Raw genomic sequence first — 57671 nt, forward strand, 5'->3', positions numbered from 1 at the left:
ATACGCCGCCCCGGACTTGAGCACCGCCAGGATCGCCACGATCGCCTCGGCCGAGCGCGAAAACAGCAGCGCGACAAAATCACCCGGACCCGCCCCGCGGCCGGCCAGCACGTGCGCCAACCGGTTGGCCGCCTCGTCGAGCTCCCGGTACGTCCACGACCGGCCCTCGAACCGCACCGCCACCGCGTCCGGGGTGCGGGCCGCCTGCGCGGCGAACAGCCCCGCGACGGTCACCGGTTCCATCGGCTCGGCCAGCACCGCTTGGTTGCCCCACGTCGCGAGTCGGGCGTGCTCGGTGGTGTCCAGCAGATCCACCGAGGACAACCGCCGCTGCGGCTCGGCGGTGACGGCGGTCAGCAGCCGCTGCAGCCGTCCGATCATCGCCTCGACGGTGTCCGCATCGAACACGTCGGTGCGGTATTCGGCCGTTACGGCGATGCCGGCGCGCTGACCGGACTCGGTGAACCGTTCGGCCAGGGAGAACGTCAGGTCCATGCGGGCGGTGTCGGTATGCAGCGGCATCGGGGTGACCTGCAGGTCGCCCAGCGCCAGCCCGGCGGCGGGGGTGCTGACCTCCCCCGGGAAATTCTCCCAGCCCAGCAGCACCTGAATCAGCGGGTGATGGGTCAGGCTTCGGGTGGGGTTGAGCCGCTCCACCAGCAGTTCGAAGGGCACGTCCTGGTGCTCGAATGCGGCCAGGCTGCGCCGGCGCACCTGGGCCAGCAACTCGGTGAAGGTCGGGTCCCCGGCGACATCGACGCGCAGCACCAGGGTGTTGACGAAGAAGCCGATCAGTTCGTCGAGCGCGGGTTCGGGACGCCCGGCGATCGGAAAGCCAACGGCCACATCGTCACTGGCGCTGATCTTGGAGAGCAGCGCGGCGAAGGCGGCCTGGATCACCATGAAGCTGGTCGCGTTGTGCTCGCGGGCTACCCGGCGCAGTTGTTGCTGCAGCTCCGCCGGCCAGTTGACCGCCAGCCGGGCGCCGCGGTGGTCGGCGACCTGCGGGTAGGGCCGGTCGGTGGGCAGCTGCAGGCGTTCGGGCAGCCCGGCGAGGGCGTCCGCCCAGAAGTCGAGTTGCGCGGCGATGCGGCTGCCGCTGTCTTCCACGTCGCCGAGATAGGCGCGCTGCCACAGGGTGTAGTCGACGTACTGCACCGCCAGCGGCGCCCAGTCGGGGGCGTGCCCAGCGCACCGGCTGGCGTACGCCACCCCGAGGTCACGCGCGAAGGGTGTGATCGACCAGCCGTCGGCGGCGATGTGGTGCACCGCGACCACCAGCATGTGCTCATCGTCGTCGACGGTGAAAAGCTCTGTGTGTAGCGGGCTTTCGCTCGACAGGTCAAACGCGTACTGGGCGGCCGCCGCCATGCGCTCACGCAGCCGGTCCTCCGGCCATCCGCGGGCATCCACGACGCCGCAGGCGAAGCCGATCTGCTCGGCGGGAACCACCACCTGCTGCGGGATTCCGTCGGCCGACGCGAACACCGTGCGCAGGCTTTCGTGGCGGCCCACGACATCGGCCAGCGCCGCGGCCAGCGCGCCGGTGTCCAGGTGCCCGCACAGCCGCAACGCCACGGTGACGTTGTAAATCGGTGAGGGCCCTTGGAATTGGTCGATGAACCACAACCGGGTCTGGGCGAAGGACAGCGGAATCACCGCCGGGCGCTCCCCCGCCACCAACGGCTCGGGCCGATCGGCGTCGCCGCCGGCAAGAAGCGCCAGCTCCGCGGCCGTCGGCGCCTCGAACACCGCCCGGACACCGAGATCGGAGTTCAGGCTGGTGTTGACCGCGGCGATCAGGCGCATCGCCGACAGGGAATCCCCACCGAGGTCGAAGAACGAGTCGTCGACGCCGACCCGCTCCAGGCCGAGCACCTGGGCGTAGATGCCCACCAGGATCTCCTCGGCCGCGGTGGCCGGGGCGCGGTAACGATCCACGTCCTGGTATTCCGGTTCCGGCAGAGCCTTGCGGTCCAGCTTGCCCGACGAGGTCATCGGGAATTCCTCAAGCGCCACAATGTGTGTCGGCACCATGTATTCCGGCAGCCATGCGCTCAGCCGCTCGCGCACCTCGCCGATCTTGGTGTTGGTGCGGGGATCGTTGGCGTGGCTGGTGCGGCGCCGAGACCCGGTGGGCGGCAGGTAGAGGTCGGTCAACGGGGTGGTGTCGGCAGCGTCGACGAAAACGGCGCTCAGAGTGCCGGATTGGGCACCCCAGGTCACCGCGACGCGATACCCGAGTGACTCGCCGATGCGGTGCACCTCTTCGGCGACGGCGGCATCGGCGACGGACTCGGCTTGGGCGAGCGCGTCGGCCACGGGTTGTCCCTCGGCGAGCGCGGTTTCGACGCAGACGTCGGCGGCGACCCCGGCCTGCGGGATGTCGGTGACGCGGACGACGGCGGGCCGTTGGGACGCCAACACGTCGCGCAGCCCTTCGGAGCCCGCGCACTCGGCCCACGACCAGGTGGGTGCGTCGCCCACGGAACGCACGGATGCGGGCGCCTTGCGGATGACGACGTCGTAGCGGTACCGGTTCAGCTCGTTGTCGGCGAATCCGCGTTTGACCTGGATGTCGACGCCGCCGGCCGCGGCACAGTTGACCGCCCAGGTGGTGAAAAACTCTGGGGCCAAGAGCAATTCGGTTTCACCCAGCATGGCGTGGCGCACCCGCTTGCGGAGGTCCGCGGCCTCGGTGAGCTCGGTGCCGCCGCGGGCCAGCGCGATCGCGGTCTGGAACGCGCCCTGCAGGCTGTGGTTACGGACGTCGCCGACGAACAGCGCCCCGCCGGGGGCCAGCAGCTCCATGGCGTTGTCGATGACCTCGGCCAGGTATCCCGCGTTCGGGAAGTACTGGACGACCGAGTTCAGGATGATGGTGTCGAAGTGGCCGCGCGGCAGGCCTTCGGTGACGTGGGCCGGCTGGGTCCGCAGCGCAACCCGGTCGCGCCAGGGCAACTGCAGCTGCTCCAGCGAGCGGGCCAGGTTCTCGATCGCCACCGGCGAGAAGTCGGTGGCCACATACTCTTGCGCCTGCGGGGCGAGCTGCGCCAGCAGCAAGCCCGAGCCCGCGCCGATCTCGAGGACGCGCCGCGGCTGCAGGGCGACGATCCGGTCCACCGTGGCGGCCCGCCATTCGACCATCTCCGCAAGCGGGATCGGGTCGCCGCTGTAGCTGCTGTTCCAGCCGCGGAAGTCCATGCCGAATCCGGCTTCGAGGTCCGCGCCGTACAGATCGTCGTAAAGGTGTTGCCACTCTTCGACGTTGTCCTCGTCGTGGTCGGCGCCGATGGTGTGATCGAGCGTGACGTAGGCGACCAGATGGGAACCGGTGGCGCTGTCCAGCACCGTCACGGCGGCCTGAGTGACCTGCGGGCAGGCCAGCAGCGTGTTCTCGATCTCGCCCAGTTCGATGCGCTGGCCGCGCAGCTTGATCTGGCTGTCGGCGCGGCCGACGAAGTCCAAGTCGCCGTCGCGGGTCCAGCGGGCCAGGTCGCCGGTGCGGTACATGCGGGACCCGGCAGCGCCGAACGGGTTGGCCACGAACCGTTCCGCCGTCAGGTCCACCCGGCCCATGTAGCCGTGCCCCAGCGCCGGCCCACTCACATACAGCTCGCCCACCACGCCGACCGGAACCGGCTTCAGCCAGGCGTCGAGGACGAACACGCACGCACCCGCGAGTGGGGTGCCGATGCGGACCGGGCCGTCGGCCGGCAGGGGTGCGGTGAGGCTGACCCAGATGGTGGTTTCGCTCGGGCCGTAGACATTGAACATCCGCCGGCCTGGCGCCCAGGTGGTCACCAATTCTTTCGGGCAGGCCTCACCGCCGACCATCACCGTGTCGAAGCCGGGCAGCCGGGCGTGATCCAGCGACGACAGCACCGTCGGGGTCAGGAATGCGGCGCTCACGCGCTGGTTCTGCAGCAGGGCGGTCAGCGGTTCGCCGGCGTACACCTGCGGCGGTGCCACCACCAGCGCGGCCCCCGCCGCCGCGGCCATCGCCATCTCGCCCACCGACGCATCGAACGTCGGCGACGCCACCATCAGCACCCGGGTATCGGTGTTCAACCCGCATGAATCACATTGCGCCGCAGCCCATCCCAGCAGACCGGCGTGGCTCACCAGCACGGCTTTAGGGGTGCCGGTGGAACCCGAGGTGAAGATCACGTAGGCGCTGTCGTCGGCGGTCAGCGGCGCCAGACGGTCGGCGTCGGTGATCGCCTCGGAGCTGCGCCCCGACAGGTCCAGCCCGTCGATCCGCAGGACCGGGCGCGTCCCCGCGCCGGCGACCTCGTCACTACCTCGGGTCAACACGCACACCGCGTCGACGGCGTTCAGCGCCGAGGCGACCCGGTCGACCGGGTGGTCCAGATCCACCGGCGCATGGATGCCGCCGGCCTTGACCACGGCCCACCACGCGACCACCAATTCGGCGCATCGGCCCATCGCCACGCCCACGGCGCGCTCCGGGCCGACGCCCGCTTCGATCAGCGCCAGGGCCAGCCGCGTCGACCACTCGTCGAGTTCGCGGTACGACAATTCCCGCTCGCCGTCGACCACCGCCGGCGCGTCCGGGGCGATCGCCAGCGCCTGGGTCAACAGCTGCGGCGCCACCCCGACCGGCCCCGTGACCTCGGCGCCCGACAACCGCGACAGCACCAGCTCGCGCTCACCGCGATCCAGCAGCTCGATCGCCGACAGCCGCCGGGTGGGATCGCTGGTCATCGCCACCAGCACGCGCTGGAATCGGTCGAGGAGCGACGCGATACCGGCGCCGTCGAACACGTCGGCGTCGTACTCGATGTGCAGACCGAGCTCGCTGCCCGGCAGGGCCTCCACGGTCAGCGGGTAGTGGTTGTACTCCCGGTTGGTGAGCTCGGCGATGGCCAGCCCGTCGGCGCCCAACGTCATGCCGCTCTCGACGGGGTAGTTCTCGTAGACGAACAGCGTGTCGAAGAGTTGATCGTGGCCGGTGACGCGGTGAATCTCGCTGAGCGCCAGGTGCTGGTGCTCGAGCGCGTCGTTGTGGCTGCTCTGCAACTGGGCCAGCAGCTCGGCGGCGGTGGTGGTCACGCCGATGTTGGCACGCACCGGCACCGTGTTGATCAGCAGCCCGACCATCGATTCGGCGTCGTCGACCTCCAGCTGCCCGACGCGGGACCGCGGGGTGCCGAAGACGACGTCGTGCTGACCGGTGAGCGACGTCAGTACCACCGCCCAGGCCGCCTGCAGCACCGTGCTGACGGTGGTGTGGCAGGAGCGGGCCAGCTCGGTGAGCGCCCTGGTGGTTTGCTCAGGCACACAAGACTTTTCGAAGCCGCGGCTGCCCTGTCCCAGTCGGCCCTCCGGCGCGACCAGGGTGGGCGTGTGAAAGCCGTTCAGCACCTCACCCCAGGCCTCGCGGGCGGCGTCGAGGTCCCGGTCGGCCAGCCAGGTGAGGAACGCCCGGTAGGAGCCGGCGGCGGGCAGCCGTTCCCCGTAGTAGCTGGTGAAGATTTCGCGCAGCAGGATCGGCAGCGACCAGCCGTCCAGCAGGATGTGGTGATTGGTGAGCAGGAACCGGTGCCGACGGTCCGCGGTGCGGATTAGCGCGGCGCGGAACGCGGGCTGGCCGGCGAGGTCGCGCACCGCGGCGCGCTCGGAAACGCACAGCTGCTCGATCAGCTCGTCGGCCTCGGCCGCGTCGGTGCCGTCGAGCTCGAGGTAGCGCCACTCGACGACGGGATCGGCCGGGATTATCTGCACCGGCTCGTCGTACTGTTCGCAGAACAGCGCCGCCAGGTGGGGGTGCCGGTTGACCACGGTGTGCACCGCGTCGCGCAGGCGATCGGGGTCCAGCGGTCCGGTGAGGGTGAAATCCAGTTGCACCGCGTACATGTCGTCGCTGCCCTGCGCGGTGCTGGAGTGGAAGAGCAGGCCCTGCTGCAGCGGCGTCAACGGCAGGATGTCGGCGATGTGGTGCTGACGCTGCAACTCGTCGATCTGCTGCTGGGTCAGGCGGGCCGGCGCGATGTCCGACGGCGTCAGTCCGCCCCCACCGGAACGCACGTGCGCGCACACGCCGGCCAACGCCTCGAACCACAGCCGGCTCAGTCGGGTGATCTGGTTGGCGTCGAGAACCGATGGCGCCCAAGTCCATTCGGCATGCAGGTGCGGGCCGCCGCCGGTATCGATGGTGCCGGCGTTGAGCTCGACGGTGTGCGTCAGCGGCATGGGCACCGCCGCGGCCGCACCGATCAGCGACAGACCCTGCTGGCTGATCCGCCAGCCCTCGCCCGTCGAATCAGACGCTGCGCCTTGACGTCCCAGGTAGTTGAAGGCGATCGACGGGTCGGGCCCGGCCAGGTCAACCTCGGTGTTCAGGTAACGCAGCAGCCCGTAGGTCAGCGGCTCCGGCAGGGTCCGCAGCTGCTCCTTGGCGGCTTTGATCACCGGTCCCAGCGCCGCGTCGCCGTCCGCCACCTGCGCCCAGCTCAACCCGGCCACGCCCAGCGACACCGGGTACTTGGTGGTGAACCAGCCGACGGTGCGGGACAGGTCGATGTCGGCCGCGAGTTCCTCGTGACGCCCGTGGCCCTCGACGTCGATGCCGATCGATTCGGCGGCGTCACCCAGGAATTCGGCCCAGGCCAGGCCGAACGCGATCAACAAGATGTCCTGGATGCCGGCATGGAACGCCGTCGGCACCTCACCGATCAGCGCCCCGGTCGTCTCGGCATCCAGCTCCACCGACATGCGCCCGGCCGAGGCATAGGTGTCCAGCTCGGGGTTGGCCGCGGGCAGCGCGGCGGGAGTCGCCGTCACCCTCTTCCAGGCGCCCGCCTGACGGACGACGTCGGGGCGGCGGGCGTGTTCGGTCAGCAGTGTCGCCCACTTGGCGAAGGACGTGCCCGCCGGCGGCAACTCCACCGGCTGCCCCGCGCTGTGCAGCGCCCAGGCAACGTTGAGGTCTTCCAACAAGATCCACCACGACACCGCGTCGACGGCCAGGTGGTGAATGATCACCGTCAACTGCCCGGTGGGCTCGACCCACAGCGCGCTCAGCATGGACCCGGCGGCCGGGTTCAACCGCGACCGCGCGTCCAGCAGCGCCTCGTCGGACAACTCGTCCACCGATCGCAGGCAGTCCCCGGCCCGCACCGAGCCGGGCTCGGGTGCCTGCAACGACCAGCCGCCGGCTTCGTCCCTGTCGACGCGCAGTCGCAGCATCGCGTGCCGATCGACCAAGGCCTGCAACACCTTTGCGACGTCGGCCGCCGTCACCCCGGCGGGGGCCTGGACCATCACGGTCTGGTTGAACTGATCGATCGGGCCGCCAAAGCTTTCGATGCCCTGCAGCCACCGCATGATCGGGGTGGCCGGCACCGGGCCGACACCCTCGTCGACCACGTCGGATGCCCCGTCGGTCACGCCGGCGACCCGGGCCAGCCGGGCCACGGTCTGTTCGACGAAGACGTCCCGCGGCCGGCAGGTCAGGCCCGCGGCCCGCGCCCGCGCGACCACCTGCAGCGACAGGATGCTGTCGCCGCCGAGCTCGAAGAACGACTCGTCGACGCCGACCCGCTCCACCCCGAGCACCTCGGCGTAGATGCCGGCCAGGATCTCCTCGACCGCGTTGCCCGGGGCGCGATATTCGCCCGCGTGGTAGTCGGGTGCCGGCAGGGCGCGGGTCTCGAGCTTGCCGTTGACCGTCAGGGGCAGCTGCTCCAGCACCATCACCGCGGTCGGCACCATGTAGGCCGGCAGCCGTTCGGCCAGGGCGGCGCGCGCCTCGGCGGGGTCGACGGTCCCGGTGACGTAACCCACCAGCCGCAAGGCGGCGGGGCGGTCCTCGCGGGCGATCACCACGGCGACCTCTACCCCATCCAGCCCCGCCAGCGCCGCCTCGATTTCGCCGAGTTCGATGCGATATCCGCGGATCTTGACCTGATCGTCAGCGCGCCCGAGGTAGCGCAGCTGACCGTCGTCGCCCCAGCACACCAGGTCTCCGGTGCGGTACATCCGCTCGCCCGGGTCACCGAAGGGACAGGCGACAAACCGCGACCCGGTCAGTCCGGACCGGCCCACGTACCCGGCGGCCACCCCGCGGCCGGCGACGTACAGCTCACCGACCACGCCGGTGGGCACCGGGCGCAGCCACCCGTCGAGGACGAACAACGCGGCGCCGTCGACCGGCGACCCGATCGGTGGCTTCCCAGAACCTTTCGTCAGCGGTGCGCTGATCGCCACACACATCGTCGTCTCGCTGGGGCCGTACGCGTTGACCATCACGCGCCCCGGCGCCCAGCGGTCCACCACCTCGGCGGGGCAGGCCTCACCGACGACCGCGAGCGACACCGAGTCCAGACCCTCCGGCGACAGCATTGCGGCCGCCGTCGGGGTCTGCGTCAGCACGCTGACTTCCTCGCCCACCAGGACGTCGTGGAGCTCCTCGGGTGAACGGGCTACGTCCTCAGACACCACCACCACGCGTCCGCCGCGCAGTAGTGCGCCGAACATCTCCCACACCGAAACGTCGAATGCGTAGGAGTGGCACTGAGACCACACCCCCGCGGCCGGCAGCCCCGCGTCCAGCGAGCCCAACAGCTGGGTGACGTTGCGGTGAGTGATTGCAACGCCTTTGGGCACACCGGTGGTGCCCGAGGTGTAGATCAGGTAGGCGATGCCGGCCGGGTCCGGCCCGGGCAGCGCCGTGGCCGGTTGGGTGTCGATATGCGGATCGGCGATGTCGATGACCGCCACTTCGTGGCCGTCGAAGCGGTCGGCGAGATCGGCGGTGGTGACGGCGGCAACCGGGCCGGCGTCGGCGAGCATGAAGCCGATCCGCGCGTCCGGTGACGTCGGTTCGATGGGCAGGTAGGCGGCCCCGGTTTTGAGCACCGCCATGATCGACACGATGGCCTCGGCCGAACGCGGCAGCAACAATGCCACATACTCGCCCGGGCCGGCACCCTGACCGACGAGCAAGTGCGCCAATCGATTAGCGGCGTCGTCCAGCTCGCGATAGGTCATGGAGCGGCCCTCGCAGACCACCGCTACCGCCTCGGGTGAACGGTCTACGTGCGTGCCGAACAGCTCCGGCACCGATAGCGGTGCGCTTGCCGGACGCGTCCAAACCGCTTGATTACCAACCTCTTCCAGGCGGGCGTGCTCATCGGTGCGGAGCACATCCAACGACGACAACCGCAGGCTCGGATCGGCGGCGATGGCCGCCAGAATCCGCTGCAGCCGCTCCGCCAGATCCGAAACGTCGAAATTGGAGAAGGGCTGTCCGGTGCCCACCGTGCTGAGGAACTGCTGATCGCCGAATCCGAGGAAGAACAGCCCGAAGTGGCCGACCGGGCCGAAGCTGGTGTATTTCGCGGTCGCCGGCACGTCGCCGAGGCTCAGCGTGAGGCGGGCCGGGACGAAGTTGACCACCACCCGGTTGGGCGTCTGCCTCGGACCGTTGAAGTGACCCTCGCCGTCCAGCGTGCGGGTCGGGAATTGCTGATGCCGCAGAGCTTCTCGCGATCGCACGTCGACGTGCCGGCAGAAGTCGGCGAACGTCGTGTCCGGCGCAGCGTTCAACACCAGTGGCACGACCCCGGCGAGCATTCCGGGGTGCGTCTTCGACGCCGGATCGACGCGCCGGCTGACCGGAAAGTCGAGCACGACTTCGTCGGAGCCATCGGCGGACCAGCCGCGCACCAGCAGCGCGCACGCCGCGGTGAGCACCGATGACCGACGGATGCCAAGCGCTTTGGACAGCTCTTTGACCTTGCCGACAACCGCCTGATCCAGTTGCACCGGCGGAGAGGGCGAATACGGGTCGCGCCCATCGTCGGCCGCGGTCGACGCGTATCCCGCACCGTCGCCCTCGGGGCGGTGCTCGGTCCAGTATTCCCTGTCTTCAACGTATTTCGGCGAAGCCTCGTAATCCAACTCGCCGCTGACGAGGTCGTGCAGCGAGCCGAAGAAGGCAGGCGGAATCGGTTTTCCGGAGGCGAGCGCGGAATAGACCGCTGCGATTCGCCGGCCGACCAGCGCAATGCCCATCCCGTCGATGGCGATGTGGTGGCAGGTCGTGAACCAGTAGTACTCGTCGGGCGCGGTCCGGAACAACGCGAACTTGATCATTGGGCCGGTGAGCGACATCGGCGTTCGCTGAATCGATGAAGCCGTCTCGCGTACTTCCCGCTCAGGATCGCGCGAGTCGGTCAGGTCGTAGAAGACCAGATCGACATCGTCGTAGTCGACGGCCTTCTGGAAGACCTGGCCGTCCTCCTCGAAGAACGAGGCCCGCAGGCTTTCGGCTTCGGCCACCACGTGTCGCATCGCCTGATGCAGCAGGCCGACGTCTATGGCGCCCTCGATATGTACGAGCACACCCAACTGCCAGGCGACGTCGAAAAAACCCGTTTGCTGCGCCAGCCAGATGTCCAGCTGGCCTCGCGTCACCGGAAGTGCCCGGTCACCACGCTCCACTAACAGACCCCCACCAAAAGTTTGACCCCAAAACCCTTCATACCGACATCGGTCTACTGATCACAAACTGGCGCCCTCAGCGTGTCGCGCAGGCTTTTCGCCCGTATATCGGGCCAAGTTTCTTCGACGTATTGCAGGCAGCTGGCGCGGTCGGCTTCCCCAAAAACTACCCTCCAACCGGCGGGAATGTCGGTAAATGTCGGCCAAAGACTGTGTTGTTCTTCGTTATTGACCAAGACGAAAAAACGGCCATTGTCGTCATCAAACGGATTGAGCGGCATCGGATGGACCCCCTAAACATCGAGACGCAAATTACAAAGTTACGCCGCACGCGCAGCACGAACTTGGTTGCGGCGCTTGAGGATTGAGCCGTCAGGCTCGGCCAGTATGTCGACCGGCCCGCGCGGCGGGTTTTTGCACCGCCGGGCTCAGTCGTGAGGGGAAGCACCGCAACGCGGCGGTCGCGGTACCCATCCCGACCCTTCGGCGACAGTCGCCGTTCACCGGCTGTGCAGCCCTGGCGAACGGATTGCGCGACTTTCGCCGTCGCGATCCACGGTCGCGGGGTACCCACCCGCTCTTGCACAAAACATGCGAATCCCGTTCTCACATAACCAATCAGCTTTCACACTACTATTCCGCCGGATTTTTGCTACTTAGCGAAAGTAATGTGTCGCGGGGGCGTCCGGGTTCATCTCGCGTCCCGAACGCCCCGTCGACCCGCTCCCCGCCGCCGGACTCCGGCTGTCGTCGTTTGCCGTTGCTGCCGGGCGGGATGATGTTGACGCAATCACAAAGTGTTTGCTCGTGATGCCGCCGTGTCCCCGATGTCGGCGGTCGCAACGACGACGCAACCGGTTGAATCAACCCAAGCACGTGAATCAACCCCCTCTAGCTGCGTATCTCGAATTCACCACTGGCGCAGCAGGACTCCGGATCGGCCAGGCCTCCACCATGCAAAAACGTACGGACGATTGCTAGCTCGGAGTCCAGTGTCATGCGATCGGCGATCGCCACTGCGTACTATCCCGTAGCTGCGACCAGTTGGCGTGACCCGCGCCGCCTGACCCCAGGATCCGTCCGCGCATTCGCCTGCCGGCGAGCGGAATCCGCCGTCGGCCCCGCCTCGGCGCGGTTTGCTAAGGGCGATCTGCGGGCATCTAGACACGCCCGCACGCAGGCAGTTTGTGATTGTTCTCACCCACCTAAGGCATGTGCGGGGTTCGCCGGCGACGGGGCGACAAGCCAGCCGGCTAACGCTGGCCGCAGAAAGCGCACACCGCGGACGGGCGGTATTCCGGCCTGCGGATCCGGTCTCTCACCTGGCCTGCAACGCGTCGCGCAGCGCTATTGAAAACTGTTGAACGAGATCACGATTGGGCACACACAGCTGATTCATAGCCAGCTTTGCCGAAACGGATTTCGCAGCGCTGATCCACCTTTCGGCGGCGTTTAGTCCCCCGCGTTCGCGGGTAGAGCCGGGAACCATGTGGGGGTCAGTGCTGGGTTTGGGGATCCTGGCTGCGCTCAATCCGGTCCGTCTCGGTCTCGCCCTGCTGATGATTTCGCGTCCGCGGCCCGGGCCGAGCCTGCTCGCCTACTGGCTCGGCGGGTTGACGGTGTGCATACCCGAGTTGCTCATCCCGCTGATCCTGCTGAATTTCACGCCGATGTTCGGACACGTCGCGCACGGTTCGGCCGCCCAGTCGACGACCTCGAACCTCGGGAAGATCCAAATCGGCCTTGGCGTGGTCGGCCTGTCGATCGCCGCAGTTATGACCGTGCGCTTCGTTACCCGTCGATCCCAACCCGCACCCGAGGACGACCGATCCCCCGCGTTGTCGACGGTCTCCGGGGCACCGATCGCGATGCCGCGGTTGCTGACCCGGGTGCAGGACGAGCCGACCGAGGACCCATCCCCATTCCGGCGACTACTCGTCCGCATGCACAACGCCTGGGACAGCGGCTCCTCGTGGGTGGCATGGGTGATCGGCATCATCTCGGTGCCCATCGACGGCGTCCTCTTCATCGTCGCCATCATCGCGGCATCGGGTGCCTCCGTCACCGCGCAGGCCGGCGCCTCCGTGGCGTTCATCCTCCTGATGTACGCCGTCATCGAGGTCATCCTGGTCGGCTACGTCGCCACGCCGGCGAAAACTCAAGCCTTCTTGCTCGTGTTGCACAACTGGGTGCGGACCTACCACCGGCACATCCTGGTGGCCCTGTTCACGGTGGTCGGGATTTCCCAGCTGGCCCAGGGCCTGCACGTCCTCTGATCGGCCGGCGAAGTCTGATCGGCCGGCGAACCGGCTCAGCTCGAACGCGGCGGAAGATCCGCGTGCACCAAGTTGCGGGCGATCTCCTCAACCCTGGTGTTCGTTTCCTGCGAGAGCCTGGTCAGCAGGCCGAACGCCTCATCCGCGTCGATATTGAATCGCTCCATGACCATGCCCTTGGCCTGGCCGATCATGTCTCGGGTCGCGATCGCGCGCATCAGTTGCTTGTTCTCCGTGGCCAACGCGCGCTGGCGCTGGAGGTGACGGCCGGTTTCCACGGCGCTGACGGCCGCGAGGGTGTGCAGCAGGTCTGCCGGATCCCAGGCGACACCGTGATCGATGTCGCGCGCCACCTCGTCGAGAAGTTGCCGGCTCTGCGCGACTTCCTCCACGCGGTGCACCACGCCGACCAGCTCGCCGTGATCGAGCAACGGGGAGTTCGTCGGACTCCACACCTTCGGCAGGAATTCATCGGGCGCGGCGGGATCGGGAATGTCGTAGCGCTGCATCCGCATCGTGTGGGTGTGGCCGCTTTGCATCGCGGTCTCCAGCGACGATGCGAGCTTCGCGGTCCCGTCGGCATGCGGGTCCTTGGGATTGTCCGGGAAGGCGTCGAAGAGGTACTGCCCGGGAAGTTCGCCGTGCTGCCGCAGCGTGACGCGCTCGTAGTCCGTGCTGGCCGCGCGGATCCGCAGATCGCGATCGAGGAGCAGGCAACACACGCCCGAAGCCCCCTGGACCATTTCTCGGGCGATCACATCGAACCGACCTTGGTTGCGCACTGCCTATGCTCTTACCCCCTCGTCGCTGCGCCTAACCCGTCAAATCCGTTGAAGCTCAGGGCGGGCTGTGCCAGGGTCGTTTCACGCCGACCTAGTCACGCGAGACATGTTCGTCCCTCGTCGAACTCAACTCGTGCAGCTCGGATTGACCCGCTGCGGGCGCCCAGCCAACGTAGGTCAGGTACAGGCCGATCACGCCGAGAACGGCGTAGATCGTGCGGTGTGCCCCGACGTTCGTCACCGAGCCGACGATCGACGAGAAGAGCCCGGGAAAGGCCAGCAGGGCGAACCCGCGCAGGGCCATCAACCAGCCCAGTACCGAGACGATGACCGCCGCCGCGCTTCGCCAGTGTGGGTGCAGGGCGATGATGACGAGACCGATCATCAGTAGCGGGGCGGCCGTCGCCCACGGCCATATCCCGATGTCGGAGAGCAGGGGCAATTCCGACCGCCTGCGCAGCAGTCCGGTGACGCACACGATGGCGTTGTACGGGCCCAACACCCGGGAGAACATGCGCGTCGCGGTGTCGACCCTCGGCGAAAAATTCATTTGTTCGCCTCCATCTTGTGCTGATCGTCCGACGACGCATCGGCCGAGCCTTTGTGTCCGAGATGCTCGAATTTGAGTGATTGATGCAGTAATTCGACCATTTAGCAGAAACTCCCCGATAGGGACCGAAGTCCCCCATTAGACGACGGTCCGAGAAAGCGACGAAGGGTCCGGCGCGGGAGGACTTTGGCCCCTACCTCCCGTCGGAGTGCAGGACCGACAGTGAGATCACCCGAGTTCGTGGCAACCTGGGAACAGGAGAAAGAAATGAATCGAGAAGCATGCAAATTCTTCAGCGGAGCGTTCGCCGGAATTGCATACGCACACGCCGGCTATGCCGTAGCCACATCCAGAGGGATCCTCGACGAACCGATCTTCCTCGGTAGGAAGTGGGGGGTCGGATTCATGTGGACCGAGGCGATTGTCTACACGGCAATAAGCGCCGCACTCGGGTATGCCGGCTGGCGCTCTCAGCCCGTGCAGCTCCGAGAGGTGAGCGCCCCGGAAACGAACGGCCAGAGCACGCAAGCCGCGACCGCGGCGCAGGTGCCTCTGTCAATGCCGCGTTGACCGGCTCACCGGGCGGTGCACTGGAGGTGAGTCGCGGGAAGTGGTCGGCGATCAGCGCGGTTCTGGTGTCCGCCACCGCGCTATTTGCCGCGGCGCCCGCATCGGCGGATGCACCCGACGATACTTTCGTCAACGCGCTTGCGAATTACGGCATCGATGTCAGCGACCGGGACAGTGCGATCGCGCACGCCCACGCGGTGTGCGCCGGATTCGACAGGGGTCAGGACTCGAGCTTTCTGGCGCTGAAGCTGACGCACGACCCGTCGTTCGACCTTTCGTTGAAGCAGGCCGGATTCTTCATCGGCGCTTCGGTGGCGATCTATTGCCCGCAACACAGAGACTCGATCGATCCCTCCCTGGTCTGGCTGCTGCCATTTCCCCCGATGATGTGAGCAGCGGTGCAGCGCGACAGGCGGCGGAGCACGCCCGCCGGGAAGCGCCATAGTCTGGTGTCCGGGACGCCTGCGATTCCTCGGGAGGTAATGACATGCCCGCACCGTCAGCCGAAGTCTTCGACCGACTGCGCCAGTTGGCCGCGATCAAGGATCCCGCGGCCCGCCAGACCAAGACGATCGACGAGGTCTTCACCGGCAAGCCGCTGACGACGATCCCGATCGCCACGGCCGAAGACGTCGAAGCCGCGTTCGCCGAAGCGCGCGCCGCCCAGGCCGACTGGGCGAACCGCCCGGTCACCGAGCGCGTCGAGATCATCAGCCGCTATCGCGACCTGGTCGTCGGAAACCGCGAGTTCCTGATGGATCTCCTGCAGGCGGAGGCGGGCAAGGCGCGCTGGGCCGCGCAGGAAGAGATCGTCGACCTGGTGGCGAACGCGAATTACTACGCGCGTGTGTCGGAGGATCTGCTGAAGCCCCGCACGGTGCAGTCGCTGCTCCCGGGGATCGGCAAGACCACGGTCGGTTACCAGCCCAAGGGCGTGGTCGGGGTGATTTCGCCGTGGAACTATCCCATGACGCTGACGGCCTCCGACTCGGTGCCGGCCCTGCTGGCCGGCAACGCGGTGGTGCTCAAGCCGGACAGCCAGACGCCGTATTGCGCGCTGGCGTGTGCCGAGCTTCTGTACAAGGCCGGGCTGCCGCGCGCGCTCTACGCGGTCGTGCCCGGGCCGGGCTCGGTGGTCGGCACCGCGATCATCGACAACTGCGACTACCTGATGTTCACCGGTTCGACGGCCACCGGCCGCCAGCTCGCGGAACACGCCGGCCGCCGGCTGATCGGGTTCTCGGCCGAGCTCGGGGGCAAGAACGCGATGATCGTCACCCGGGGGGCGAACCTCGACAAGGCCGCCAAGGCGGCGACCCGCGCGTGCTTCTCCAACGCGGGCCAGCTGTGCATCTCCATCGAGCGGATTTACGTCGAGAAGGACATCGCCGACGACTTCGCCGGCAAGTTCGGTGCCGCGGTGCGGAACATGAAGCTCGGCACCGCGTATGACTTCTCGGTCGACATGGGTAGCTTGATCTCCGCGGGCCAGCTGGACACCGTGACGGATCACGTGGATGACGCGAAAGCCAAGGGCGCCACGGTGATTGCCGGCGGCAAGGCCCGGCCGGACGTCGGGCCGCTGTTCTACGAGCCGACCGTGCTGACCGACGTCACGCCGGAGATGGAGTGCGCGGCCAACGAGACGTTCGGGCCGGTCGTCTCGATCTACCCCGTCGCCGACGTGGACGAGGCCGTCGAGAAGGCCAATGCCACCGAATACGGACTCAACGCCAGCGTGTGGGCCGGCTCGTCGGCGGAGGGCCAGCAGATCGCGGCCCGGCTGCGGTCGGGGACGGTGAACGTCAACGAGGGCTATGCGTTCGCCTGGGGCAGCCTCAGCGCGCCGATGGGCGGCATGGGCCAGTCCGGCGTCGGCCGCCGGCACGGCCCCGAGGGTCTGTTGAAGTACACCGAATCGCAGACGATCGCGACCGCGCGGGTGTTCAATCTCGATCCGCCGCTTGGCATTCCGGGGACTCTCTGGCAGAAGTCGCTGTTGCCCATCGTGCGCACGGTAATGCGGCTTCCCGGCCGGAACTGACGCAGCCGGTCTAGACCGCATTTAATTCTGTCGGCGACCCGGCTACTCGCGCTACGCTCTTCGATGTCAGCGGCACATCGCACGTCAGGGGCCCGCTATGAAGGCAGACGCGAAGCGATACGAGGAAGACGCTCGTCGGCTACGCCGGTACGCCACGTTCGAAAGCTTCTCGGATGCTGAACTTCAGCGTCTCGCCCGAGCAGCCCATCGCACGACGACGTCGGCCCCGTTGCCGCTCATTCATGAGCAGACCCCGTCGGACTCGGTGTACGTCCTGCTCAGCGGGGAGGTGGGCGTGTACGTCGGGCAGGACCGCGTCGCCGCGCTGGGGCCGGGCGAGGTGATCGGCGAGTCGGCGCTGCACCGTGGGCGGCTGCGTTCCGCGACCGTGACGACGATGGGGCCGGCCGAGTTGCTGCGTATCGAACGCGACGATCTCGACGCGTTGCTCGGCGAGATACCGGCACTTCGCGAAATCGTCGACGCGTCCGTCGCGCGGCACGTGCCCGTCGACCTGCCGCCGAAGCCGAAACCGTCGCACTCCAGGTTGGGCGTCTCGGTCCGCACCGACTTGGTCGAGCGGTTCGAGCAGGCCGCCGACGGCGCCGGCGTGGACGTCGCGACCGCGCTCGAAGATGCGCTCACCCATTGGATCGAACGGAACGGCACGGCGTAACCGCTGCCTTCGTTGACCCGATCTACTACGGAACGTAGTATTTGGGCCATCTTGCCGCGCACAAGGGGGTGCAATGTGAGGTGGAGTTTCGCCCAGATCGGGCTGCTGATCATCTGTGTTGTTCACGTCATTCAGGCGGTGGTCGGCTTCATCATCAATCCCAGCTTTGCGACCGGGCCCGACGCGCCGACCGTGCAGCTATTGGGAATGGACTACAACGGCTGGCATGCCGTCGCGGGCCTCGCGCTGTTCGCTCCCGGCCTGGTGTTTGCGATGCGCAAGTCGTGGGCCGTGCTGTACCTACTGCTCGCCGCGATAGCCGGTGCGCTGCCGGGCATTTGGGCCTTCTTCTCGCATCAGGTCGCGTTCGTGTTCACCTTCCCCAACAACGTCACCGACGCGGTGGTGCACTTGGTGACCGCCGCGATCATGGTGGCGGTGGCCGCCGTACAGATCCGGATGGACGGCGGGTTTCGAAATTCGCTCGCCGATCTCAGAAAGGCGCCGTAAGAGTCAGGTCGTTGGAGTCCTCGCCGCTACTCGCTGCCGCCGAGGGCACCAAGGCGCTCGCTTATCCGGGCCAGTGCCTCGTCGAAGATCTCCATCTTTTCGCCGCGCTTTTCGTTGGCAGGCTGGGCGGAGCCGCGGGCACCTTCGGCCTTCACCCGGGCCGCGCCCTGACGCCGCAACAGGCTGGAATTCTTCTCACGCGCTTGCCGAAGCCGGCTCTGCAGGTTCTTCAGCGACTTCTCGTCCATGCGCGTGAGGGCCGCGGGATGACTCTCGCCGATCAACGAGCTTTCCTGCGGGGTCAGGTTCACATGGTGGCTGCTCACCCCTAGATTCATAGCCCGCACCGGGCGCACCGACGCGTCGAACGCCGAACCGTCACGCCAGGGCCATCTCGAGTTCACGTCGCCGGACGCATTAGGCTTGGCGGTACGGCTTTTCGCAGTCCGGCTGCTGTCCTCGGGGTCTTCAGACCGTGCCGCTGCGGGCAGTCCTCCGGCGACGAAGGAGGTGGCGATGGCCAAGCATTCGGAGTGCGAGGATTGAACAGTTGGGCATGACGGGCCACGGACCGGGATCCGTTTCGAGCGGTCATCGGGACAAAGTGGCCGGGATGTCTCCGTCGCGACGAAAATGGGCAGATGCCATCTGAACAGGCGCCGCTCCCGCCCAAATCAGCGCCGGGCTGGTACCCCGATCCCGCCGGGGTAGGCCACGGGCTGCAGCGGTACTTCGATGGCACCAGCTGGACCAGTGAGTGGGCGTTCTCCACCGAGCCGCCGAAGAAGGGCCTCTCCGCAAAGGCGATCCTGGCCGTGGCATCGCTGTGCGTCCTTGTTCTCCTCGTCGTCGTCGGCAAAAGCTGGATCTTCGACCCGACGAAGAACGGCCAATCGAGCTCATCGAGCAGTTCGGCCACGGCGGCAGCGCCGGCACCGAGCGAGGCCGCTCCTGCCGGTCCCAAGAAGCCGGACGGAGTCACCTTCACCACCGCTCCGGGCCCGAACGGTGACGTGGTGGACGCCCGATTCGCCATTCGCGACAACTACACCGAGCAGCTGATCAGGGACGGTGCCCGGTTGGACACCATCGGCATTCTCAAGTACGCAAGAGCGGCCTATCCCGACGCGGCCGCGGTGAACGTGCAGGGCACCTTCCCGATGACCGACCCGTACGGCAACACCTCGACGCAGGTCGCCATCGACCTCACGTATTCGCGAGCGACGTTGGACAAGATCAACTTCGACGGCATCAGCAAAGCCAGCATCTGGGAGATCCGCGATTCCGGCAACGTTCTTCCCGCCTTCCAGCCGTAGGCCGGCGGCGTGTGGAATCACTTAGAGGAAGTCTGGGAATCCTCGTAGTGGATGGACGCCACCACAGCCGCGGTGAGCAGAAACAGCAGGGGCACGAACACCAGCGGGTACGCAGCGACTGCGGCCATGGCGATGAGCGCGCCCGGCACGACCAACGTCAACGCGGCCGTCGGATGCTTCTCGCTGAGACTGACGATCCGCGCGGGCGCCGCGAAAGCCACCGCGACCTGCTGATAACGATCCGGCCGGTCTCCGTCGTACGAGCGGCGGGTCTCCAGGCCGCAGCGCGTGCAGTTGCGCCAATAGGAATAGCGGGTTTTCAGGCCGCAGCCCATGCAGGTGTGGATGGTCATCGGGCCCATGCTCTCATCGCGTCGTGCGGCCGTTGCGGGCGAGGGTCACGCACCCGTTGCGCTCTCATTCGTGCCGAAACCGCCGCCGGAAACCCCGGGCGGGCGTACGCTTTTCAGTCATGACGAGGGGGAAAAAGGTCCTATTCGCGCTGCTGTTCGCGTTCGCCGTCTCGACGACGTCGGTGAGCTGCGTACCTATCATCAGCATTCCCACCTGCCCAGCGGGCGGCGGCCCGGTCGGCTGCTGATCCCAGCGCGGCTCTGGCTATCGGCGAGCGTCGCTGACCGCGCACGCGCCGGCAGCCGTCATCAACCCCCAGCTGCGGAACCACTGACTGTGACCAGGGCGTTCTGGATGCCGGTTGTCATCCGATAGATGGGGCTTTCGGCTCTAGGTCCTCGTCCGGAACATGGCAAATATTTGAAGCCAAGCGATAGCCAGCAGACGCCCGCTGGTGTGGAGAGGCAAATGAGGCCATCATGTTGCGCGCGACGGACCGTGACGGTCTCGTGGGCCGACGCGAAGCCGCCCAGGCCCTAGAGTTCGTCCGTGCGCTGCGTGATCAGTTAGAAGAGATGTTCCTTGAGTTGGCCTGGGTCGAGCGGCAGCGTCTCCATAACAGCAGGGGCAGTCGGGCATCCGCGCTGCGGTGGAAAGCAGCTGTGCTGCGCCGCGACATCAACGAGGCACAAATTCTCATCGATCGGCTCCAGCGTCGTTACCTGAATGACGACTACCACTAAACGGCGTTGAGCGATTGGACCTCGTCAAGCTCGTATGGCTGGTGGTCGGGCTGACAGGATTTGAACCTGCGACCACTTGACCCCCAGGCTTAACGGCAGTATCCGTAGGCGTCCGTAGGTGTATTACTTAAGTGTTGTGCCACAACGGATTAACGTTTCCAAGCACAGCTACGAACAAGCACGGAAATTCACGGTCAAATTGACCGAATGGCGGTACAAATGGCGGTACGGGCGCCCTGCACGCCGAGGTGCGTTCGCGACTCGCGTCGGACGACGCTCGATTGGTCGCTGGTCTTTCGATGCCCGCACCGAGGCGGAGGCAGCTGAATCGCTGCGCCGTCGTGCCGCCACGGCGCGCTCTGGCCGCGGCCCTCGTTGCGCCTACCCGGCCGGGATCGCGGCTGCGCTCGACGTCGCCGCGACCGCTTTGAAACTGATGCGAAAGTGGGCGTCGGGCAGTCTGGCGCGAGACGGAGCGCACCGAGGGTCTCGATGAACAACTGCCCTCGCAGCGACGCGGACGTCAGGCGATAATCCGTATGACCACGGCAGGCAGCACATATGCTCAACTGCGAGGATACTGTCATGCGTTGACGTGCTCAGAGTGATGGTCATACACTGTGGACGCGGTTGTCCGTGCCTCGGCCCGTCGGGGCATCAATGGAATGTGAGATATCGCGATGAACGTAAGTAGCGCCGCTCCCAACGTCTTCGAAGCTGGCCTGCCCACGTTCAGCTACGACTTCACCGCCACTCCGCAGGACATCCTCGAAGACGTGCGAATTGCGCAATCGTGTGCTCCCATCGCAATCGGCCCTCTCGGTCCGGAAATACTGTCCTACGGTCTGGCGCGGGATATGCTGCGCGACAGTAGATTCAGGCTGCCACCCGGCTTGTCGCTGGCAGCACAGGGCGTCACCTCAGGCCCGCTGTACGACAAGCTGATGAGCAGCCTTCTGGGTCTCGATGGCCCGCCACATACTCGCTTACGCAAAGTGGTGTCGAGGGCGTTTACTCCGCGCGCGACGTCACCTTTACAGGACACGATTCATGAGGTGGTGAACGGGCTGATCGATCAAGTAGTAGAGGTCGGTCGTTGCGACGTCGTGACCGACATCGCGCGGCCCTATCCCACCCCGATCATGTGTGCGCTGATCGGTGCGCCTCGGGAAGACTGGCATCTTTTCGCACAGTGGACCGATGAAATCTTCAAGGCTTTCAACATTCAGCCCGACGCCAACTTCGATGAAGCCGCGATCATGCGGTCGTGGAGTGAACTGGACGCCTACGTCGATGACATGGTCGCTGCACGCCGGAGCCATCTGACTGATGATCTGCTGTCTGAGCTTATACGGGCCGAAAGCGAGGGCGACAGGCTCAATCTCGAAGAACTGCGCATGCTGGTCGCTGGCTTCCTGATGGCGGGGACGGACACCACCCGACACCAACTGGCCGCCTCGGTGCAGGTGCTGTGCGAGCATCCGGATCAATGGGCGAAGCTGGGCGACCAGCCAGAGCTTGCGATGCAGGCGGTCGAGGAGACCATGCGGCACTCGCCGGCGGTCTGTGTCGCGGTGCGAGCCGCTACCGAGGATGCCGAATTTGGTGGGTACACGTTCCCGGCGGGGACCTTGGTAGTCGTAAACACCTTTGCAGCCAACCGTGATCCGGCGATTTATGAGAATGCAGATCGGTTCGACATCGCGCGTAAGGACTTGCCCGCGATTCTGACTTTCGGTGGTGGCGCGCACTACTGCCTAGGGGCGAACCTCGCACGCCGGGAATTGGCGGAAGCACTTATAGTCCTCACCCGACGTCTCACCGCACCCCATCGGACCGCTCCTGCGCCGTGGAAATCCCTGCTCGGTATGACCGGCCCAACGACACTTGAGATTGAGTTCGACAGCGAAATGGTTGTGGCAGCGGATGCGTAGTCGCGGCTGGGCGGGTGTCACACCCGCCTCGGACGAGGAGGCAATTGCCCGCATTCTGGATGCGGTAGACGACGTGATTGCTGAACACGGGTCGGCGCTACGGCTCGCCGACGTCGCCCGAAGGCTCGGGGTCACTCGTCAGACGGTTTACCGTTACTTTCCCAACGCCGACGCGCTCCTTATTGCCAGCGCAATGCGTGCGGTCAACGGGTTCATCGACCAAGGTGTACACCACGTCAGCGGCCTCAATGACCCGGTCAGTGCGATCGTCGAAATAATTTCGTTCGCAGTTGAAAACCTTACCGGCGATCCACAGTTGGAGAGCTTGCTTACCCAGACCCCTGAGGGCGAAGCTGCCATCTCGCTCACCTCCGACACAGCGATCATTTTCTGCTTGTCGGCCTTCCACCGCCTCGATGTCGATTGGAAGCTTCACGGCTTCGACACCACCGCGCTCAATGAGCTTGCCGAAATGACCTTGCGCACAGTGCATTCTCTCCTGAGCGATCCCGGGCAGCGGCAGCGCGACGGAATCGCACTACGCCGCTTTGTTGCGCGATGGCTCGGTCCAGCGATCCTCTATCCACGGATGACGTCGTTGCCGGTCCACGAACGGCACGCATCATCGGACGAGCACATCGAGCCGGACAGGTGCGCTGAATCGTGAACTTCGGACGAGAGGCCGCCGACGGTGCCACTATCTGACGGACAGGCTTGCAATTACCCCGCAAGGGCGAGCGATTATCCTTCGTCAAGGGCATCGAGCGTGTCGGGGAAGGTTGCGTTCGTTACCGGCGGGGCGTCCGGCATTGGCGCCGCGTTGGCGACCAAGTTGGTCGATGGGGGCGCCGAGGTCTGGATCGCCGATCGTCAGATCGGCCCCGCGCAGGATCTGGCGCAACGCCTCAACAGGGGTGGCACAAAGGCGCACGCGATTGAGCTGGATGTGCGCAGCTATCCATCGTTTGAGCGTGCCGTCGCCGAGGCGGTAGGGCAATCCGGGCGGATCGACTACCTGTTTAACAACGCAGGCATTTTGGTCGACCGTGAGGTCGACTCGTACACGCTCGATGACTGGAACGACGTGTTCGATGTGAACCTGCGCGGTGTGGTGCACGGCATCCAGGCGGTCTATCCGATCATGATCGGGCAGCACTCCGGCCACATCGTGAACACAGCCTCGATCGCCGGTCTCGCCGCCGGCGCAGTGCCGGCCAGCTACGCCGCCACTAAGCACGCCGTTGTCGGGATCTCCAAGTCGTTGCGCATCGAGGCCGAGCGCCACGGCGTGCAGGTATCGGTGCTTTGTCCTGGCATGGTCTCGACTCCGATGGTGCTAACGGAGAGACATCGGGGGATGGCACCAGGACCAATAGAACGCTTTCTAGAAACGTCAAAACCCGAACGGTTCGCCGAGCGCGCCCTTCGTGCCGTGTTGCGGGGAGACGCGATCATTGTGTTGCCGACGTGGTGGAAGGCATTCTGGTACCTGGAGCGGTTCTCGCCCGCGTTGTCGATGCTCGTCGCAAAAGCCATGCTTGAGCAAAAACGTCGGATGCAGTCCACCGCCGCCTGATCTGCTGTCTTAATGGCTAGACACCCCGGATTCTAAAACTCGCGTGGGCCGGTACGGTGGGTAATCTTGCCGCAGGGCATGCAGCCATACGTTTCGGTTAGGCACGTTTCGGGCAAAGTCGAAGGTAATTGTCGGCCACGTTCCGGGTACGCAACCGCGCCAGGTTTGCCGGTGCCGATGACTAGACAGCGGGCCGCGCGGCATCCGGTGGACAGCAGCCGGAGTGCTGGCCGATGCTGGCGAAGCATCGCACAGAGATCGCACGACTAAGCGGCTAGACCCACCAGGAATGTGCGTCGAACAGGCAATTCATGTGGTCGGGCTGACAGGATTTGAACCTGCGACCACTTGACCCCCAGTCAAGTGCGCTACCAAACTGCGCCACAGCCCGCACGCCGATGCTTGCACCGGCAGCAGGTCGAAAGCCTACCGTAAACGACCCACCACCCCGCTAATCGACCTTCCCCGACGCGGCGCCCGCCCTCTCGACCCAGTTCAGCAGGGCCGCGGCGAGTTCGGCCTCCCGACCGTAGAACCGCTGCGCCGGCACGGGCACGCTGACCGCCACCATCTGCTCGCTCGGCCCGCCGAGCACCGCGCCCACCGCGCAGATCCCTTCGGTCTGCTCCTCGCGGTCGTAGGCGACGCCGTCAGCCTGAATCTGTTCCAGTTCGTCGCGCAGCGCCACCGGGGTCGTGATCGTGTTCGCGGTGAACGCAACCAGCCGGCTGGGCAGCACCCGATCGCGCTCGGCGGGCGGCAGCTTGGCCAGCATCGCCTTCCCATTCGCGCAGCAGTGCAACGGGAACGACTCGCCCACCGCGCTGATCGCGCGCAGCCGGTGCGGTGAGACCACCTGGTCGACGAAGGTCGCGCGGTCCCCGTCCAGGATCGACAGGTCGACGGTCTCCCCCAGCTCGCGGGACAGTTTCTCCAGGAACGGATGCATGTCGATCACCAGAGCGGCCCGCACGCTACCTGCCATCCGCGCGATCTCCGGGCCCAGCCGGTACCGTCCGCGCACGCCACGCGATGCCACCAGACCCTCGTCGTCGAGCGCGTTGAGGATGCGGCTGACGGTGGAGCGCGCCATGCCCAGCCCGTCGCCGATCTCGGCCTGGCTGAGCCCACCGGGATGCGCCTGCAACAGCCTCAGCATCTCCGCCGCGCGGGCGATGACCTGAATGCCTCCGCTGCGGGCATCGGATTCGGTTGTCACGCAACCTGTCCCGTCTCGATGCGGTAGTTGCCGGTGGGGTCGACGATGGCCACCAGCCGCACGATGCAGCCGTCGCCGCCGACCCAGCGCCACGGGAAGGCGGCGAAGGTGACCCGCTTGCCGGTGACCTTGTCCAGCTCGCCGCCGACGTTCTCGAAGCCGTAGATGCCCCTCGACAGGATCGCCCGGTGACACGGTTCCCACTCCGGGAAGTCGTCGAGCACGCTGCGGCCGGTTTCGTGCTCGTATTCCTTGACCGCCCAGGGCAATAGGCCGCCGGTGTGCTCGGCGGGCCCGTGCGGCCCGATCGACGTGGCCAGCGGATGATCGAGCGCCTGGGTGTCGGTGCCGACCGCCTTGACACCCTTGGCGGCGAACCACTCGCCGGCTTCCTTGTAGAAGCCCGGCGAATAGGCGTAGTACGCGGCGCTGTCGGAGTATTTGTGGTGCCACCCGGTGTTGACGATGACGATGTCGCCCGGCCGGATCTGCGGACTGGCCTGCTCCAGGTCCTCGGCGGTGACGACGCCCCACTTGTCCTTCGGGATCGACACGACGACGCCGGTGCCGAAGAAGGCGCTCAGCGGGATCTCGTGCAGGAACGGGGTGCCCTCGACGACGTGCGCGGGCGCGTCGATGTGGGTGCCCGAATGCATTACGGTGGTGATCTTTTGGGTCAGCACGCGGCTTCTGGCCATGTTGTGCAGCCGCTCGATCTTGACGTCCTCGAAGTACGGCCAGGCCGGCACGCCGTGACCCCACGGGTGGGACAGATCGTAGAACTCCAACGCCGATTCGGCTTGACCCAGTGGCCAGGTGAGGCTCATGTCAATTCCTTTCAGCACGCCGTGTATCCGCCGTCCAGGTACATCACCTGGCCGGTATAGAAGTTCGACGCGTCGCTGAGCAGATAGATCAGCCCGCCGACGAAGTCGTCGGGTTCGGCGAAGCGGCGCAACGGGATTCGCGCGAACATCGCCTCACGGGTGGCGCGGCCCTTCTCGTCGTCCGCGTACATCCATTCGGTCAGCTCGGAGCGGAAAACCGTGGGCGCGAGCGCATTTACCCGGATGCCGGCCGCGCCCCATTCGGCGGCCAGGCCCTTGGCCAGCAGGTCGGTCGCCCCCTTCGACGGGCAATACGCGCTGTAACCGGCGGGATGGCCCAGCGCGCCGCGCACCGACGACACCAGCACGACGCTGCCCCCACTTGCCTGCTCGAGCAGCACCCGTCCGGCCGCCTGACACACCAGCCAGGCGCCGCGCGCGTTGGCGCCCATCACCCGGTCGAAATCCTCGACGGACATCTCGGTGATGGGCGCGACGTGGTTCATGCCCGACGCGACCAGGACGCCGTCGAGCCGGCCGTGCCGGGCGACCGCCGCCTCGACCATGGCCTGGGCGGCGGCGGGGGTGTCCGGGCGGCGGGCGACCACCACGGCATCCTCGAAGCCGGGCGCTTCGGCCAGGCGGGCCAGCCCGTCCGCGTTGCCGCCGGCCAGGGTGAGGCGGGCTCCCGCATCGGCCAGCGCCCGGGCCGCCACGCTGCCCAGAGCGCCGGTCGCTCCGGTGATCAGGATCGACTTGTCTCGCACGCTGAAGCGCGTCGCGGTATCCACTAGTGCCTCCGCTATTTCCACAATACGGGCATATCCACCCGTTATACGAGAGACGTTAAGAGCGATGGCCCCTCGATGTCAACGCGAAGTCCTGTGATGCGGCTTTCAGATTCCATATCGCGGGAACAGATACGCGGGCCCCCGGAGAGCATGATGTGAATCCCAAGCTCGCTAGCGCATGCGCTAGCTGACTCGAGAAACACCGATTGGTTCCGGAGAGGAGAGCACCTCAACCCCGGAGGGACCGAAAACCCCCGAGGCGCGACTAGCCACGGCGAACCTCGGCGCTCAGCGCCGCCTGGCGCCCCGCTTTTCGCGCACCCGCACGTTGATCCGGATCGGCGATCCCTCGAACCCGAAGGTCTCACGCAGCCGGCGCTCCAGGAAGCGCCGATACCCGGCCTCCAGAAAACCGGTGGTGAACAGCACGAACGTCGGGGGCCGGGCGGTGGCCTGGGTGGCGAACAGGATGCGCGGCTGCTTGCCTCCGCGCACCGGGGGCGGCGTGGCCGCCACCACCTCTTTCAGCCACGAATTGAGCGGGCCGGTCGGAATCCGCGCGTCCCACGACGCCAGCGCGGTCTCCATCGCGGGCACCAGCTTCTGCAACGCGCGGCCGGTCTTGGCCGAGATGTTGACCCGCGGCGCCCACCGCAGCTGCACCAGCTCGCGGTCGATCTCGCGCTCGAGCAGTTCGCGGCGGTCTTCGTCGACCAGATCCCACTTGTTGAAGGCCAGCACCAGCGCGCGGCCGGCCTCGATGACCATCGACAGCACCCGCTGGTCTTGCTCGGTGAGCGGTTCCGATCCATCGATCAGCACGACCACCACCTCGGCCGCGTCGATCGCCGAGCGGGTGCGCACCGAGGCGTAGAACTCGTGCCCGCTGGCCTGGCCGACCTTGCGCCGCAGGCCCGCGGTGTCCACGAACCGCCACACCTTGTCGCCCAGCTCGATCAGCGAGTCCACCGGGTCCACCGTCGTCCCGGCGACATCGTGCACCACCGAGCGCTGATCGCCGGCCAGCTTGTTCAGCAGCGAGCTCTTGCCCACGTTGGGCTTGCCGACCAGCGCGACGCGCCGTGGGCCGCCCGTTGTGGGCGCCACCTCGGACACCTCGGGCAGCGCGGCCAGCACCGCGTCGAGCAGATCCGCGACGCCGCGGCCGTGCATCGCGCTGATCGCGTACGGTTCGCCGAGCCCCAGCGACCACAGCATTGCGGCGTCCGCTTCGGCCTTGTCGCTGTCAACCTTGTTGGCCGCCAAAAAGACCGGCTTGCCCGACCGCAGCAGGATCCGGGCGGCGGCCTCGTCGGCCGTGGTGGCGCCGACGACCGCGTCGACCACCAGGATCACCGCATCGGCGGTGCGCATGGCCACCGAGGCTTGATCGGCCACCAGTTGCTGCAATCCCTTCGCGTCGGGTTCCCATCCCCCGGTGTCCTGCACGATGAACCGGCGGCCGGTCCAGAGCGCGTCGTAGGACACCCGGTCGCGGGTGACGCCGGGGACGTCCTGCACCACCGCTTCGCGTCGGCCCAGGATCCGGTTGACCAGCGTCGACTTGCCCACATTGGGCCGGCCGACCACCGCCACCACGGGCGCCGGCCCGGACTCCTGGAGTTCGTCCACACCGAATTCGACGGAATCCCAGTCGCTTTCGTCGCTCCACGTGCCGTCTTGGCTCATCGCACCGCTCCGCTGCGCTGCTTGACCAGGTCCCGAAGGTGGGAAATCACCTGCGCCTCGGTCATTTCGCTGGTGTCGACGACCACGGCGTCCGGGGCAGCCCGCAGCGGTGACACCGCCCGGGTGGAATCCAGATGGTCGCGGCGGCGGACGTCGGCCAGCACCGCCTCGTAGTCGTCGGCCAGCCCGGCGGCCACGTTCTGGTCGTTGCGCCGCCGCGCCCGCGTTTCGGCCGATGCGGTCAGGAAGATCTTCACGGGCGCCTCGGGCAGGACGACGGTGCCGATGTCCCGGCCCTCGACGACCACGCTGCCCGGGCCCTCGGCCATCTCGCGCTGCAGGCCGACCAGCCGGGTACGCACGGCGGGAACCGAGGACACCGCCGACACCGCGGCGGTGACCCGGTCGCCGCGGATCTCCGCCGAGACATCCTCTCCGCAAAGGAAATAGCGGTCGCCGTCGGGGTGATAGTCGATCGACATCCGCACCGTCTCCGCCGTGTGCGCGACGGCGTCGGCGTCGGCCGGGTCGATGTCGCCGCGCAGCACGGCCAGCGTCACCATCCGGTACATGCCGCCGGTGTCCAGGTAGCGCGCCCCCAGCGCTTGAGCCAATCCCTTTGACACCGAGGATTTTCCGGTGCCCGCCGGGCCGTCGATGGCCACCACGACGTCAGTCACAGGCCCACCGCCTTGTACAGCTGCCCGACCTCGTGATGCGCCAACGCCCGAATGGTGCCCGGACGTTGCTTTCCCAGCGCGACCGGCCCGATGTCGGTGCGCACCAACGACTCCACCGGGAAGCCCGCGGCCGCCAGCAGCCGGCGCACGATGCGCTTGCGGCCCTCGTGCAGCGTCACCCGCACCAGCGTCTTGCCCGGAATGGCGTCCACCACCGCGAACTCGTCGAGTTTGGCCACCCCGTCGTCCAATTCGATCCCGGCCCGCAGCTTCTTGCCCAGCCCCCGCGGCACCGACCCGGTCACCGTCGCCAGATACGTCTTGGGCACCTCGTGGGAGGGATGCATCAGCCGGTGCGCGAGCTCGCCATCGTTGGTCAGCAGGATCAGCCCTTCGGTGTCGGCGTCCAACCGCCCGACGTGGAACAGGTTCTTGTTGCCGCGAACCTTGCGCTCGACCAGATCGCCGATGCACGGCCGGCCGCGGTCATCCGACATGGTGGAGTGCACACCGCGCGGCTTGTTCAGGGCCAGATACACCTGCGAATCGTCGAGCACCACCCGGGCCCCGTCGACGCGGATCACCGCGGAGTCCGGGTCGACGCGGGTGCCCAGTTCGGTCACCACCTGCCCGTCGACCTCGACGCGGCCGTCGATGATCAACTTCTCGGCGGCCCGCCGCGATGCAATTCCGGCTTGGGACAACACCTTTTGCAGCCGGATCCCCTGAGCTTCGTCCATCAATCCTGGTCCACGTCGAACGTCAGCGACTGGTCGGACGATTGACCGCCGGAAAGTTTGATGAAACGTGGCTCGCTGTCCAGGGATTCGCTGAGGTCCTCGATCGTGTCGACGTCGGGGAGCAGCGGCGCGATGTCCGGCAGGTCGGCCAGCGACGTCAGCCCGAGCCGCTCCAAGAACAGGTCGGTGGTGGCGAACATCACCGCGCCGGTGTCCTCGTCGGCGCCGGCCTCGGTGATCAGGCCGCGCGCCAGCAGCGTGCGCATCACGGCGTCGACGTTGACCCCGCGCACCGCGCTCACCCGCGCGCGGGTCACGGGCTGGCGGTAGGCGACCACGGCCAGCGTCTCCAGCGCGGCCCGGGTGAGCTTGGATCGCGCGCCGTCCAGCAGCAGCTTCTCGACGTAGGGCGCGAACCGGGAGCGGGTGTACATCCGCCAGCCCTCGCTGTTCTGCCGCAGGTCGATGCCGCTGTCGCGGGCGGTGAGTTGCTCGGCCATCTCACCCAACTTGGTGACGATGCGGTACACCGGTTGCTGGGTGGCGGACGCCAGCGCCTCCGCGGTGACCGGGGTGTCCACCACCAGCAGCAGCGCCTCGAGCACGCAGCCGAGTTCCTCGGATTCCATGGGCGCGGCCTCGGCGATGTCCGGGATGCCCGCATCGAGATCGACGTCGGACACGTCGACGTCGGGCAGCTCTTCAGTCACTTATTCGTCCCGCACTTCTACCAAGGCTTCACTGGCCGGACGTTCGCCGGTCCACGAGATTTGGAGCACGCCAAGCGGCTCTGACTGGTCGAATGCTACCGCCCGCGACCGATACAGTTCGAGCAGCGCCAGGAAGCGCCCGACCACCTCCATCGACGCCTCGCAGTCGGCGACCAGCTCGGAGAACGTGGCCCACGCGCCACTGCCCCGCGCTTGAAGGATCGCCAGCAACTTCTTGGCCTGCTCGGGAACCGAGACCTGGACCTGGTGCAGGTGCCCGACGGACACCGTCGGGACGGGCCGCGGGCTGAACGCGATCGCGGCGATCTGGGCGAAGCGCTCGGGGTCGACGCCGATCATCACCTCGGGCAGCAGCTCGGTGAACCGGTCCTCCAGCGACACCGAGCGCGGATAACTGCGCAGCGCGGTGGCCTCCAGTTCGGCGAACATCTCGGCGACGTGCTTGAACGCGCGGTACTGCAGCAGCCGGGCGAACAGCAGGTCGCGCACCTCCAGCAGCGCCAGGTCTTCGTCGTCGTCGACCTGTCCGGCGGGCAGCAGCCGGGCCGCCTTCAAGTCCAGCAGGGTCGCGGCAACCACCAGGAACGCGGTGGTCTCCTCCAGCTCCAGCTGCGGACCGATCTCGCGGGTGTAGGCGATGAAGTCGTCGGTGACCTGGTGCAGCGCCACCTCGGTCACGTCCAGGCGATGGGCGAAGATCAGCTGCAGCAGCAGGTCGAACGGGCCCTCGAAATTGGTCAGGCGGACTTGGAAGCCAGCTCCGTAGCCGTTCTGCTGTGGCGCCTCACCGGTTTCGGTCGCGTTCACGCGCCGAATCGGTCGATGAACTCACGGGCCAGCGCGCGATAAGCGATGGCCCCGGTGGAGCGCGGGGCCCAGGTGGTGATGGGTTCGCCGGCCACGCTGGTCTCGGGGAATCGGACGGTTCGGGTGATGACGGTGTCGAACACCAGGTCACCGAACCGCTCCACCACCCGGGCCATCACCTCGCGCGAGTTGACCGTGCGGGGGTCGTACCGGGTGAGCAGGATCCCGCTGATCTCGAGCTTCGGGTTGAGCCGGTCGCGCACCTTGTCGACGGTGTCGGTGAGCAGCGCCAGGCCGCGCAGCGAGAAGTACTCGCACTCGGTGGGGATCACCACGCCGTCCGCGCAGGCCAGGCCGTTGACGGTGAGCAGCCCCAGCGACGGCTGGCAGTCGATCAGCACGTAGTCGTAGCGGTCCAGCACCGGGTGCAGCGCGCGGCCCAGCGTCTGTTCGCGTCCCACCTCGTTGACCAGCTGGATCTCGGCGGCCGACAGGTCGATGTTGCTGGGCACCAGGTCCATGTGTTTGACCCGGGTTTGCAGCAGCACGTCGTCGATGGACACCCGCGGCTCGACCAGGACGTTGTGGATGGTCTTGTCCAGCTCGTAGTGCGGGACACCCAGGCCCGCCGACAGCGCGCCCTGGGGATCCATGTCCACCAGCAGGACCCGGCGGCCGTATTCGGCCAGCGCGGCGCCAAGGTTGATGGTGGAGGTGGTCTTCCCGACGCCACCCTTTTGGTTGCACATGGCGACGACCTTGGCCGGGCCGTGCGAGGTGCGCGGCTGTGGCTCCGGGATCGCCCGCGGCGGCCGCCCGGTCAGACCGAGCTCGACGCCGCTGTCCGGCTGCTCGGTCATGGCGAGGGTGGTCGGGAGGTGAACATCGTCGGAAAGTCTAACGGGTTCGGCGCGCGAAACTCGGCGACCCGCAGGCAATTAACCAGCCAATATGGGCAAAAATCGGTGGTAGAACGCACATTCCGACAGCCTGTTCACTTCAGTCACAGCAGCACCAATTTCCGAGGACGATGCGGAGTCGAAACGCGCTAGCACCGGCGCTATCGCTTTCGAGAATGACCAATAGTCACCGCAGCGGCCCCCGATGCGGGATCAACCACCGGCCTATCGTGGCGTCTATGAACCTGAAGCGACGGATACCTCTACTGCGTTGGTCGGTCTGGCGCATGGCCGCCGGCGCTCAGAACATCACCACCACCGGCCAGATCGGTGACGGGCGCGAAGCGGCCGCCGTCGAATACGTCCTGCAGAACGCGCGGGCCGGCGACATCGACGACGTGCTGGCCACCATCGACAAGTTCGCCTACGAGAAATCGCTGCTGATCAACGTCGGCGACGAGAAAGGGCAGCTGCTCGACGCCGCCGTGCGACGGGCCGCTCCCGCGCTGGCGCTCGAACTGGGCACCTACGTCGGCTACGGCGCGTTGCGCATCGCCCGGGCCGCCCCCAAGGCGAAGGTGTTCTCGGTCGAACTCGCCGAGGCCAACGCGGCCAACGCCCGCCGGATCTGGGCCCACGCCGGCGTCGCCGACCGGGTGACGTGCGTGGTCGGCACCATCGGCGACGGTGGCCGCACCCTGGATGCGCTGGCCGACGAGCACGGGTTTGCCGCCGGCGCACTCGATTTCGTGTTCCTGGACCACGACAAGGACGCCTACCTGAACGACCTGAAGAGCATCCTGGACCGGGGCTGGCTGCATCCCGGCTCGATCGTGGTGGCCGACAACGTCCGGGTGCCGGGCGCGCCGAAGTACCGCGAGTACATGCACCTGCAGCAGGGCAAGCGGTTCAACACCGTCGAGCACAAGACGCATGTCGAGTACCAGACGCTGCTGTCCGACCTGGTGCTGGAATCCGAGTACCGGGCTGAGCCGGCGGCGGGATAGCTACCGCGCCCGGGGGTGGGCTTCGGCCCATACCTCGCGCAGCGCGTGCACGGTGACCATGGTGTAGATCTGCGTCGTCGTCACCGAGGCGTGTCCCAGCAGCTCCTGCACCACCCGCACGTCGGCGCCGCCCTCCAGCAGGTGGGTCGCGAAGGAATGCCGCAGCATGTGCGGCGACACCCCCGAAGTGATCCCGGCGCGTTCGGCCGCGTCCTGCAGGACCTGCCACGCGCTTTGCCGCGACAGCCGCCCGCCGCGCACATTGAGGAAGATGCCCGGCGTTCCGCGCCCGCGCCGGGCCAGCTCCGAACGCCCGCGCACCAGATAGGCGTCCAGCGCGGCGACGGCCGGACGCCCGATCGGCACCAGCCGCTGCTTGCCGCCCTTGCCGCGCAACAACACCGAGCGGGCGTGGGTGTCGACGTCGTCGACGTCGAGGCCGACGGCCTCGGAGATCCGTGCGCCGGTGGAGTACAGCAGCTCCAGCAGCGCCCGGTTGCGCAGCGTCAGCGGACCGTCGGCCGGGCTCTCGCCGCCGGCGCCCTCCAGCAGCGCCAGGACCTGGTCGATGGTCAGGCTTTTGGGCAGCCGCCGCCCCGGCGTCGGCGGGCGGACCGCGCGCGCCACGTCGAGTTCGGCCAGCCCTTCGGCGGCGGCGAAGCGATGCAGGCCGCGCACCGCGATCAGCGCCCGCGCCGCCGACACCGCGGACAGCGCGGCGGCCCCGGTGTCGGGATCCCCGCGGCGCAGGGCCACCAGGAATTCGCTCACGTCGTTCTCGCCCACCTTGGCCAAATCGTGAATTCCGCGGTCCGACAGGTGTTTCGTGTAGCGGCGCAGGTCGCGGCGATACGAGCTCAGGGTGTTCGCGGCGACACCGCGCTCGATCGTGAGATGGTCGAGGTAGCCCTGCAACTGCGTGTCCAGCACAAGCGCCGTTGTCATTGCGCGGCCCGCCCACCTTTTCGCGCGGCGAACGCCGTCGGCCTGTCGATCCACGGGCTGTCCGCCGGCCGGGGCCGCGCGAATCCCTCGGTGACCGCGTGAGCGGCCAGAATCCCGGCAATCGCAATGGAATTCACTACCTCGCCGCTGAACACCATCCGCGCCGCGTCGGCCACGGGGAACCAGCGCATGGTCATGTCGGCTTCCTCGTGATGCGCCTCGGGCCGGTCCACCTCGCTCAGCCCGGTGGCCAGGTAGATCCGCACCGACTCGTCGGAGAAGCCCGGGGCGGAGTTGAGATCGGCGAGCACCTGCCAGGTCTCGGCGCGCAGGCCGGCCTCCTCCTGGAGTTCGCGCGCGGCCGTCTGCTGCGGCGGCTCCCCGGCGATGTCGAGCAGTCCGGCGGGCAGCTCCCACAGCCGCCGGCCGAACGCGTGCCGGTATTGGTAGATCAGCGGAAGGTTGTTCTCGGCGTCCAGCGCCGCGATGGCGACCGCCCCGTAGTGCTCGACGACCTCACGCACCGCGATGGCGCCGCCCGGCATCCGGACCCGGTCGCTGCGTAACGCGAAAATCTTTCCGGTGTACAGCGTTTCGGATGACGCCGTCTCGAAGACGTGGTCAGCCACGGGTCGCGGGCTCAGGTATCGGCCGCGCAGCGCTGTCTCGGTGCTGGATGCCGTTCGATGACTGCTCCGGGATTTCCACCGGCAGCCGCTCTCCCGCCTTGTATTCGATGGCCGCCCCGACGAATGCGACGAACAACGGGTGCGGCCGGGTGGGCCGGCTCTTCAGCTCCGGGTGAGCCTGGGTGCCGACGATGAACGGGTGCACCTCCGGCGGGTATTCGACGAACTCCACCAGATGGCCGTCGGGCGACGTCCCGGAAAATCGCAGGCCGCTCTCCGCGATCTTGTCGCGGTAGGCGTTGTTGACCTCGTAGCGGTGGCGGTGCCGCTCGGAGACCTCCGTGGTGCCATAGGCCTGCGCCACAATCGAATCCGGTTCCAGCACCGCGGGGTAGGCGCCGAGGCGCATGGTGCCGCCGAGGTCGGCTTCGCCGGCCACGATGTCGACCTGATCGGCCATCGTGGAGATCACGGGATCCGGTGTCTCGGGGTCGAATTCGGCCGAGTTGGCCTGGTCCAGACCGGCGGCGCGGGCGGCCTCGATCACGATGCATTGCAGGCCGAGGCACAGCCCCAGCACCGGCAGCCCCCGAGCGCGGGCGTGCCGGATGGCGCCGAGCTTGCCCTCGATGCCCCGGATGCCGAAGCCGCCGGGGATCAGCACGCCCTGCACGTCGTCCAGCGCCGCCGCGGCCCCGGCCGCGGTCTGACAGTCATCGGAGGCCACCCAGACGATTTCGACCTTGGCGTGGTGCTTGAACCCGCCGGCCCGCAGCGCCTCGGCGACCGACAGATAGGCGTCGGAAAGCTCAACGTACTTGCCCACCAAGGCGATTCGCACGTTTTCGTGCGGCTCGTGCACCCGGCGCAGCAGGTCGTCCCATTCGGTCCAGTCGACGTCGCGGAACGGCAGGTTGAGCCGGCGCACCACGTAGGCGTCGAGTTCCTCGCGGTGCAGCACCTTGGGGATGTCGTAGATCGACGGCGCGTCCGGCGTGGAGATGACGCCGTCGATGTCGACGTCGCACATCAGCGCGATCTTGTTCTTCAGCGCCTCGGGGACGTCGCGGTCACAACGCAGGATCAGCGCGTCCGGGGTGATACCGATGCTGCGCAGCGCGGCCACCGAGTGCTGGGTGGGCTTGGTCTTGAGTTCGCCCGACGGGGCCAGGTAGGGCACCAGGGAGACGTGCAGGAAGAACACGTTCTCGCGGCCCACGTCGTGACGGACCTGGCGGGCCGCCTCCAGGAAGGGCTGCGACTCGATGTCGCCGACGGTGCCGCCGATCTCGGTGATGACGACGTCGGGGCGGTTGCCCTGGGCGTCGGGCTGGGCCATCGACATGATGCGCCCTTTGATCTCGTCGGTGATGTGCGGAATCACCTGGACCGTGTCGCCGAGGTATTCGCCGCGCCGCTCCTTGGCGATGACCGTCGAATACACCTGCCCCGTAGTGACATTCGCCGAGCCGGACAGGTCGCGGTCCAGGAACCGCTCGTAATGGCCGACGTCCAGGTCCGTTTCGGCGCCGTCCTCGGTGACGAAGACCTCGCCGTGCTGGAACGGGTTCATGGTGCCCGGGTCGACGTTGAGGTACGGATCGAGCTTTTGCATCGTCACGTACAACCCGCGAGCCGTCAGTAGCTGACCAAGGCTGCTGGCGGTCAAACCCTTGCCCAACGAGGAGGCGACGCCCCCGCTGACGAAGAGGTGCTTGGTGACGGATTGCGGGTGCTTTCGCACAGGCGACCTCCGTGAAGACGGGCAGGGCGTGAAAAGTGTTCTAGCGAATGACTAGATGGGCCTGCCGACCCACGGAAACCCACCCTAACATCAGCCGCGCTGTGTCGCGGCTAACACGCCCGCTACTGAGGCACCGTGATTGACGTCGCCCCGTGACCGGTGCCGTACTGCCCGGCGTGACCGCCGCCCAGCAGGTCGTGCAGGCCCAGGACCGCCGTGATGCGGCCGGGCGCGGCGTCGACGTTGTCGACGGTGCTGATCGCCGAGTTCATTCCGGCGTCGGCGCGGGTGACGGCCACCGCCGCACCCCCGGTCGCCGAACCGTCCCGCCCGGCCAGCAGGGTGCCCGAGCCGTGCGGGGCCAGCGCGGCCGAGAACCGGGCCACGCTGACTCCCTTGTTGCCGGCGTCCTGGGGCAGCGCGCCGCCCGTGACGATCAGCGCGGCGTTGGCCGCGCCCATGTGATCGGTTGCCTGGTAGGTGATGAAGCCGGTGTCGCGGAGCGCGGCCAGCACGGTGTTGCGTTGAATGTCGTCTACCGGCGGGACCGCCGGGTTGGCGTTGGCCAACAGGGCGATGCCCATCAGGTCACCCGCCTGCGAGCCCTGGTCGACGAGCTTGGTGCTCAGCTGCTGGCCGGCGGGCAGCACCGACGAGTTCACCACCGTCTGCAGTTTCTCCGCCGAATTGGCCTCGACGAACTCCTGCGTCAGCGACACCGTGCCGGTCACCGTCCCGCCGGCCTGACCGATGAACTTCGACACCGCGGCCACGTCGTCGTCCTTGGCGTCCGGGGTGCGGAACACCACCACCGACTTGCCGCCCAGCGCGTCGTGCACCATCCGCCCGACCAGTTGGGTGTCGAAATTGTTTGCCGCGCTGAGCTTTTCGTTCAGCACGTTCTTCTGGTCGTTGAGCCCGCTGATCTGGGTGTTCAGGTCCCGCTTCTCGTCACGCAGGCTGGACAGCAGGGTGTCGGACAGGAAGCCGGAACCGAGCACGACTCCCACGGCCAGCGCCAGGAAGACGGCGGCCAGCGATAACGCGTGTTGACGCAACGAGATCATTTCCAGCCCTAGCTCACGAAGTGCTGAATCCAGAGGGTGAAGTGGTTCCAGTAGTCGGTGACCCAGTGCAGCACCATGCCGTCGGTGCGCGACACCCACAGGGCGACGATCACCGCGATCAGCATGGTCAGCGCCAGCAGCGCGATGGCACCCGCCGAGATGTGGTTGCGGTACAGGGTGGCCACGGCCTTGGCGTCCACCACCTTCTCCCCCACCCGAAGCCGGGTCAGGAAGGTCGACGGGTTGCTGTGCGCGCGGGTCCGGTCGAAGAACGTCTCGATGTTCGCGGTGTGGCCGGCCGTCACCAGCAGCGCGGCGCCGTGGTGGTCGGCCAGCAGCAGCGCCAGGTCGATCGCCGAGCCCGCGGCCGGGAACGTCATCGCCCCGACGCCGAGATCCTGAATCCGTTCCAGCCCGGGCGCGTGCCCGTCGGCGTCGGCGGGCAACACGACCTGGGCACCGCACTTGAGCGCGTCCGTGCTGATCTGGTCGGGGTCGCCGACGATGACCTGGGGGCGGTAGCCCGCCTTGCGCAGCACGTCGGCGCCGCTGCCGACACCGATCAGCGCCGGCTGGTACTCCTTGATGAACGGCTTGAGGGACTTCAGGTCCTCCTCGGCGCTGGGCTCGTCGGCCACGATCACCACGTGCCGGCGGCGCAGGTCGACGTCGACGTCGGGGATGCCGATGCCGTCGATCAGCAGCGGGCTCTCGCTCTTGATGAACTCGATGGTGTTGCCGGCGAACGCCTCCAGATGCGCGGACAGCCCGCTCTTGGCCTCGCGCATCAGGTCGGCGATGTCGTGGTCGGTGCGCTCGGTCCCGCGGACCAGCCTGCGGTCACCGGCGTACACCCCGCCCTCGTGCAGGCGGATCTTGGCGCCGTCCTTGACCTTCTTGAAGATGTCGGGTCCGGCCTCGTCGATCAGCGTCACCCCGTTGTTGACCAGCACCTCCGGCCCCATGTTCGGGTAGCGGCCCGACACCGACGGCGACGCGTTGACGACCGCGGCGATGTCGGCTTCCACCAGCGCGTCCGCCGTGATCCGGTCCAGGTCCAGAACGTCGAGCACGACGATGTCGCCGGGGCAGACCCTGCGCAGCAATCGGTCGATGTTCCGGTCAACGCGGGCGGTGCCGACGAGGCCCGGCCGGGCGGGGTTACGGGAAAGCAGGCCTGACATCTTCATGGGGGCGATTCTGTCCGCGATGCGTCGGCGAGCAAGGGAGGCGCGCCGTAACATCAGCCTCAGAAGTTATCTAGAGTCCCATTAGTCACATCTGTATTAAGTGATGCCGACGATCAGATCTCATCCTTCTGCGCCGCATCCAGCAGTTCGCGGGCATGCGCGCGGCCACTGTCGGATTCGCCCAACCCGGCCAGCATCCGGGCCAGCTCGGCCACCCGCTCGTCGTCGGCGACCCGGCGAACCACGCTGGTCCCCTTGGGCCCGGCGCCATGCACCACCAGGTGCACGTCGGCGTACGCCGCGACCTGCGGCAGATGCGTGACCACGATGACCTGGTGGGTGCGCGCCAGCCGCGCCAGCCGCCGACCGATCTGCACCGCCGCCCGGCCACCCACGCCGGCGTCGACCTCGTCGAACACCATGGTGGTGCCCAGTGACTCTTTGCGCGAGGCGGCCAGCACCACCTCCAGCGCCAGCATCACCCGGGACAGCTCGCCGCCGGAGGCGCTCTTGGCCAGCGGCAGCTGGTCCATCCCGCGGTGCGCGGCGAAGCCGAACTCGACCTGGTCGACGCCGTCGGCGCCGGCGCGGGCCAGCTCGCCCGAGGGCAGCACGAGCGCGGCCGCGTCGTCGGCGGTCGAAGCGGTATCGATGGTGACGTCGATGCCGAACTGCGCGTCGGCCATCGCCAGCCCGGATAGCTCGGCGGTGACCTCCTTGGCGAGCCGCTTGGCGGCCTTGCGCCGGATGTTGCTCAGATCGACCGCGGCCTGGGCCAATTCGCGCGCGAGCTCGTCGACGCGCGCCGCCAGCGCGGCCAGCCCTTCCTCGGAGACGTCGAGCTGGGCCAGCCGTTGCCGCGACTCGCGGGCCCAGTCGAGCACACCGTCGATGTCCGCGGCGTACTTGCGCGTCAGCGTGCGCAGCTCGGCCTGCCGGGACAGTTTAGATTCCAGCGCGCTGGCATCGACCGGCAGCTCCTCGAGGAAGCCGCCCAGTTCGGCGGCCGCGTCGATGACCACGGTCAGCACCTCACCGAGCTGGCCGGCCAACGCCACCAGCTTGGCGTCGTCCGTCGATTCCAGTGCGGCCCTTGCCTTTCCGAGGCTGTCGGTCGCGCTGAACCCATCCGGCTCATCCGAGGACAGGGCCGCACGCGCGGTGGCCGCGGCCTCGCGCAGCGTGTCCAGCTCGGAGAGCCGCAGGATCTCGGCGACCAGAGCGTCGTCCTCGCCGGGTTGCGGGTCCACGGCGTCGATCTCGTTCAGCGCGAAGTTCAGCCGGTCGGCCTCCAGCGCCAGTTCGCGCATCCGGTTGCGCCGGTCGAGCAGGTCGCGCCGCGCCGACAGCCAGGCGTCGCGCAGTTTGCAGTAGCGCTCCAGTGCCGGGCCGGCCTTCGCGAATCGGTCCAGCGCGCCGCATTGCTCCTCGGGCCGCATGAGCCGCAGCTGGTCGTTCTGCCCGTGCAGGGTCAGCAGCCCGGCGGTGAAGTCGCCCAGCGACTTGGCGGGCACGCTGCGGCCGCCCAGATAGGCCCGCGACGGCCCGTCGCGGCTGACCGAGCGCAGCGCGATCACGCTGCCGTCCTCGTCGCGCTCGGCGCCCGACGCGTCCAGCATCTCGTCCAGCTTGACCACCGTGGCCTCGTCGAGATCGGTTGTGGTGAAACGGCCTTCGACGACCGCCCGATCGGCCCCGGACCGCACCCTGGTCGCGTCGGCGCGCGCACCGCCGAGCAGGTGCAGGCCGGTCACCACCATGGTCTTGCCGGTGCCGGTCTCCCCGGTCAGCACGGTCAGGCCGCGGTCGAACTCCCCGACGGCAGCGCTGATGGCACCGAGCGACTCGATGCGGATTTCGGTCAGCATTCAGTCAGCACCTGCAGTTGGGGTCGTCAGTTCCCGCGCCACCCGGTCACCGGCAACCGGAATTTGCGCACCAACCGGTCGGTGAACGGGGCGCTGTCCAGGCGGGCCCATTTCACCGGTGTGTCGCAACGCTTTACCTCCAGCCTGCTGCCCGCCGGGATCAACATTTCGCGGCGGCCGTCGCAGAACACCAGGGCGTCATGCCCGTCGGCCTCGATCTCGATCGCGATGGTGGCGTCCGGGCTGGTGACCATGGGGCGGCCGAACAGCGCGTGAGCGTTGTTGGGTACCACCAGGATTGCCTCGAGGTCCGGCCACAACACCGGTCCGCCGGCGGAGAACGCGTAGGCGGTCGACCCGGTGGGCGTCGACACCAGGACCCCGTCGCAGCCGAACGCCGACACCGGGCGCCCGTCGATCTCGAGGACCACCCCGAGCACGCCCAGGCGGGGACCCTTTTCCAGGCTGACTTCGTTGAGCGCCCAGCCGTGCACGGAGACGTCGCCGCCGTGGCGCACGATCACGTCGAGCGTCAGCCGGTTCTCCACCCGATAGTCTTGTGCGACAACATGTTCCAGCACCCGGTCGATGGCTTCGGCCTCGGCCTCGGCCAGAAAGCCGATGCGGCCCAGGTTGACGCCCAGCACCGGAATGTTGGCGTTGCGGGCCAGTTCGGCGGCCCGCAGGAAGGTGCCGTCGCCGCCCAGCGCCAGCACCAGTTCGCAGCCGTCCGCGGCCTGGGGGTCGGCGTTGACCACCTCGATCTCGACGCCCAGTGCGCGCATGTCGTCGGGGGCCAGGTGCAACGACCCCTTGTCAACCGCCTCCGCAGACAGCACCCGAAGCCCGATGTCGTTGTCGCCCAGCACTTTCTGCACGCGCCGCGCGGTCTCGGTGGCCTCTTCGCGGCCGGTGTGGACCACCATCAACACGGTGCGGGGAGCGTGTTCGTTCACTGTGGCCCGCTTTCCACCGCGTGCCGCACCGCGGTCACCAGCTCGTCGCCGGCCAGCGGCCGATCGGTCTGGGCGCGCAGCCGCAGAAAGTATTCGACATTGCCCGACGGCCCCGGCAGCGGGCTGGCGGCGACGCCGACGGTGTGCCAGCCCAGCTCTGCCGCGCGACCGGCGACCGCCAGCACCGCGTCGGCGCGCAGGCCCGGGTCGTGCACCACACCCCCGGCGCCGACCAGGCCCTTGCCCACCTCAAACTGCGGCTTCACCATGGGAACGATATCCGCGTTCGGTGCGGCGCATCCAGCCAGCGCCGGCAACACCGTGGACAGCGAAATGAACGACAGGTCGGCCACCACGAGGTCGACCGGTCCGCCGATCGCCTCGGGCGTCAGGTCGCGAACGTTGGTCCGCTCGACGACGACCACCCGCGGGTCGCTGCGCAGCGACCACGCCAGCTGCCCGTACCCGACGTCCACGGCGACCACTTCGGTCGCCCCGCGATCCAGCAGGACTTCGGTGAAGCCGCCCGTGGACGCGCCGGCGTCCAGGCAGCGACGGCCCGCGACCGAGACCTCGAAGGCGTCCAGCGCCCCGATGAGTTTGTGCGCCCCGCGCGAGACCCAGCCGCGCTCGCCGTCCTCGGCGACGGTCAGGGCGGCGGTGACGGCGACGGCGGTGCCCGGCTTGCGCGCCGGCATCCCGTCGATGCTGACCTTCCCCGCGCCGATCAACTCCGCGGCCTGCTGACGAGACCGGGCCAGGCCGCGCCGGACCAGCTCGGCGTCAATGCGGGCGCGTCGGGACATCCGGGCATTCAGCCCTTCTCCGCCGACTCCAGCGCAGCCAGCAGCACGTCGTGCGCCTCGGACAGGCGGCGTGCTATCTCTTCGAGCTCGTCGAGCGACGGCACCTTCTCGGGGTCTTCTGTGTCCTCGGGCTGGGGCAGCCGGGCGAGCAGGGTGTCGATTTCAGCGCGAATCTGATCGGGATCGATAGTCATCGCGTTACTACGCTAGTCACCCGTCAGTCGGTGTGCACCAAAGACCAGCGTTGCAGCGCGGCGCGGGCGTGCTCGTCGGCGGCCTCGATGCGCACCTCGCCGCCGTCCCCGGCGCTCCAGACCGCGCCGGCCACCGCCCGCACGATCGACAGGCCGTCCCCGTCGTCGGGCCCGGTGCCGCTCACGGTGACCGCCCGGTCCGCGACGTCGACCCGCCAGCCCGGCTGCGGGCCGACCGCAAGCCGCTCGCCGTCGTCGTGCAGCGAGCGCAGGTCGTGGCCGATGTAGGTGGGGCGCTGGGCGGGCTTGGCGTACACCGCGTCCCGCGCGGAATTGACCCCGGTGAGCACCATCAGGCTGGGTAGCTCGGCGGCGTTGGCGCCCTCGATGTCGGTGTCGAGTCGGTCGCCGACCACCAACGGGGCGCGAAAGTCGCCGCGGGCCGCGGCATCCCGCAGCAGTCCGGGCGCCGGCTTGCCCGCGACCTGGGGCTCGCCGCCGGTGGCCGCCCGCAGCGCGGCCACGAACGATCCGTTGCCGGGCAGCAGCCCGCGCTCGGTGGGCAGGGTCAGGTCGACGTTGGATGCCACCCACAGCGCGCCGGCCCGGATGGCCAGCGCCGCCTCGGCCAGCTCCGGCCACCCGATGGTCTGGGACAGACCCTGTACGACGGCGGCCGGGTCGTCGTCGTAGCTGCGCACCGCGCGCAGCCCGACGGCGGTGATCTCGTTGGCCAGGGCCTCGGTCCCCACGATCAGCACCGGCGAGTCCGGCGCCAACTGGTCGGCCAGCAGCCGCGCCGCGCTCTGCGCACTGGTGGCGATGTCGTCGGCGGTGGCGGTGAAGCCGAGGTCGGTCAGGTGCGCGGCGACCTCGCCGGCGCTGCGCGACGCGTTGTTGGTGACGAAGTACGCGCGGCTGCGCACCTCGGCCAGCGCTTGCACCGCACCCTCGGTGGGCCGGCGGCCGCGAAACGCCGTTCCGTCCAGGTCGATCAGCAGGCAATCATATTGCTGCGCAAGGGTTTCGGCGTGATTCGGACCCGTCATGTCAGCCGAGTTCACTGACCCGGTCCTCGGCGTCGGTGACGCCGTCGACGTCGGCGGCCGCGGAGTGCAGGAACCATTGCAGCGCCTCGTCATCGCGGCCGAGCGCCAGCAGCGTGTCCGCGTAGGCGTAGAACAGCCGCGCCGCCGTGGTGCCGGTGCGGCCGGGATCCAGTTGCGGCGTGGACAACACCGTGAGCGCCTGCTCCAGCTGACCGAGATCCGCGCGCGCCCCGGCCGCGACGATGCGTAACTCGTCGGCGTCGTCACCGCTGAGTTCGGCGGCCTCCGGCCCGCGCGCGAGTTCGATCGCCCGCTCCGGGCGGCCAAGTCCGCGTTCGCAATCGGCGATCAGGGCCAGCAGCGGGGACTTGCTGCCCATCCTGCGGGCCGCCCGGAATTCGGCCAGCGCCTGCGACCAGTCGCCGCAGTGGTAGGCAGCGATGCCAACCGCTTCCCGGATGGCGGCGATCCGGCTGGACCGGGCGCGCGCCGCCCGGGCGTGACCCAGGGCGGCCTCCGGGTCTTCGTCCAGCAGTTCGCCCGCGGCCACCAGGTGGCGCGCCACCGCATCGGCGGTGGCGCGGTCCAGGGTGCTCAGTTCGCGGCGAACGTCCGGCGCCAGCTGCTTGGCTTCGACGCCGGGCGGTATCGGCGGCCCGTCCTGCGGGGCGCGATCGGCCTGGCCGTCCCGGCGCCCGGCGCCCTGCGGCTGGGCCGGCCGCGCACGGCCCGGACCGGACCAGCCGGTGGATGCCGGCCGCCCCCGCCGTTCGCCGCGGTGCCTTTGCCTGTCGTCGACCACGCTGCCGAGAATACGGGCAGCCCCGCGCCTAGCTTTGCGGCCGGTTGCCCAGCAGCGGCGCGATCACCGCCGGGCAGTAGGTCGCGATCGCGAGGATTGTGAACTTGCCCGCCGTCTCGTAGGACATGCCGTTGCCCGCGGCCATCTTGGACGTCACCGCGTCGAACGACCCGCCGGGCTCGAACAGCATCGGGCACACCGACTGTCCCATCGCCGTGGTGCCGGTCGGCTGGGTGTAGGTGATCCCGGCGTTCGTCAGGGCCGACAGGAAGGTGTTGCCGATCATGTCGGCGCGGATCGGCGCCGACAGGACCGCGGCAAGCGCCACCAGGCCGGTGATCACCCCCAGAATCCGCAGGACGGTCAACCGCACACTCGTCGCGAAATTCACCGTGACAACAGTGGTCGCTTACGGTCACGTCAATGACACGGTGGGGTAAAGATTTGTGCACGCGCGCGTTTTGCGGACGCGGTTCCGGGCCAGGCGGGGCTAGCGGGGCTAGACCTTTTCGACCCCGGCGACGGTGCGTTTGCCGCGGCGCAGCACCAGCCACTTGCCGTGCAGGAAGTCGGACGGCTGCGGTGCCCATTCCTCGCTGTCGACGCGGATGTTGTTGACCGAGACGCCGCCTTCGCCGATGGTGCGCCGCGCGGCCTTCCGGCTCTCGGACAGGCCGCTGGCGACCAGCAGGTCGACGATCCCGTCCGGGCCACCGGGTTTGAGCTCGGCGACCGAGGTCTCGCGCAGCGCCGCCGCCAGCGTGGCCTCGTCCAGGCGGTCCAGTTCGCCCTGCCCGAACAGCGCGCGGCTGGCATGCTCGACCGCCTCGGTGGCGCTCTCGCCGTGCACCAGCACGGTCAGTTCGCGGGCCAGCCGCCGCTGGGCGGCGCGCTGCTGGGGACGCTCGGCCGTCGCCTGCTCCAGCTCGGCGAGCTCGTCGGCGGTCAGGAAGGTGAACCAGCGCAGGTACCGGATCACGTCGGCGTCGGCGGTGTTGAAGAAGTACTGGTACCAGGCGTACGGCGTGGTCAGCGCCGGGTCCAGCCACAGGCTGCCGCCGCCGGTGGACTTGCCGAACTTCGTGCCGTCGGTGGCCGTCACCAGCGGCACCGTCAGGGCATGCACGGAGGCGCCGCGCTGCTGGCGCACCAACCGGACCCCGGCGATGATGTTGCCCCACTGATCGGAGCCGCCGATCTGCAGTGTGCAGCCGTAGCGCCGGTTCAACTCGACGTAATCGTTCGCCTGCAACAGCATGTAGCTGAACTCGGTGTAGGAGATGCCGTCCCCCTCGAGGCGCCGCCGCACGGTGTCGCGGTCCAGCATGACGTTGACCGAGAAGTGCTTGCCGACATCGCGCAGGAACTCGATGGCCGACAGGGGGCCGGTCCAGTCCAGGTTGTTGACGACGACCGCGCCGGTGGGTGAGTCGTCAAAGTCGACGAAGCGTCGCAGCTGGCCGCCGATCCGCTCGGTCCACTCGGCGACGGTGTCCGCCTCGTTGAGGGTGCGCTCGCCGATGTCCCGCGGGTCGCCGATCATGCCGGTGGCCCCACCGGCGAGCACGATCGGGCGATGGCCGGCGCGCTGGAAGCGGCGCAGCGCCAGCAGCGGCACCAGGTGTCCGGCATGCAGGCTCGGCGCGGTGGGGTCGAAGCCGGCGTACACCGTCATCGGGCCGCGCCGGGTTTCGGCGGTCAGCGCATCGAGATCGGTGGACTGCGCGATCAGGCCGCGCCAGCCCAGCTCGTCGATGATCATGTCGCCCATGATCCAAGATCCTTTCACCCGAGATCGGTTCGGCTAGTCGCTGGCGCCCGGCGCCGCCGCGCGGGGGCTGCGGCGGTACGCCGACACCTCCGGGCGGCCGGGGAGCCACAACCGCCACGGCCGGTCGGCGGCCTGGCTGACGCCGACCCGCGGGCCGCACGCCGCGGTCAGCGGTTCGTGCAGTTCGAGAGTCACCTCACCGTCGCCCGCGAAAAGGTCAATGCCGTTGTCGTCCATGGTGATTCCCATGGCGGCGCACAGGTTGCCCGGGCCGCGCGCCAGGGCCGCGGTGTGCACCAACTCGCCACGGCGGGCGCGCGCGACATCGGTGCCGTCCTCGAGGGCCGCGGCGCGCAGCAGTACCGCGGCGGCGGTGCCGTCGGGTCCGCACGAGACGTTGGCGCAGACGTGGATGCCGTGGCTGCGGTAGGTGTAGAGCCGCCCCGGCGGCCCGAACATCACGAAGTTGCGGGCCCGCAGGCCCTTGTACGAGTGCGCGGCGGCGTCCGGCCACGGACCGTCGGGAACTCCCCCGTAGGCCTCGACCTCGACGACCGTCCCGCTGACACCCCGCGCGGTGAGGGTGGCGCCCAGCAGCCGGCGGGCGGCCTCGACCGGGTCGACTAACAGCGGGGCCGCAGCCGTGCCTTCCCGGAATCGCCCTCGAGCCTCGGCCACATCAGATCCTGAATCCTCTTTTCTTAACCCAACGAACCTACCGGCAGGCCAAACGTGGCAGTATCCCGGTGTCCGTGACCCCCGGGCCGCGAGAAGGAGCCCACCTCATGCATGCGATCGACCCCGCCGCCACGGCGTGGCTGCTGGCCAGCACCGCGCTGGTCTTGCTGATGACCCCCGGCCTGGCCATCTTCTACGGCGGCATGGTCCGCACCACCGGCGTGCTGAACATGATCATGATGAGCTTCATCTCCATCCCCCTGGTGACGGTGGCGTGGTTGCTGGTCGGCTACACCATCGCGTTCTCCGAGGACGGGGTGAGCGGGCTCGTCGGCAACCTCAGGCATTTCGGGATGCTCGGCATCACCCCCGACACCGCGCACGGCACGGTGCCCGAATTGCTCTACGCCACCTTCCAGTTGACGTTCGCGATCATCACGGCCGCCCTGGTCAGCGGCGCCATCGCCGACCGCGCCAAGTTCGCCGCCTGGATGGTGTTCGTTCCGGTGTGGACGATCACCGTGTATTCGATTGTCGCGCACTGGGTTTGGGGACCGGGCGGATGGCTGGCCAAGCTGGGCGTCCTCGACTATGCGGGCGGGCTCGTCGTGGAGATCGTCTCCGGCTCCTCGGCGCTGGCGCTGGCGCTGGTGCTCGGACCGCGCATCGGGTTCAAGAAGGACGCCATGCGCCCGCACAATCTGCCGTTGCTGTTCGTCGGGGTCGGGCTGCTGTGGTTCGGCTGGTTCGGGTTCAACGCGGGTTCGGCCTTGGCCGCCAACGGAACCGCCGCCGCCATTTTCCTCAACACGCTGGTCGCCGGGTGCCTGGGCATGCTCGGCTGGCTCTCGGTCGAACAGATTCGCGACGGCCGGCCGACCACGTTCGGTGCGGCATCGGGCGTGGTCGCCGGCCTGGTCGCCATCACCCCGTCCTGCGGAACGGTCAACACGCTCGGCGCGACGGTCGTCGGGCTGGCGGCGGGGATCGTGTGCGCGTTCGCGGTGGGCGCGAAACTGCGCTTCAACTATGACGATTCGCTCGACGTGGTGGGCGTGCACTTCGTCGGCGGCGTGGTCGGGGTGTCGTTGATCGGCCTGTTCGCGACGGCGGTCATGACGGCGGGCCCGCAGGGCCTGTTCTACGGGGGTGGCTTCGGCCAGCTGGGCAAGCAGGCGCTGGCGATCGGGGTCGTCGCGCTCTACGCGTTCGCCATGACGTTCGTGTTGGGGAAGGTCATCGACCGGCTGATGGGCTTCCGGCTCAGCGCCGAAGACGAGACCACCGGCGTCGACCTCACGCAGCACGCCGAGACCGCCTACGCCGAGGGCGTACACGGACATCTGCCGCAGCGCCGCCCTCCCATCGGCGAACGCTTCAACTAGGCCTGTCTGCGCCTCCCGGAGATTCCGACCCTTGACAACCCCGCGCAACGGGACAATTATTCATCGCATGATGAGTTCATCTCGTGATGAATTAATCGCCGGCCCGCACGAGCCGGCCGTGCACATCGATCACCTGCGTGTGATCCGCGGCAAACTCCCGGCTCTGCACGATTTCTCAGTGCGGATCGACAAGGGCAGCATCACCGGCCTGCTCGGCCCGTCCGGCTGCGGCAAGACCACCCTGATGCGGTGCATCGTGGGCACCCAGATCGTGACCTCGGGAACCGTCAGCGTGCTCGGCCATCCGGCCGGGTCGCCGGCGCTGCACCGCCGGGTCGGGTACCTGCCGCAGGATCCGACCATCTACAACGACCTGCGGGTCGTCGACAACGTCCGCTACTTCGCCTCGCTGTACGGGTTCGACCGCAAGGCCGCCGAAGCGGCGGTCGAGCGGGTCGGGCTGTCCGATCACCGATCCGCCTTGTGCGCCAACCTTTCCGGCGGTCAGCGCATCCGGGTGTCGCTGGCGTGCGCGCTGGTCTGCCAGCCCGAACTGCTGGTGCTCGACGAGCCCACGGTGGGACTGGACCCAGTGCTGCGCGCGGATCTGTGGGAGCAGTTCGCCGACCTCGCCCGCGCCGGAACCACGCTGCTGGTCTCCAGCCACGTGATGGACGAGGCCGACCACTGCGGCGATCTGCTGCTGATGCGCGACGGCCGGTTGGTCGCCCACACCACCCCGACCCAACTGCGAGAGGACACCGGATGCACGTCACTGGAGGACGCGTTTCTGTCCATCATCAAGCGCAGCACCATGCGCGAAGCCGGCTAGGGCTAAAGGGCTACACCGCGACCACGGTGCGGATCCTGCGCCAGCTGGCGGCCGACCACCGCAGCGTCGCGATGATCCTGTTCGTCCCGGTGCTGGTGATCACGTTGATGTACTTCATGTTTCAAAACGCCCCGCACCGGCCCGGCACACCGGCACCGTTCAACAATGCGTGCCTGATCCTGCTGGGCCTGTTCCCGCTGTTCGTGATGTTCATCATCACGGCGATAACCATGCAGCGCGAACGGGCATCCGGGACGCTGGAGCGCATCCTGACCACTCCCCTGCGCCGCCTTGACCTGCTGATCGCCTACGGCACCGCCTTCTCCATCGCCGCTGCGGCGCAAGCCATTTTGGCGTGCATCGTGTCGTTCTGGCTGCTAGGTTTCGACACCGCGGGCAGCCCGGTGTGGGTGTTCGCCATCGCGATCGTCAACGCCGTGCTGGGAGTCGGTTTGGGTCTGCTGTGTAGTGCGTTCGCCCGCACCGAGTTTCAGGCCGTGCAGTTCATCCCGCTGGTGATGGTGCCGCAGCTGTTGCTGGCCGGCATCATCGTGCCCCGCGCGCTGATGCCACACTGGCTGCAATGGATCAGCAATGTGCTGCCGGCCAGCTACGCGCTGGAGGCCTTGCAGCAGGTGGGCGCGCACCCGGAACTGACGTTCATCGCGGTGCGCGACATCGTCGTGGTGTTGGGCTTCGCCCTGGCGTCGCTGTGCCTGGCCGCGGCGACGCTGCGGCGGCGGACGCCCTAGTGGCGGGTCGCCAGTGACGACCACCAACGCCGGGCGCCGGCGGCGGGGCCGGCCGGCCGGGGTCTCCGACACCCGCAACCGCATCCTGGCCAGCGCGCGAGAGCTGTTTGCCAGCAAGGGGATACGCAATACGTCGATTCGTGCGGTGGCCGCGGCCGCGGGAGTGGATTCGGCGCTGGTGCATCACTACTTCGGCACCAAGGAGAAGCTGTTTGCGGCGGCCGTGCACATCCCGATCGACCCGATGGACATCATCGGCCCGTTGCGCGAGGTGCCGGTCGAGGAGATCGGCTACCGGCTGCCGTCGATGTTGTTGCCGCTGTGGGATTCCGAACTGGGCACCGGGTTCATCGCGGTGCTCCGGTCGATCCTGGCCGGCTCGGAGGTCAACCTGTTCCGGACGTTCATCCAGGACGTGATCGCCGTCGAAGTCGGTCCGCGCGTGGACGATCCGCCGGGAAGCGGAATCATCCGCATCCAATTCGTCGCGTCGCAACTGGTGGGCGTGGTGATGGCGCGCTACATCCTGCAACTGGAGCCGTTCGCGTCGCTGCCGCCGGACCAGATCGCGCAAACCATCGCGCCGAACCTACAGCGCTACCTCACCGGGGATCTGCCGGACGGCCTTGTGCGATGAGCCGCGCGTGCTCGTCGTCGGCGACGTCGCGCGCCTCGTCGATGAGCAGCACCGGGATGCCGTCCTCGATGCGGTAGGCGCGCCGCAGCCGCGGGTTGTACAGCAGTTCGTCGTCGACCAACAGCAGCGGGCCCCGATCGTCCGGGCACACCAGGATGCTCAACAGTGCATCGTCGATCATGACTGCGCTCCGCTCAGCTCGGAACGTACCCCGCTGGTCAGGCGGCGGTACTGACTTGTCTCGGCATCGAAATACCAGACGTTGCGCCCGGCCTTCGGGATCCCGGCCGCCCGTAGGGCACTGACGGTCGGACGGAACGTCGCGCTCAGATCCAACTCCGGCGCCACACAAACGATGTCGGGGCCAAGGCCGAGGGGGATCTTGGCGAAGGCCTCGGTCAGGTCGGCCGCGGTGATGGAGGCCCCCGGCAACAGCGTCACCGCCGACACCGCCGCCTCGTGGTCGCCGACCGGCACGTTGTAGGTCACCGCGAGGTCGACACCGGTGATGCATCCCAGCGCGTCGGTGACCGGCTCGGCGAACACCAGGCCGCGCGCGGTGCGCACCACCGACCCGCGCCGGCCCGCCAGCCAGTAGTCGCCGTCGTCATCGCGGTAGAACAGGTACTCGGTCGATATCCAGGTGTCGCCGGCGGCGAAGACGCCGCGTTTGACCGAGGCGCTCGGATCGACCGGGCCGTTGGAGGCCGCGAGCAGCACCCCGACCTCGTTCGGCTCGGCGATCTGCACGAAGCCGCGCTCGTTCTCCAGGATCAGGTCGTGCTCGACGTCGTAGGCGGCCAGCTCGATGCGTCCGGCTCCCGGCAGCGGGCGGCCCTTGCTGCCGACCTTGGCGCCCGACACGTTGGCCAGCACCGCCTGCCCGTCGGTGGTGGCGAAGAACTCGACGACGTGGGCGGGCGCGAACGCGTCGACGACGCGGCCCCACAGCCCGGTCGGCATGCCGGACCCGATGAACAGCCGCACCGGGTGGTTGCCGTGCAGCACGAACGCGGGATCGTCGACGATCTCGCGGAGCATGGCCCAGGTGTAGGACACCACGGTGACGCCGTACTGGCGTACCTCCTGGACGAACCGGTTCCGGTCCAGCCCGCGCGACAGGGCGATGCGGGTGCCGCCGACCACGGCACCGCCCAGGCTCACCAGCAGCGCCGACTCGTGGTGCAAGGGGGTCAGGCAGTACACGGTGTCGCGGCGGTCCAGGGCGGCCGTCGAGGCGGTACCGAAGGCCGACACCGCCCAGCGGTAGTTGGTGATCTGCTTGGCCACCAGCTCGCCGCCGGCCGCGCTGAACGCGATGAACGCCAGATCCCGGGCCAGTCCGGGGTTGGGCCGGTACCACCCGGGCAGCTCGACGGCGTCGGGGTCGATCTGTTCCATGTCGATGACGTCGGAGTCCTCGGGCAGGTGCAGATCCCGCGCCTCGCCGCCGCCGAGCACCAGCACCTGCCGCAGCCCCTGGCGGTCGGACCCCAGCACGGCGTCGAGGTTGGCGGGGTCGGTCAGCAGCTCGGTCACTCCCCCGAGCCGCACCGAAGCGCCCAGGTCGGCATCCGGTCGCATCACGACCGCGATCGCGCCCAGCCGCGACAGCGCGGCGATGGCGACCAGTGCGCTGGGCCGGGTCTCCATCAACACGCCGACCCGGTCGCCCTGCCGCACCCCGACGTCGATCAGGCCGCGAACGACGTTGTTGATGCGCCGGTTGACGGCGTCGTAGGTGTGCACGCGGCCGTCGAACAAGAGGAATTCGCCCTGCGGCGCGTCGTGAGCCTGCTCCTCGATGATGCGACCCAGCGAAATCCGGGTGTGGTCGTTGATCTGGCCCAGGCGGACCAGGCGCGGCAGGGTGCGGGCTGTCTCGACGGCCAGGGTTCGCACGGACTTGTTGGCGGCGACGACGGTGTTGGCCGCGCCGCGCACTATTCCCAGTGCCGCCTCGGAGGCCTCCCCCAGGCCGTGCGCGATCCGGGAGCTCAACGCCACGCCGCTGTCGGTGTGCTCGTCGGGCTGGTCGGCCATCACGTCGATGCTGTCCGGCTTGTCGCCGCCGGTGGAGAGCCATTGCACCCATTCGGCGACGGTCGGCCAGCTCTGCTGCGCCGCCTTGGACCCGACGACCAGGCCGAAATGCCCTGTGCGGATGCGGCTTTCGTAGACCTCGGCGTCGGGGGCCGCCCGCCGGATGCCGCGCACCGAAGCGGGCTGGCCGATGTCGTCCACCTCGCCGACGAAGGCCAGCACCGGGCAGGTGATGTCGGTCAGGGTGACCATCTGCCCGTTGACGGCGAAGCCGCCGGTCATCATCCGGTTGTGGGCGATGAACTGCTTGAGCAGTTCGGAGATCGCCGGACCCGACCAGGCGATCCAGCCCTCGCGCTCGAGGAAACGGCGCTGCTGCTCGCGCGGCAGTAGCGCCTCGCGGTCGTGCAGTTGGCGCACGAAGTCCACCCGCGCCTTGGCGGTCTTGAGCGGGTCGAGCATCTGAAAGCCGGTGCGCGCCATCCAGCTTGGGATGGCCAGCCGGCTGAAGACATGGTCGGCCATGAAGTTGGCCGCGGGGGCGGCGAAGTTTGCCGGGATGCCCATCGGCAGGGCGGCCAGGGTGTCCACCGGCGACCCGAACGTGACGATGCTGGCCAGGCTCTTCGAACGCCGGTAGGCGGCGACCTGGTAGCACCACATGCCACCCTGCGAATAGCCGACCAGATGGATGTCGCTGCCGGTGACGTCCCTGACCGTGTCGATGGCCTGGCTGAGCGCGACGATGTGGTCGGCCAGCGTGCGCCGCATGCCGCCCTCGATCTTGTCGGGTTCGCCGAAGTCGATGACCCAGGGGTCGATCCCGTGCGCGTGCAGGATCCCCACCGCGCCTTCCTCGCGGGTGACGTCCCACATGTCGGCCGACATCATCATCGGGTGCACCATCAGCACCGGCGGCCCGACGGGCGACTGGCCGCGCCGGTTGTCCGGCGGGAAATAGCGCCGGAGCTTGTACATCGGCACGCTCTCGACGGTCTGGGACGGCGACGGGACACTACCGGTTTCCAAGCCCCCCAGCCGCAAGACCTCCAGCCCGTTCTGCGCTGTGGCGATCAGCCGCTCGACCGGTCGTGTGACCATCGAAATATTGAGATCCACTGCTGCTCCCTGAGTCTTGACAGCTTGGACATCATGGCACATCAGGGCAGCTCGGAGGGCGGTGGTTACCCCGAATCGAGTATCCGTCCAGGGCGGCGGCATCCGGGTGAGAACTGGTCCCGAACCCGTTAGAACGGCGGGGGGTCCTCGTCGGGCGGGTAGGTGGTGGGCCAAGTTTGGGCCGCGGGCGGGGCGGCGCGGGCCAGTCGGGCGTCGCGGTTGTGGCGGCGTTCGGTGGCGATGCGCGCGGCCCGGTTCTGGGCGCGGGTGCGGGTGCGCAGCGGCATCATCGCGGTGCGCTCGGCGCACGGGTCGGGTTTCGGTCCGGCGGGTAAAGGCGGGTCACCGGTCGGGGCGCACAGGCTGGGGAACAGCAGCGCGCTGCCCGGGGTGGTCACGTAGGAGTGTCCGTCGGGCAGGGTCCAGATGACCGTGCCGTCGGGCAGCTGTTGGTCACGCCAGCCCCAGAACGTCTTGACCAGGTGATGAGTGCGGCACAAGCACTTGAGGTTCGACGCGTGAGTGGGCCCGCCCGCGGCGTACGGGATCGTATGGTCGATGTCGCACTCGGTGGCCGGGCGGTCACAGCCGGGCGAGCGGCAGGTCAGGTCCCGGCACCGCACGAAATCTGCCAGTGCCTTCGACGGGACATAGCCGGGCTCGGGGGCGGCCTCACCCGGATGTGCCAGCGGGGTCAGTTTGGCCGAGGCTGCCAACTCGGCCACGAGCTCGGGGGCGATGAGTCCGTCGGCGCCCACCTCTGATGCCGGCGTGGCACCCGCCCCGTCCAGGCTGGACCGCTCGGCGATCACGTGGATCACCACCGGGGCTGGCGCGGGCCGTTTCCCGGCCAGGCAGTCGGGGCGTCCGCAGCGACAGCCCAACCGGTCGGCTCCACCCGCCAGTGCCCCCAGGGCATCGGCGCGGCGCTGGTCACGGCTGCGCGGATCGCGCTCGCATACCGTGGCGGCCAACGCATCGAGCCGTTTGTCCAGCGCATGCGCGTCGGGGGCGAGCAGGCTGCCGTGAATTTCGGCGATACCCCCGACGCCGTCGGCGATCCACACCTGCCGGTCGGCCACGAACTTCTGGCGTTGCCGCACCGCATCGACATCGGCCTTGGCCACGACCTTGTCCACCTGCGCGGCCAACCGTCCCCGCGTCATCGACGGCCAGCGCGCCACGTTCGCCGCCAGCGCGGCATCCACCCTCGCCAGCACCTCGGGGTCAACGATCAAATCGGTGCGGAACACGATCGTTTGGAACATCGAGTACTCGACATCCCCGGCGATGAAGGCCGCACCCACCTTCGGCAGCCGCTCACGCATCGCGCGCGCATACCGCAACCGGCTCGCGGCCAGACCCTGACTCACGCGCAGCGCCGCGGCCACCTCGGCGGCCACCGCCTCCTGCGTGTCGACCGCCCAGCCCTCGGTCTCCGAGCATCGCGACAGCCGATAGGCGAACAACTTCCCGATCGCCACCAACTGAGCGGCCGCGGCCCGGTTCTCCGCCCGCGCCGCCGCGCGGATCTCGTCAACCAACTCCGTGGACTCCGGCGTCCTCGACGGGTGACAACGCTCGACAAGCTCGTCAAACCGGGCAATCACCTCCGGCGACGATCCCGCACCCGACCCTGACGCGAACATACGTTCGATCATGCCACCGCCCTACGACATTGCTTCGGCCACGCGCCCAAAGAACGGCCCTAGCTGCGTAGACGGCGGCCTATCCTGCCCTCATGACGTCGAAGTTTTCTGGCAAGGTCGCATTCATCACCGGCGGCGCTTCGGGCATCGGCGCCGCACTGGCCACCAAGTTGGTCGACGGCGGCGCCGAGGTCTGGATCGCCGATCGCCAACTCGACGCGGCGCGGGAATTGGCGCAACGCCTCAACAGCGGCACCGGGAAAGCGCACGCGATCGAACTCGACGTCCGCAGCTATCCCGCATTCGAGGAAGCGGTCGCCGAGGCGCTGCGCCAGTCCGGCCGGATCGATTACCTGTTCAACAACGCCGGCATCGGCGTCGGCGGCGAGGTCGACTCCTACACCCTCGACGACTGGAACGACGTGCTCGCCGTGAATCTGCACGGCGTGGTGCACGGCATCCAGGCGGTGTATCCGCTCATGATCCGGCAGGGCTCGGGCCACATCGTGAACACGGCGTCGATGGCCGGCCTGCTGGCCGGTCCCGGTACCGCCAGCTACACGGCCTCCAAACACGCCGTCGTCGCCCTGTCGAAGGCGATGCGGATCGAGGCCGAGCGCCACAACGTCAAGGTGTCGGTGCTGTGCCCGGGCGCGATCCGGACCCCGATCCTCACCGGCGGCACGTACGGGCGGATGACCAATACCGGCGCCAGCGACGAGGAGCTCCTCGAGTTCTGGGAGCCGATGCGGCCGATGGCACCCGACAAATTCGCCGCCCGCGTCCTTCGTGCGGTGCTGCGAAACAAAGCGATCATCATCGTGCCGGCCTGGTGGAAGGCGCTGTGGTACCTGGACCGCCTGTCGCCGACTATCTCAGCGCGGTTCGCAAGGCTCTCGCTCAAGCGCATACGTGAAATGCATTCCGTCCCATCGTAATCCGCGAGGCTTGCGGGCGAGCATCTCGGTCCACCGGCTACACGATCGCCGGATCGCGCGAGCCTAGTGCCAGTTCGGATCCCAGGGACCGTTGTGCCAGTGGCCTTGATCGTGGGCTTCACCGTCGTACCAGTGGTCGCCGTGGCAACGCCCCGTGTCCCAGTTACCGCCCCAGCCCGGATCCCACCACTGGCCGGGGCACCAGTGGTACTGGGGAAAAGGCGCGGGATGGGCGTGGGCGACGGCAGCCGCCCCCGAACCAGCGAGCCCGAAACCGGCAGTCAAGAAGAGCGCTGACGCTGCTACGCGCACAATCTTTTTCATGATCGGCTATTTACCCACGTAAGCGCGAAGCAATCCTGCTCAGCGGCAGCGGCTTACCCACCGGACACTCCTAACGCTGAAAGCACGCTGAGAACCGGCCGCGAACCCGTTTGCGCTGCAGGACGCCGGGTACACAGCGGTTGCGCTTGGGTCGCGACGCGTCGTCGGGACCTCCTCGGTTGAAAGACACAGCTGGGCGCTCCAGTTTTCTGGGCGGGTTTGGCGACCGTCACTGCACGACAGTGCCGGGGCCGAGGCCTGCCAGACCGTGTTCCTTCAGCGCGAGGGCGAGGTGGCTCATGGGCACGATGGCGGCGGATTCGCTCGGCGAGCAGTCCCGCGACATCACCAGCACATTCATTCGGACACCCGGTGTCCGCGGCGCGCCAACGGCGGCCGATCCGTTCGTCAACCACATTTCACCGGGCCGGTGATCGACCGGCTTGGCGCGAGTGCGAGCGAGAAAGGGATGCACATGTTGTTGCTGACCAACGGCGGACGGCGCAAAGACCGCACCGCCGGCGGCGACGGACTCGGCGAGGTCCAACATCTGGCCGGGCGGGCTTTGTACGACGTCGCGCACGGCCGTTTCGAACGCTCACTGTCCGGGCTGACGGCCATCGCGGCACTGGTCACGACGGCCGAAATCTACTTCGAGCACTACAAAGCCAGCTTCGGCAACAAGTGGATGTGGAGCCCGATCGTGGTGACCCCGCCGGTGGTCGTCGCCGGCGTCGGCGGGGTGTTCTCCCGACGCTGGGCCAAAGTCTGGCTGCCCATCACCGCGGGCATCTACACGGCCAACGGGCTGATGGGCGAATACCTGCACGCGCGCGGGGTCGCGCGCAAACCGGGCGGGTGGAAGAACGCCTCCTACAACGTGCCGATGGGCCCGCCGATCGCGGCGCCGGGATTGATGTGCATGGTCGGCGGGATGGGATTGCTGGCATCGATCCTGCGCCGCGAACGGTTCCGGGGTTAGGACGCAGGGACTCTCGAGATGGCCGACACCTCACGCCCCGACCATTTGCCCAACCTGCGCCCCGACGGCAAGCCGCCGCACCCGTCCTGGCTGCCCAAACAACGCCGCGGCGTCACGCCA

52 protein-coding genes and 1 tRNA gene (1 of these 53 running past the window's edge) are annotated in these 57671 nt (G+C 68.1%); 19 read left to right on the plus strand and 34 right to left on the minus strand.

Going from position 1 to position 57671, the window contains the following annotated elements; genetic code table 11:
* Together A5688_RS09270 and A5688_RS26825 are read right to left on the minus strand one after the other, a co-directional pair.
* The coding region (locus A5688_RS09270) for a non-ribosomal peptide synthetase (RefSeq protein WP_120312511.1) at positions 1 to 10470 on the minus strand (10470 nt) is incomplete at its 3' end.
* A 53-nt stretch (positions 10471 to 10523) separates the two neighbouring features.
* Positions 10524 to 10751 (minus strand): MbtH family protein, encoded by a 228-nt coding sequence (locus A5688_RS26825; protein ID WP_082951050.1) that lies wholly within the window; start codon positions 10749 to 10751, stop codon positions 10524 to 10526.
* A gap of 1206 nt (positions 10752 to 11957) precedes the next feature.
* On the opposite strand from A5688_RS26825, the gene A5688_RS09275 reads away from it, so the two are divergent.
* Entirely contained in the window at positions 11958 to 12746 is a 789-nt protein-coding gene (locus tag A5688_RS09275; RefSeq protein WP_067828386.1) for a GAP family protein, read from the plus strand.
* Between the two features lie 35 nt (positions 12747 to 12781).
* Here A5688_RS09275 and A5688_RS09280 read toward each other — a convergent pair whose 3' ends face one another.
* Both A5688_RS09280 and A5688_RS09285 read right to left on the minus strand, forming a co-directional pair.
* On the minus strand, positions 12782 to 13528 hold the full coding sequence (locus tag A5688_RS09280) for an ANTAR domain-containing protein (RefSeq protein WP_067908143.1): 747 nt from the start codon (positions 13526 to 13528) through the stop codon (positions 12782 to 12784).
* Between the two features lie 91 nt (positions 13529 to 13619).
* Positions 13620 to 14078, minus strand: a complete 459-nt coding sequence (locus A5688_RS09285) for a hypothetical protein (protein WP_067828392.1) — start codon at positions 14076 to 14078, stop codon at positions 13620 to 13622.
* A 596-nt stretch (positions 14079 to 14674) separates the two neighbouring features.
* Between A5688_RS09285 and A5688_RS09295 the strand changes: the two genes are divergently transcribed.
* The 4 genes from A5688_RS09295 to A5688_RS09310 all read left to right on the plus strand — a co-directional run bounded on the left by A5688_RS09295 (position 14675) and on the right by A5688_RS09310 (position 17878).
* On the plus strand, positions 14675 to 15040 hold the full coding sequence (locus A5688_RS09295) for a DUF732 domain-containing protein (RefSeq protein ID WP_067828395.1): 366 nt from the start codon (positions 14675 to 14677) through the stop codon (positions 15038 to 15040).
* A 95-nt stretch (positions 15041 to 15135) separates the two neighbouring features.
* Positions 15136 to 16692 (plus strand): succinic semialdehyde dehydrogenase, encoded by a 1557-nt coding sequence (locus A5688_RS09300; RefSeq protein ID WP_067908146.1) that lies wholly within the window; start codon positions 15136 to 15138, stop codon positions 16690 to 16692.
* 97 nt (positions 16693 to 16789) lie between these two features.
* Positions 16790 to 17368 (plus strand): cyclic nucleotide-binding domain-containing protein, encoded by a 579-nt coding sequence (locus A5688_RS09305; protein ID WP_067828400.1) that lies wholly within the window; start codon positions 16790 to 16792, stop codon positions 17366 to 17368.
* 75 nt (positions 17369 to 17443) lie between these two features.
* A complete protein-coding gene (locus tag A5688_RS09310; protein WP_067828403.1) occupies positions 17444 to 17878 on the plus strand; it encodes a DUF4383 domain-containing protein in 435 nt (144 codons plus the stop codon).
* 26 nt (positions 17879 to 17904) lie between these two features.
* On the opposite strand, the gene A5688_RS28090 is transcribed toward A5688_RS09310, so the two are convergent.
* On the minus strand, positions 17905 to 18402 hold the full coding sequence (locus A5688_RS28090; RefSeq protein WP_242663202.1) for a hypothetical protein: 498 nt from the start codon (positions 18400 to 18402) through the stop codon (positions 17905 to 17907).
* Between the two features lie 117 nt (positions 18403 to 18519).
* Between A5688_RS28090 and A5688_RS09320 the strand changes: the two genes are divergently transcribed.
* Positions 18520 to 19194: a DUF2510 domain-containing protein gene (locus tag A5688_RS09320; protein WP_067908152.1), complete on the plus strand. Its 675-nt coding sequence runs from the start codon at positions 18520 to 18522 to the stop codon at positions 19192 to 19194.
* Positions 19195 to 19211: 17 nt separating this feature from the next.
* Here the strand turns inward: A5688_RS09320 and A5688_RS09325 are convergent, their stop codons facing one another.
* Positions 19212 to 19556, minus strand: coding sequence for a hypothetical protein (locus A5688_RS09325; protein ID WP_067908154.1), 345 nt, complete (start codon positions 19554 to 19556; stop codon positions 19212 to 19214).
* 110 nt (positions 19557 to 19666) lie between these two features.
* Between A5688_RS09325 and A5688_RS28310 the strand changes: the two genes are divergently transcribed.
* The 5 genes from A5688_RS28310 (at position 19667) to A5688_RS09345 (ending at position 23801) form a co-directional block, all read left to right on the plus strand.
* Positions 19667 to 19795, plus strand: coding sequence for a hypothetical protein (locus A5688_RS28310; protein WP_278184880.1), 129 nt, complete (start codon positions 19667 to 19669; stop codon positions 19793 to 19795).
* A gap of 232 nt (positions 19796 to 20027) precedes the next feature.
* Positions 20028 to 20291, plus strand: coding sequence for a hypothetical protein (locus tag A5688_RS09330; protein ID WP_067828412.1), 264 nt, complete (start codon positions 20028 to 20030; stop codon positions 20289 to 20291).
* Between the two features lie 680 nt (positions 20292 to 20971).
* Entirely contained in the window at positions 20972 to 22225 is a 1254-nt protein-coding gene (locus A5688_RS09335; protein ID WP_067908158.1) for a cytochrome P450, read from the plus strand.
* Positions 22218 to 22892, plus strand: coding sequence for a TetR/AcrR family transcriptional regulator (locus A5688_RS09340; RefSeq protein WP_067908161.1), 675 nt, complete (start codon positions 22218 to 22220; stop codon positions 22890 to 22892). The genes A5688_RS09335 and A5688_RS09340 overlap by 8 nt, the downstream gene beginning before the upstream one ends.
* A 99-nt stretch (positions 22893 to 22991) precedes the next feature.
* Positions 22992 to 23801, plus strand: coding sequence for an SDR family NAD(P)-dependent oxidoreductase (locus tag A5688_RS09345; protein ID WP_067908163.1), 810 nt, complete (start codon positions 22992 to 22994; stop codon positions 23799 to 23801).
* A 314-nt stretch (positions 23802 to 24115) separates the two neighbouring features.
* Here the strand turns inward: A5688_RS09345 and A5688_RS09350 are convergent.
* The 10 genes from A5688_RS09350 to A5688_RS09395 form a co-directional block, all read right to left on the minus strand.
* Positions 24116 to 24192, minus strand: a tRNA-Pro gene (locus A5688_RS09350).
* A gap of 60 nt (positions 24193 to 24252) precedes the next feature.
* On the minus strand, positions 24253 to 25020 hold the full coding sequence (locus tag A5688_RS09355; protein WP_278184168.1) for an IclR family transcriptional regulator: 768 nt from the start codon (positions 25018 to 25020) through the stop codon (positions 24253 to 24255).
* A complete protein-coding gene (locus tag A5688_RS09360) occupies positions 25017 to 25847 on the minus strand; it encodes a cyclase family protein (RefSeq protein ID WP_067828414.1) in 831 nt (276 codons plus the stop codon). The genes A5688_RS09355 and A5688_RS09360 overlap by 4 nt, the downstream gene beginning before the upstream one ends.
* An 11-nt stretch (positions 25848 to 25858) precedes the next feature.
* Positions 25859 to 26638: an SDR family NAD(P)-dependent oxidoreductase gene (locus A5688_RS09365; RefSeq protein ID WP_242660190.1), complete on the minus strand. Its 780-nt coding sequence runs from the start codon at positions 26636 to 26638 to the stop codon at positions 25859 to 25861.
* Between the two features lie 288 nt (positions 26639 to 26926).
* A complete protein-coding gene (der, locus tag A5688_RS09370; protein ID WP_067828419.1) occupies positions 26927 to 28327 on the minus strand; it encodes a ribosome biogenesis GTPase Der in 1401 nt (466 codons plus the stop codon).
* Positions 28324 to 29007: a (d)CMP kinase gene (cmk, locus tag A5688_RS09375; RefSeq protein WP_067908168.1), complete on the minus strand. Its 684-nt coding sequence runs from the start codon at positions 29005 to 29007 to the stop codon at positions 28324 to 28326. The genes der and cmk overlap by 4 nt, the downstream gene beginning before the upstream one ends.
* Positions 29004 to 29747: a pseudouridine synthase gene (locus A5688_RS09380; protein WP_067828424.1), complete on the minus strand. Its 744-nt coding sequence runs from the start codon at positions 29745 to 29747 to the stop codon at positions 29004 to 29006. The genes cmk and A5688_RS09380 overlap by 4 nt, the downstream gene beginning before the upstream one ends.
* The gene (gene scpB / locus A5688_RS09385) at positions 29747 to 30457 is read right to left on the minus strand and encodes an SMC-Scp complex subunit ScpB (protein WP_067828427.1); all 711 of its coding nucleotides are present in this window, start codon (positions 30455 to 30457) and stop codon (positions 29747 to 29749) included. The genes A5688_RS09380 and scpB overlap by 1 nt, the downstream gene beginning before the upstream one ends.
* Complete coding sequence (locus A5688_RS09390) at positions 30458 to 31285, minus strand: segregation/condensation protein A (RefSeq protein WP_067828430.1); 828 nt, start codon at positions 31283 to 31285, stop codon at positions 30458 to 30460.
* Positions 31282 to 32145: a ParA family protein gene (locus tag A5688_RS09395; protein ID WP_067908171.1), complete on the minus strand. Its 864-nt coding sequence runs from the start codon at positions 32143 to 32145 to the stop codon at positions 31282 to 31284. The genes A5688_RS09390 and A5688_RS09395 overlap by 4 nt, the downstream gene beginning before the upstream one ends.
* A 278-nt stretch (positions 32146 to 32423) precedes the next feature.
* Here A5688_RS09395 and A5688_RS09400 point away from each other — a divergent pair, with 278 nt between their 5' ends.
* Entirely contained in the window at positions 32424 to 33191 is a 768-nt protein-coding gene (locus A5688_RS09400; RefSeq protein WP_067908174.1) for an O-methyltransferase, read from the plus strand.
* Here A5688_RS09400 and xerD read toward each other — a convergent pair whose 3' ends face one another.
* From xerD to A5688_RS09470, 14 genes are all read right to left on the minus strand, one after another.
* On the minus strand, positions 33192 to 34136 hold the full coding sequence (xerD, locus tag A5688_RS09405; RefSeq protein WP_067828439.1) for a site-specific tyrosine recombinase XerD: 945 nt from the start codon (positions 34134 to 34136) through the stop codon (positions 33192 to 33194).
* Positions 34133 to 34765, minus strand: a complete 633-nt coding sequence (locus A5688_RS09410) for an NUDIX domain-containing protein (protein ID WP_067908177.1) — start codon at positions 34763 to 34765, stop codon at positions 34133 to 34135. The genes xerD and A5688_RS09410 overlap by 4 nt, the downstream gene beginning before the upstream one ends.
* Positions 34758 to 36509: a CTP synthase gene (locus A5688_RS09415; protein WP_067908180.1), complete on the minus strand. Its 1752-nt coding sequence runs from the start codon at positions 36507 to 36509 to the stop codon at positions 34758 to 34760. Before A5688_RS09415 ends, A5688_RS09410 begins: the two co-directional genes overlap by 8 nt.
* Positions 36510 to 36631: 122 nt before the next feature.
* Positions 36632 to 37576: a copper transporter gene (locus A5688_RS09420; protein WP_067908183.1), complete on the minus strand. Its 945-nt coding sequence runs from the start codon at positions 37574 to 37576 to the stop codon at positions 36632 to 36634.
* 8 nt (positions 37577 to 37584) lie between these two features.
* Entirely contained in the window at positions 37585 to 38766 is a 1182-nt protein-coding gene (steA, locus tag A5688_RS09425) for a putative cytokinetic ring protein SteA (RefSeq protein ID WP_067828451.1), read from the minus strand.
* Between the two features lie 113 nt (positions 38767 to 38879).
* Positions 38880 to 40634 (minus strand): DNA repair protein RecN, encoded by a 1755-nt coding sequence (recN, locus tag A5688_RS09430; RefSeq protein ID WP_067908186.1) that lies wholly within the window; start codon positions 40632 to 40634, stop codon positions 38880 to 38882.
* A gap of 26 nt (positions 40635 to 40660) precedes the next feature.
* Positions 40661 to 41590 carry an NAD kinase gene (locus A5688_RS09435; RefSeq protein WP_278184169.1) on the minus strand — a complete coding sequence of 310 codons (930 nt, stop codon included), beginning with the start codon at positions 41588 to 41590 and terminating at the stop codon, positions 40661 to 40663.
* Positions 41587 to 42396 (minus strand): TlyA family RNA methyltransferase, encoded by an 810-nt coding sequence (locus tag A5688_RS09440; protein WP_067828457.1) that lies wholly within the window; start codon positions 42394 to 42396, stop codon positions 41587 to 41589. The genes A5688_RS09435 and A5688_RS09440 overlap by 4 nt, the downstream gene beginning before the upstream one ends.
* Before the next feature lie 8 nt (positions 42397 to 42404).
* Positions 42405 to 42590: a hypothetical protein gene (locus tag A5688_RS09445; protein ID WP_067828460.1), complete on the minus strand. Its 186-nt coding sequence runs from the start codon at positions 42588 to 42590 to the stop codon at positions 42405 to 42407.
* A 23-nt stretch (positions 42591 to 42613) separates the two neighbouring features.
* A complete protein-coding gene (locus tag A5688_RS09450) occupies positions 42614 to 43639 on the minus strand; it encodes an HAD-IIA family hydrolase (RefSeq protein ID WP_068268140.1) in 1026 nt (341 codons plus the stop codon).
* Position 43640: 1 nt separating this feature from the next.
* Positions 43641 to 44441, minus strand: a complete 801-nt coding sequence (locus A5688_RS09455) for a tetratricopeptide repeat protein (protein WP_120312310.1) — start codon at positions 44439 to 44441, stop codon at positions 43641 to 43643.
* A gap of 28 nt (positions 44442 to 44469) precedes the next feature.
* Positions 44470 to 44832, minus strand: coding sequence for a DUF732 domain-containing protein (locus tag A5688_RS09460; RefSeq protein WP_207546633.1), 363 nt, complete (start codon positions 44830 to 44832; stop codon positions 44470 to 44472).
* 108 nt (positions 44833 to 44940) lie between these two features.
* The gene (tyrS, locus tag A5688_RS09465; RefSeq protein ID WP_120312513.1) at positions 44941 to 46212 is read right to left on the minus strand and encodes a tyrosine--tRNA ligase; all 1272 of its coding nucleotides are present in this window, start codon (positions 46210 to 46212) and stop codon (positions 44941 to 44943) included.
* 33 nt (positions 46213 to 46245) lie between these two features.
* A complete protein-coding gene (locus tag A5688_RS09470; RefSeq protein WP_067828466.1) occupies positions 46246 to 46890 on the minus strand; it encodes a DNA-3-methyladenine glycosylase in 645 nt (214 codons plus the stop codon).
* Positions 46891 to 46997: 107 nt separating this feature from the next.
* Between A5688_RS09470 and A5688_RS09475 the strand changes: the two genes are divergently transcribed.
* The 4 genes from A5688_RS09475 to A5688_RS09490 all read left to right on the plus strand — a co-directional run bounded on the left by A5688_RS09475 (position 46998) and on the right by A5688_RS09490 (position 50496).
* Positions 46998 to 48275 carry an ammonium transporter gene (locus tag A5688_RS09475; RefSeq protein WP_067828469.1) on the plus strand — a complete coding sequence of 426 codons (1278 nt, stop codon included), beginning with the start codon at positions 46998 to 47000 and terminating at the stop codon, positions 48273 to 48275.
* 67 nt (positions 48276 to 48342) lie between these two features.
* Positions 48343 to 49107, plus strand: a complete 765-nt coding sequence (locus A5688_RS09480) for an ABC transporter ATP-binding protein (RefSeq protein ID WP_067828472.1) — start codon at positions 48343 to 48345, stop codon at positions 49105 to 49107.
* Positions 49041 to 49859 (plus strand): ABC transporter permease, encoded by an 819-nt coding sequence (locus A5688_RS09485; protein WP_082951053.1) that lies wholly within the window; start codon positions 49041 to 49043, stop codon positions 49857 to 49859. Before A5688_RS09480 ends, A5688_RS09485 begins: the two co-directional genes overlap by 67 nt.
* A 13-nt stretch (positions 49860 to 49872) precedes the next feature.
* Complete coding sequence (locus tag A5688_RS09490) at positions 49873 to 50496, plus strand: TetR family transcriptional regulator (protein ID WP_067828476.1); 624 nt, start codon at positions 49873 to 49875, stop codon at positions 50494 to 50496.
* Here A5688_RS09490 and A5688_RS09495 read toward each other — a convergent pair.
* From A5688_RS09495 to A5688_RS09505, 3 genes are all read right to left on the minus strand, one after another.
* Complete coding sequence (locus A5688_RS09495; protein WP_067828479.1) at positions 50462 to 50677, minus strand: Trm112 family protein; 216 nt, start codon at positions 50675 to 50677, stop codon at positions 50462 to 50464. The two genes, A5688_RS09490 and A5688_RS09495, sit on opposite strands and share 35 nt — an antisense overlap.
* Complete coding sequence (locus A5688_RS09500) at positions 50674 to 53700, minus strand: acyl-CoA synthetase (protein ID WP_120312312.1); 3027 nt, start codon at positions 53698 to 53700, stop codon at positions 50674 to 50676. The genes A5688_RS09495 and A5688_RS09500 overlap by 4 nt, the downstream gene beginning before the upstream one ends.
* Positions 53701 to 53786: 86 nt before the next feature.
* A complete protein-coding gene (locus A5688_RS09505; RefSeq protein WP_067908195.1) occupies positions 53787 to 55307 on the minus strand; it encodes an HNH endonuclease signature motif containing protein in 1521 nt (506 codons plus the stop codon).
* A 92-nt stretch (positions 55308 to 55399) separates the two neighbouring features.
* On the opposite strand from A5688_RS09505, the gene A5688_RS09510 reads away from it, so the two are divergent.
* Positions 55400 to 56245: an SDR family NAD(P)-dependent oxidoreductase gene (locus A5688_RS09510; protein ID WP_067908198.1), complete on the plus strand. Its 846-nt coding sequence runs from the start codon at positions 55400 to 55402 to the stop codon at positions 56243 to 56245.
* A 553-nt stretch (positions 56246 to 56798) separates the two neighbouring features.
* On the opposite strand, the gene A5688_RS28315 is transcribed toward A5688_RS09510, so the two are convergent.
* Positions 56799 to 56930 (minus strand): hypothetical protein, encoded by a 132-nt coding sequence (locus tag A5688_RS28315; RefSeq protein ID WP_278184171.1) that lies wholly within the window; start codon positions 56928 to 56930, stop codon positions 56799 to 56801.
* Positions 56931 to 57044: 114 nt separating this feature from the next.
* Between A5688_RS28315 and A5688_RS09520 the strand changes: the two genes are divergently transcribed.
* Positions 57045 to 57551 carry a hypothetical protein gene (locus tag A5688_RS09520; protein ID WP_067828875.1) on the plus strand — a complete coding sequence of 169 codons (507 nt, stop codon included), beginning with the start codon at positions 57045 to 57047 and terminating at the stop codon, positions 57549 to 57551.
* An 18-nt stretch (positions 57552 to 57569) separates the two neighbouring features.
* Positions 57570 to 57671 carry the start of a gluconate 2-dehydrogenase subunit 3 family protein gene (locus tag A5688_RS09525; RefSeq protein ID WP_067908201.1) on the plus strand. The gene runs 645 nt beyond the window's last position, so only the first 102 of its 747 coding nucleotides appear in the window; the start codon lies at positions 57570 to 57572; its stop codon lies off the right edge, out of view.

The sequence above is a fragment of the Mycobacterium mantenii genome, from assembly GCF_001667865.1.
GTDB lineage: Bacteria > Actinomycetota > Actinomycetes > Mycobacteriales > Mycobacteriaceae > Mycobacterium > Mycobacterium mantenii_A.

What these genes read in the sequence shown, in the direction of transcription:
- A5688_RS26825 (WP_082951050.1), bottom strand. Translation starts at nt 10,751, where the DNA reads ATGCCGCTCAATCCGTTTGATGACGACAATGGCCGTTTTTTCGTCTTG.
- A5688_RS09275 (WP_067828386.1), top strand. Translation starts at nt 11,958, where the DNA reads ATGTGGGGGTCAGTGCTGGGTTTGGGGATCCTGGCTGCGCTCAATCCG.
- A5688_RS09285 (WP_067828392.1), bottom strand. Translation starts at nt 14,078, where the DNA reads ATGAATTTTTCGCCGAGGGTCGACACCGCGACGCGCATGTTCTCCCGG.
- A5688_RS09300 (WP_067908146.1), top strand. Translation starts at nt 15,136, where the DNA reads ATGCCCGCACCGTCAGCCGAAGTCTTCGACCGACTGCGCCAGTTGGCC.
- A5688_RS09305 (WP_067828400.1), top strand. Translation starts at nt 16,790, where the DNA reads ATGAAGGCAGACGCGAAGCGATACGAGGAAGACGCTCGTCGGCTACGC.
- A5688_RS09320 (WP_067908152.1), top strand. Translation starts at nt 18,520, where the DNA reads ATGCCATCTGAACAGGCGCCGCTCCCGCCCAAATCAGCGCCGGGCTGG.
- A5688_RS09325 (WP_067908154.1), bottom strand. Translation starts at nt 19,556, where the DNA reads ATGGGCCCGATGACCATCCACACCTGCATGGGCTGCGGCCTGAAAACC.
- A5688_RS28310 (WP_278184880.1), top strand. Translation starts at nt 19,667, where the DNA reads ATGACGAGGGGGAAAAAGGTCCTATTCGCGCTGCTGTTCGCGTTCGCC.
- A5688_RS09330 (WP_067828412.1), top strand. Translation starts at nt 20,028, where the DNA reads ATGTTGCGCGCGACGGACCGTGACGGTCTCGTGGGCCGACGCGAAGCC.
- A5688_RS09335 (WP_067908158.1), top strand. Translation starts at nt 20,972, where the DNA reads ATGAACGTAAGTAGCGCCGCTCCCAACGTCTTCGAAGCTGGCCTGCCC.
- A5688_RS09340 (WP_067908161.1), top strand. Translation starts at nt 22,218, where the DNA reads ATGCGTAGTCGCGGCTGGGCGGGTGTCACACCCGCCTCGGACGAGGAG.
- A5688_RS09360 (WP_067828414.1), bottom strand. Translation starts at nt 25,847, where the DNA reads ATGAGCCTCACCTGGCCACTGGGTCAAGCCGAATCGGCGTTGGAGTTC.
- der (WP_067828419.1), bottom strand. Translation starts at nt 28,327, where the DNA reads ATGAGCCAAGACGGCACGTGGAGCGACGAAAGCGACTGGGATTCCGTC.
- A5688_RS09380 (WP_067828424.1), bottom strand. Translation starts at nt 29,747, where the DNA reads ATGGACGAAGCTCAGGGGATCCGGCTGCAAAAGGTGTTGTCCCAAGCC.
- A5688_RS09395 (WP_067908171.1), bottom strand. Translation starts at nt 32,145, where the DNA reads ATGACCGAGCAGCCGGACAGCGGCGTCGAGCTCGGTCTGACCGGGCGG.
- A5688_RS09400 (WP_067908174.1), top strand. Translation starts at nt 32,424, where the DNA reads ATGAACCTGAAGCGACGGATACCTCTACTGCGTTGGTCGGTCTGGCGC.
- xerD (WP_067828439.1), bottom strand. Translation starts at nt 34,136, where the DNA reads ATGACAACGGCGCTTGTGCTGGACACGCAGTTGCAGGGCTACCTCGAC.
- A5688_RS09420 (WP_067908183.1), bottom strand. Translation starts at nt 37,576, where the DNA reads ATGATCTCGTTGCGTCAACACGCGTTATCGCTGGCCGCCGTCTTCCTG.
- steA (WP_067828451.1), bottom strand. Translation starts at nt 38,766, where the DNA reads ATGAAGATGTCAGGCCTGCTTTCCCGTAACCCCGCCCGGCCGGGCCTC.
- recN (WP_067908186.1), bottom strand. Translation starts at nt 40,634, where the DNA reads ATGCTGACCGAAATCCGCATCGAGTCGCTCGGTGCCATCAGCGCTGCC.
- A5688_RS09440 (WP_067828457.1), bottom strand. Translation starts at nt 42,396, where the DNA reads ATGTCCCGACGCGCCCGCATTGACGCCGAGCTGGTCCGGCGCGGCCTG.
- A5688_RS09445 (WP_067828460.1), bottom strand. Translation starts at nt 42,590, where the DNA reads ATGACTATCGATCCCGATCAGATTCGCGCTGAAATCGACACCCTGCTC.
- A5688_RS09450 (WP_068268140.1), bottom strand. Translation starts at nt 43,639, where the DNA reads ATGACGGGTCCGAATCACGCCGAAACCCTTGCGCAGCAATATGATTGC.
- tyrS (WP_120312513.1), bottom strand. Translation starts at nt 46,212, where the DNA reads ATGGGCGACATGATCATCGACGAGCTGGGCTGGCGCGGCCTGATCGCG.
- A5688_RS09475 (WP_067828469.1), top strand. Translation starts at nt 46,998, where the DNA reads ATGCATGCGATCGACCCCGCCGCCACGGCGTGGCTGCTGGCCAGCACC.
- A5688_RS09480 (WP_067828472.1), top strand. Translation starts at nt 48,343, where the DNA reads ATGATGAGTTCATCTCGTGATGAATTAATCGCCGGCCCGCACGAGCCG.
- A5688_RS09485 (WP_082951053.1), top strand. Translation starts at nt 49,041, where the DNA reads ATGCACGTCACTGGAGGACGCGTTTCTGTCCATCATCAAGCGCAGCAC.
- A5688_RS09495 (WP_067828479.1), bottom strand. Translation starts at nt 50,677, where the DNA reads ATGATCGACGATGCACTGTTGAGCATCCTGGTGTGCCCGGACGATCGG.
- A5688_RS09500 (WP_120312312.1), bottom strand. Translation starts at nt 53,700, where the DNA reads ATGTGCCATGATGTCCAAGCTGTCAAGACTCAGGGAGCAGCAGTGGAT.
- A5688_RS09505 (WP_067908195.1), bottom strand. Translation starts at nt 55,307, where the DNA reads ATGTTCGCGTCAGGGTCGGGTGCGGGATCGTCGCCGGAGGTGATTGCC.
- A5688_RS09510 (WP_067908198.1), top strand. Translation starts at nt 55,400, where the DNA reads ATGACGTCGAAGTTTTCTGGCAAGGTCGCATTCATCACCGGCGGCGCT.
- A5688_RS28315 (WP_278184171.1), bottom strand. Translation starts at nt 56,930, where the DNA reads ATGAATGTGCTGGTGATGTCGCGGGACTGCTCGCCGAGCGAATCCGCC.
- A5688_RS09520 (WP_067828875.1), top strand. Translation starts at nt 57,045, where the DNA reads ATGTTGTTGCTGACCAACGGCGGACGGCGCAAAGACCGCACCGCCGGC.